This is a genomic window from Pseudonocardia sp. GCM10023141 (assembly GCF_042653605.1).
Window position 1 is genome coordinate 480627 of sequence record NZ_JBHSIR010000055.1, and the last position, 54990, is coordinate 535616.

Here is a 54990-nt window from a genome sequence, read left to right on the forward strand (position 1 = left end):
AGGTCCGCGCACACCCTCGCCCGTCCTCGCACACCCTCGCCCGTCCTCGCACACCGCCGACACTGTGCGAGGACCGGCGACGGTGTGCGAAGTGCGGCGCCGATGCGACCGGCGCCGCGGTGTGGGCGAACTTGACGGGGCCGTCGCCGGACGTGAAGATAGCAAGCGCTTTCTATTCGCGCCTTGGGAGGACGCATGGCGATCAGCACCGCGCGCGACGCCCGCTCCGGGCGGCCGATCTTCAGCGGGGGCTACCGGGCGCTGTGGGGCGTGCTGCTGCTCGGCTGGCTGGTCAGCTACGCCGACCGCACCGTCACCGGCCCCGTGGTGGCCTGGATGATCGAGAACAAGGCCGGCTTCATCGGTGACGCCGCGAACCCCGCCACGCTCGGCGGCCTCATCGGCTCGATGTTCTTCACCGGCTACATGCTCACGCAGTACGCGGGCGGGCGACTGGGCGACCGGTTGGGCCACCGCGAGATGCTGGTGGTCTCGCTGCTGTGGGCCGGCGTACTGACGCTGGTGTCCGGCCTGGTCACCGGGCTGGTCGCGTTCGTGGCGGCGCGGGTGCTCACCGGACTGGGCGAGGGCGTCTTCTACTCCAACGACCGCACGCTGGTCATGGCGCACACTCCCCCGGCGCGGCGCACCATCGGGCTCGGGGTGGTGATCTCCGGGCTCGCGATCGGCCTGACCGTCGGGCTGCTCGCCACCCCGCTGCTGATCAACGCGGGCACGGCGCTGGGCATGGGCGGGCACGCGTGGGCCATGCCGCTGTTCGTCTTCGGAGCCGTGTCCCTGCTGGTCGCGCTCGGCACGCTGGCGTTCTTCCGCGCCCGCGGTGACCGGCCGCTGCGCCTCGGAGCGCCGACGCTGCGCCTGATCGGCTACTCGGCGCCGACGGCCGTCGCGATCATCGCGCTGTTCCTGCTCGCCGAGTCGCTCCACTGGCCCGACTGGGTCACCGCGATCGGCTCCGGGGTGCTCGCGGCGATCGTCATCGCCGTGGTCGTGCGCGACGTCCGGCGCTCCGGCCACGCCACCACCCTGCTGACCCGCGACGTCTGGCTGATCTGCATCGCGTTCATCGCGGTCATGTGGAACCTGTGGTTCTTCAGCTTCTGGTCGGTGCAGATCGTCAAGGAGAGCGCGCAGAGCAGCCTCGTCGCCGCCGGGCTGACCGCGGCGTTCAACGCGGGCGCCGGCATCATCGGGTTCCCGGTGGGCGGCTGGCTCGCCGACCGGCAGATCCGCCGCGGCAAGGGCCGCAAGTCGCTCGCCATCGCCTGCGCGGTGGCCCACACGCTGCTCGCCGTGGCGTTCGGCCTGAGCGTCCTGTCCGGGCGCCCGTCGCTGATCCTGCTCGGGATGATCCTGTTCACCTCCGGCCTGTTCTTCAACGCGCTGCAGCCGGTGGTGCACGGGATCGTCGGCGATCTCGTGCCCGACGCCCAGCGCGGGTCGGCGTTCGGCATCTTCAACCTCGTCGCCGAGATCGGCGCGGTGGCGAGCCCGGTGGTCAGCGGGCTGCTGCGCGACGTCACCGGCAGCTGGGCGCCGGGCGTCTTCACCGCGGCCGCCGTGATGGCGTTGTCGGTGCCCCTCTACGCGATGGTCCGGGAGCGGATCCCGGCCCTCGCCCACTAGGCTAGTAAGCGCTTACCGTCCCGTTGTCGATCAGGAGGTTCCGTGGACCAGGATGTGGTGCTGCGCGTGGCGATGAACGGCGTCACCGGACGGATGGGCTATCGGCAGCATCTGGTCCGGTCGGTGCTGGCCATCCGCGACGAGGGCGGGGTGGTGCTCTCCGACGGTCGCCGGGTCGTGCTCGAGCCGGTGCTGGTGGGACGCAACGAGTCGGCACTGAGCCGGATCGCGCGCACCCACGGCATCGCCGAGTACTCCACCGACCTCGCCGGCGTGCTCGACGACCCGTCCATCGACGTCTACTTCGACGCGCAGCTCACCAGCGTGCGGCACAAGGCGCTGGTGGCGGCCATCGAGGCGGGCAAGCACACCTACGCCGAGAAGCCCGTCGTCGAGACGGTGGACGAGGCACTGGAGATCGCCGCGCTGGCCCGTGCCGCGGGCGTCAAGACCGGGGTGGTGCACGACAAGATCTACCTGCCCGGCCTGCTCAAGCTGCGCCGCCTGATCGAGGGCGGCTTCTTCGGCCGCATCCTGTCGGTGCGCGGCGAGTTCGGCTACTGGGTCTTCGAGGGCGACTGGCAGCAGGCCCAACGCCCGTCGTGGAACTACCGCGTCGAGGACGGCGGCGGCATCGTGGTCGACATGTTCGCGCACTGGAGCTACGTGCTGGAGAGCCTGTTCGGCCAGGTCGAGGCCGTCACCGCCCGCGCCGTCACCCACATCCCGGAGCGCGTCGACGAGCACGGCGCCCCCTACGCCGCCACGGCCGACGACTCCGCGTACGCGATCTTCGAGCTCGCCGGCGGCGTCGTCGCGCAGGTGAACTCGTCGTGGTGCGTGCGCGTCGACCGCAAGGAGCTCGTGGAGTTCCAGGTCGACGGCACCGAGGGCAGCGCCGTCGCGGGCCTGTGGGGCTGCCGCGCGCAGCACCGCTCCGCGACCCCGCGCCCGGTGTGGAACCCGGACCAGCCCACCACCGAGGCGTTCCGCGACCAGTGGACCGAGATCCCCGACAACGGCACGTTCGACAACGGCTTCAAGGTGCAGTGGGAGGAGTTCGTCCGCCACGTCGTCGAGGACGCCCCGCACGCGCACGACGTGCTGTCCGGGGCTCGTGGCATCCAGCTCGCCCAGGCCGGGCTCGCGTCGTCGGAGCAGGGCCGCCGCATCGAGATCGAGCCGCTGGACACCGACCAGTGAGCGTCGTCGTCGGCGGCGCCACGTCGGTCGTGCTCCCCCGTCCCGGCGGCGGCACGGTGCGCCACCGCCCGAACGACCCCGGCCCGTGGACGCGGCCGGCCGGCCCGTTCCGCGAGCGGATCGCCTATGCCGCAGCGCACGTCGCCGCCGACGCCCGCGGCGCCAACGCACCGGGTGCCCCCGCCGCCGTCGACTGGGGCGCGACGATGGCCTTCCGGCGCCACCTGTGGTCCTACGGGTTCGGTGTCGCCGAGGCGATGGACACCGCACAGCGCGGAATGGGCCTGGACTGGTCGGCCACCCGCACCCTGATCACGCGCTCGGCCCGCGAGGCCCGTGCCGTGGGCGGCGCCATCGCCGCGGGCGCGGGCACCGACCACATGCCGGCGGCCCGCACGCTGGAGGAGATCCGCTGCGCCTACGCCGAGCAGGTCGCGTTCGTCCAGGACGCGGGCGCCACGGTGATCCTCATGGCCAGCCGCCAGCTCGCCGCCGTCGCGCGCAGCCCGCTGGAGTACCACGAGGTCTACGCGCCGCTGATCGAGATGGCCGACCGGCCGGTGATCCTGCACTGGCTGGGGCCGATGTTCGACCCCGCGCTCACCGGCTACTGGGGCAGCGGCGACATCGCCGACGCCGCCGACTCGGTGCTCACGCTCATCGCGCAGCACCCGGGCCGCGTCGACGGCATCAAGGTCTCGCTGCTCGACGCCGCGCTGGAGCGCCAGGTCCGCGACCGGCTCCCGGCCGGGGTGCGCCTCTACACCGGCGACGACTACAACTACCCGGAGCTCATCAGGGACGAGGGCGGGCGCCACAGCGACGCGCTGCTGGGCGTCTTCGCCGCCATCGCGCCGGCGGCGTCCACCGCGCTGCAGGCGCTCGACCGTGGCGACCTCGCGGGCTTCGACGCGCTCGGCGCCACCACCGCGCTGGCCCGGCACCTGTTCGCGCCACCCACGCAGTACTACAAGACCGGTATCGCGTTCCTCGCGTGGCTCTCGGGGCACCAGCGGGGTTTCACGATGGTCGGCGGGCTGCAGTCCGGGCGCAGCGTCCTGCACCTCGCGGAGGCCTACCGGCTCGCCGACGAGCTCGGGCTCTTCGCCGAACCCGAGCGCGCCGCCCGCCGGGTCGCGGCGTTCCTGCAGGTGGCGGGGATCGACCAGTGAACCTGGATCGGCTCTCGCTCAACCAGTTCACGATCCGCGACGCGTCGCTCACCGACGCCGTCGACGCCTGCGTGCGCGCCGGGATCCCGGCCATCGGGCTGTGGCGCGAGCACGTCGGGCAGATCGGCGTGGAGGCGGCAGCGCGGTACGTCACCGACGCCGGCCTGCGGGTCTCGTCGCTGTGCCGGGGCGGCTTCCTGACCGCCACCGACCCCCGGGAGCGGGCCGCGGCGATCGCCGACAACCGCGCCGCGATCGAGGAGGCCGCCGCGCTCGGGGCACCCTGTCTGGTGCTCGTGGTCGGCGGCCTGCCGGCCGGCTCCACCGACCTCGCCGGGGCCCGCGCCGCCGTGCTCGACGCCGTCGGCGAGCTGGCACCGTATGCGGGCGAGCTCGGCGTGCGGCTGGCGCTGGAGGCGCTGCACCCCATGTACTGCGCCGACCGGGCCGTGCTGTCCACACTCGGGCAGGCGCTGGACTGGGCGGAGCGGTTCCCGGTGGAGCAGGTCGGGGTCGTCGTCGACACCTTCCACCTGTGGTGGGACCCCGCCGTGCTGGACCAGATCGCCCGCGCAGGCGAGCGGATCGCGTCCTACCAGGTCAGCGACTGGGTCACGCCGCTGCCGGCCGACGTGCTGCTGGGGCGCGGGATGATGGGCGACGGCCACATCGACTTCGCCCCGCTCACCGACGCCGTCGCGGCGGCGGGCTACCGCGGCGACATCGAGGTGGAGATCTTCAACCGGTCGGTCTGGGAGACCCCGCCCGACACGGTGCTGGCCACGATGTGCAAGCGCTACGTCGATCTGATCGCGAAGTAGTCTCCCCGCCATGACGGTCACCCTCGCCGACGTCGCCGATCGCGCCGGGGTGTCGGCGGCCACGGTCTCGCGTGTCCTCAACGGCAACTACCCGGTGGCCACGCGGACCCGGGCCCGGGTGCTGCGCGCGGTTCAGGAGCTCGACTACGTCGTCAACGCCCATGCGCGCTCGCTGGCCGGCAGCACGTCCGACGTCGTGGGCGTGCTGGTCAACGACGTCGCCGACCCGTTCTTCGGGCTGCTGGCCGGCGCCGTGCAGAGCCAGGTCAGCGGGCTCGACCTGCTCACGATCATCGCCAACACCGGCGGTACGCCGGAGGAGGAGCTGCGCTACCTGGAGCTGCTGATGCGCCAGCGGGCCCGCGCCGTGGTGATCACCGGCGGCCAGTCGGGCGGGCCCGAGCACGTCGAGCGGCTCTCGGCGCTGATCCGCCGCGCCCACGGCGCGGGCATGCAGGTGGTCTTCTGCGGGCGACCGCTGCTGCCCGACACCCCGGCCGTCGCGGTGGACGTCGACAACCGGCGCGGCGCCGAGACGCTCACCCGCCACCTCACGGCGTTCGGGCACCGACACATCGCCTACCTCACCGGGCCGCCCGCCAACACCACCACCGACGCGCGCCTCGCCGGTCACCTCGACGCGATGCGCGCGGCCGGGCTGGCACCGGGACCGGTCGTCGCCGGCTCGTTCGGCCGCGACGCGGGGCTGCAGCTGGCGCCCGCGCTCCTGCAGCGGTCCGCGCCGCCGACCGCGATCATCGCCGCCAACGACCAGGCCGCCTCCGGGGTGCTCGCAGCCGCCAGGGAGCTCGGGATCGCGGTGCCCGCGGCGCTGTCGGTGGCCGGGTTCGACGACCTCCCCGTCAGCGGGGACACGGTGCCGGCGCTCACCACCGTGCGGGTGCCGTTCGAGGAGCTCGGACGGCGCGCGGGCCGGATCGCCATGGGCGCCGACGCCGCGCAGCCGGGCAGCACGATCACCGTGCGCACCGAGCTCATCGTCCGCGACTCGGTGCACCATCCCGCCGATACCCGGTAAGGGACCCCGTTGCATCGTTATGCACTGCTGCGCATATAGTTGCACCCGTGTCCAAGGTACTTACCTCCCTGCCTGTCGGTGAACGTGTCGGGATCGCCTTCTCCGGAGGTCTCGACACCTCGGTAGCGGTCGCGTGGATGCGCGAGAAGGGCGCCGTGCCCTGCACCTACACCGCCGACATCGGCCAGTACGACGAGCCCGACATCGCCTCGGTGCCCGGCCGCGCCACCGCCTACGGTGCGGAGGTCGCCCGCCTGGTCGACTGCCGCGAGGCGCTCGTGGAGGAGGGGCTGGCGGCACTCGCGTGCGGCGCGTTCCACATCCGCTCGGGCGGTCGCACCTACTTCAACACCACACCGCTGGGCCGGGCCGTCACCGGCACGCTGCTGGTGCGCGCGATGCAGGACGACGACGTGCAGATCTGGGGCGACGGCTCCACGTTCAAGGGCAACGACATCGAGCGGTTCTACCGCTACGGCCTGCTCGCCAACCCCTCGCTGCGGATCTACAAGCCGTGGCTCGACGCCGACTTCGTGCGCGAGCTCGGTGGTCGCACCGAGATGTCGGAGTGGCTGCTCGCCCGGACGCTGCCCTACCGCGACAGCACCGAGAAGGCCTACTCCACCGACGCCAACATCTGGGGCGCCACGCACGAGGCCAAATCGCTGGAGCGCCTCGACGTGGGCGTCGAGATCGTCGAGCCGATCATGGGTGTGCGGTTCTGGGATCCGGCCGTCGAGATCGCGGCCGAGGACGTCACGATCGGCTTCGCGCAGGGGCGCCCGGTCACCGTCAACGGCAAGGAGTTCGCTTCCGCCGTCGACCTGGTGCTGGAGGTCAACGCCATCGGCGGCCGCCACGGCATGGGCATGTCCGACCAGATCGAGAACCGGATCATCGAGGCCAAGAGCCGCGGCATCTACGAGGCGCCCGGCATGGCGCTGCTGCACGCGGCCTACGAGCGGCTCGTCAACGCGATCCACAACGAGGACACCCTCGCCAGCTACCACGACAGCGGGCGCCGGCTGGGCCGGCTGATGTACGAGGGTCGCTGGCTCGACCCGCAGGCGCTGATGGTGCGCGAGTCGCTGCAGCGCTGGGTGGGCACGGCCATCACCGGCGAGGTGACGCTGCGGCTGCGCCGCGGTGAGGACTACTCCGTGCTCGACACGGCCGGTCCCGCGTTCAGCTACCACCCCGACAAGCTGTCGATGGAGCGCACCGAGGACTCGGCCTTCGGCCCCGTCGACCGCATCGGCCAGCTCACCATGCGCAACCTCGACATCGCCGACTCCCGCGCGAAGCTCGAGCAGTACTCCGGGCTCGGCATGGTCGGTAACACGCACCCGGCGCTGGTCGTCACGCCGCAGCTCACCGGCACCGGCCTCATCGGCGACATGGCCGAGGGCGGCGCCGAGGCGATCGCCAGCCGCGGCGAGATCCCCGCCGACGAGCTGCTCGACAACGCGGCGATGGAGTCCGGCACCGACTGAGTCCCTGGCTGACCCGAACCGTCAGTGCCAGCTCGCCTTGTCCACCACGTTGAGCAAGGGGTCCCCCGCGGCGAAGCGGCGCACGTTCTCCAGCAGGACGGCGAAGCGCCGCTCGTCGGCGGGGGTGCCCGCGCTCGCGACGTGCGGGGTGAGCAGCGCGTCCGGGCGCGCCCACAGCGGGTGCTCCGGCGGCAGCGGTTCGGTCTCGTAGACGTCCAGCGCGACGCCCGCGAGCCGGCCGGCGGCCAGCGCCGCGACCACGGCGTCGAGCACGACCGTCGGTCCGCGGCCGATGTTGACGAAGAACGCCGACGGGCGCAGCAGCGCGAGCCGCGGCGCGTCGAACATCCCCTCGGTGACCGGGGTGTGCGGCACCGTCACGACGACGATGTCGGCGGCGGGCAGCAGCGTGTCCAGCGCGTCGGCCGGGTGCAGCTCGGCGAACCCGGGCGGGGCCTCGGTGCGCCTGCCGTCGACGCCGATCACGCGGGTGCCGAACGCCGTGAGCAGCCTGCCCACCTCGGCGCCGATCGCGCCGACGCCGACGACGAGCGCGGTCGCGCCCGGCAGCGCCAGCACCGCACCGGGCTCCATCCGCGGGTCCCAGCGGGCAGCGGTCTGGTCCCGCCCGTAGCGCGGCAGCCCCCTGGCGAGCGCGAGCACCATCGCGAGGGTGTGGTGGGCGACCTGGTCGGTGTAGGTGTCGCGCATGTTCGTGACGATGACCGGATGCGCGATCAGCTCCGGGGTGTAGAACCCCGGCGGCGGCGCGGCCTGGGGCGCCTGCAGCCAGCGCAGGCGCCGCGCGTGTACCAGCAGCTCCGGTGGCAGGGCCCCGTGCGCGGCGTCCGCGTCCGACAGCGCGGCGGCGGCGGCGGTGGCCGTCTCGGGCACCAGCACCCGGACCCCGGGCACCGCGGCCTCCAGCCGGGCCGGCCAGCCGGCCAGTGCCGCCTGCTGCGGGGGGAGCATGACCAGCGTGAACGTCATGCGGTTCTCGCGAACGCGGGCTCGGTGACCTCGTGCAGCAGCGGCTCGCCCGCGCAGTAGCGGGCCAGCTCCTGCGCCATCATCGCGCCCTGGCGGCGGCACTCCAGGCCGAGGCTGCCCGCGATGTGCGGGGTGACCACGACGTTGGGCAGCGTGAACAGGGGCGAGCCCGACACCGGCGGCTCCGGGTCGGTGACGTCGAGCGCGGCGAACAGGTCCGGACGCTCGATCAGCGTCGCCACCAGCTCGTCCTCCCTGATCAGGCCGCCACGGGCGGTGTTGATCAGCGTGGCGTCCCGGCGCATCGACCGCAGGAGCGCGGCGCCCACCATGCCGCGCGTCTCCACGAGCAGCGGCACGTGCAGGCTCACCACGTCGGAGGTGGCGAACAGCTCCTCGATCCCGACCAGCCGCACGCCGAGCTCGCCTGCTGTCGCGGCGGTGGCGTGGGGGTCGAACGCCTGCACCTCGACATCGTGGCGGGCCAGCAGCGCCGCGGTGGAACGGCCGGTGGCGCCCAGCCCCACCAGCCCGACCACCGCCCCGTTGGCGCCGCGCTCGGCACCGTGTCGCACCGGCGCGGCCGCCGCGCGCGCGGCGAGCAGGTACCGCCAGCCGTGCTTGATCGAGAACAGGATCTGGGCCAGCGCGAACTCGGCGACGGCCACCGCGTTGGCGGCGGCGGCCGAGGTGATCCGCACGCCGCGCTCCCACGCCTGCGGGGTGATGATCGGGCGGATCGAGCCCGCCCCGTAGAGCACCAGCTCGAGCTTCGGCGCGGCGTCGAGGAGCTCGGCGGTGAGCCGCGGGCCGCCCCACGCCGTGACGAGCACGTTCACGTCCGCGAGCAGCGCCGGGTCCAGCTCGGCCGCGCCGAGCGGCGGCGATCCGATGATCAGGTGGGCCTCGATGGCCGTGCGCTCCTGCGGCCCGTAGACATCGTCGAACTTGCGGGGATCCATCACGTAGAGGCCGTTCAACGCGGCATCCCTTTCGATAGAAAGCGCTTTCTTCGCTTCCGGAACAGTAGCGAGGCACTCGCACGCTCACAAGCACGCCACCGACCCGGCCGGCTGGGCCGTTCGGCCGCCCACCACGGCGCAATCATCGCCACGATGCTCCACTGTCGAGGCATTCACTCGAATGGTCTACATCGAAAAGCGGATCGGCACTACACGCTGTGAATTTTGTTTCACACCTTGCTCCAGAGGCTTGACGCGTACCGACCTCCCCTGCTCAACTGCCTCACCACGTCACCGTACGTAGTGTTCAGAGTGACCAGTCGGGTGAATCGGAATGGAACGCATGACGCGGCCAGCAGGTCGCTCGGCCTCGCAGGAGATGGACGCGGCCCGAGACGACGTCAACGAGCTCGCTTCCCGCAACGCGGACGCCGCGGCGCTGTGCGCCTCGGACCGTCACAAGGAGGCGATCCCGCTGTTCGCCCGGACGCTGGCCGACTGCCGCGCCATCCTGGGCACCGAGCACGTCGGGACGCTGACGGTCGGCGGCAACCTGGCCGTCGCCTGCGTCGTGGCAGGCCGCAAGCGCGAGGGCATCACGCTCATGGTCGCCAACCTGGCCGATCGCGCCCGCGTACTGGGCGAGGAGGACCCCCGCACCCTCACCGCCCGCGACGCGCTCGCCGCCGCCTACCGCATGACCGGCAGCGTCGACGACGCCGTCGAGCTGTCACAGGTCGTGACCGTGCAGCGCCGCCGCACGCTCGGCCCCGCACACCCCGACACCCTGACCTCTCGGATGGGACTGGCGCTCGCACAGGCCGCTGCGGGTGCCGTCGAGTCCGCCTACTCCGGGCTGACCTCGGCGATCAACGACGCCGAGCAGTCACTCGGTGCCCGCCACTCGCACACGCTGGCGCTGCTGGACTGCGGCCGCCAGATCGGGCTGATCCGGCGCACCGGATAGGCCCTCCCCGCCCCCACGGCGCGCTCCCCACGCACCGCTCCCCCGAAAGGCCGGCATGCAGGCCAAGAACACCCACGTAGGCACCACGACCAGCAGCGACGAGGCACTCCTGCAGCGCCTCGGTTACGCGCAGGTGCTGTACCGCGAGTTCGGCGGCTTCTCCAACTTCGCGATCTCCTTCACGATCATCTCGGTCCTCGCGGGCTGCCTGACGTCGTACTACCTCGCGTTCAACTACGGCGGCCCGGTCGCCATCACCTGGGGCTGGCTGCTCGTCGGCGGCTTCTGCGTGCTCGTGGCGATGGCGATGGGCGAGATCGCATCGGCCATGCCGACCGCGGGCGCGCTGTACTTCTGGGCGTCCAAGCTCGGCGGCCCGGCATGGGGCTGGTTCACCGGCTGGTTCAACCTCATCGGCCAGATCGCCGTCACCGCGTCCATCGACTACGGCGCCGCCACGTTCACCACGGCGCTGTTCAACCTGTGGTTCCCGGGACTCGTCGGTACCGACACCGGCGCCATCTTCATCACGTTCACCGTGATCATGGCCGCGCACCTCGCCCTGAACCTGCTCAACGTCAACCTGCTCGCCCGGCTCAACACGCTCTCGGCGTGGTGGCACATGGCCGGTGTCCTCATGATCGTGGTGCTGCTGCTGGTGGTGCCGCGCCACCACCAGTCGGTGGCGTTCGTCTTCGGCGAGACGATCAACAACTCCGGTTTCGACGGCATCGGCTTCTGGTTCGTCTTCGGGCTCGGCCTGCTGATGGCCCAGTACACGATCACCGGCTACGACGCCTCGGCCCACATGAGCGAGGAGACCCGCGCGGCGTCGCGGTCCGCGGCGCTGGGCATGGTCATGTCGGTGGTCGTCTCGGTCGCCTTCGGCTTCGTCCTGCTCGTCGCGCTCACCTTCGCGGTCCCCGACGTCCAGGGCACCCTCGACGCCGGCGCGAACGCGGTGATCTACATCTGGACCACGTCCATGGGTGCCGCCTGGGCGGAGTTCCTGCTGCTCATCGCCGTGGTGGCCCAGTTCTTCTGCGGCACGGCCTCGGTGACGTCGGCGTCGCGGATGATGTTCGCGTTCTCCCGCGACAACGCGGTGCCGGGCTCGCGGAGCTGGCGCAAGGTCAACGCCAACCGGGTTCCGGTCAACGCGGTCATCGCCATCTCGGTGGTGGCCTGGGCGCTGATGCTGCCGACGCTGGCCAACGGCGCCATCGGCTACCTCGTGGGCACCTCGATCGCCGTGATCGGCCTCTACATCGCGTTCGCGCTCCCCATCATCCTGCGGATCCGCGCCGGCTCGTCGTTCGAGCCCGGCGCCTGGAGCCTCGGACGGCACTACCGGTGGATCGCCCCGCTCGCCGTCGCGTGGATCACCGTCGTGTGTGTGCTGTTCCTGCTGCCCGTCTCACCCCGCGGCGTGCCGTGGGCGAGCGACTTCGACTGGGACGTCGTGAACTACGCACCGCTGACGGTGGGAGGTGCGCTGCTGCTGTTCGGCGGCTGGTACCTGCTGTCGGCGCGGAAGTGGTTCACCGGACCGGCGCGCGAGGTGTCGGCGCAGCCGGTCATCCCACACCAGCAGTTCGAGCGGGCCACCTTCGGCGGGGCCGGGAACGACAGCCGAACCGCGATCCTGCAGGCCACCCGGCGCTGACGCGATCGGCGGGCGGCACGCCACCCGGTCGGCCCCGCGTGGCCGTCACCGGTGCCGACGCCGCGCTCGAGGAAGTGGCCGCGCACCCCGCGAGCCGCAGCGCGAGCCCGACCGCGCCGGCGGCCTGGGCGGCGAACTGCAGCGCCCGGGCCTGGTCGGCCGCGCTGAGCCCGAACGGGGTGCGGCTTTAGAGGTTCAACGCCCCGACCGCCCGGCCCTGGACCATCAGCGGGACCGACAGCGACGCGGCGGCACCCTCTCGGCGACCCCGCCGCGCGAAGGCGACCCAGCGCCGGTCGGACGCGATGTCCTCGACGAGGACGGGATGGCCCGCGCGCAGGCAGTGCAGGCAGGGCCCATCGTCGACGTCGTACTGCACGGCGTCCATCCGCCGGGCGAACTCGTCGGTGGTGGCTCCGAGCATGCGGGAGGTGGGCGTGGCCTGCACCGTGACCCCGCACGACTGCGCGTGCTCCACCGTGCCCGCGGCCCAGCGGGCCACCTCGGCGAGGAAGACCTCGACGCCGTCGGTGCCCAGCAGCAGGGACTGCAGCTCCACCGTCACGTTGGCGTTCCGATCGGGCGCGCGCTGACCCGATGTGTCCATGCTCGGCCTCCTGCAGGCGTGACGAACCCTGCTCGCGGACGTCGTCCACGAGCCGAGCGCCACGCTGTCGGACGCCGTGGTCGGGCCCGTCGAGGCGACGACGGGCCGGACCGTTGCCGAAGACTATCCGGAGCCGGCGCGGGCCCCGTCCGGATACCCCGAGTTGCCGCCCACCCCGAACCGCCCTAACGTAGAACGCGGTTGGACCCACAGCCGCGCCAGTGAGTTGCCTGGACGTGCTGTCGCGGTTCGGCCGCCCCCCGTCCCGGTGCCAGCCACCGCCATCGGACGGGGATGACCATGCAGCAGGCCGGTACCCGCACCGATCGCGTCGGGTCACGCGGTGCTGTCGACTCACGCCGTGCTCTCGACTCACGCCGTGCTCTCGACTCACGCCGTGCTCTCGACTCACGCGGTGCCGAAGCCACCGAACGGTCCACCAAGCCCTACGAGCACCTCGAACCGCTGCTGGAGGCCTACGCGCACGCCGCGGCCGACGACCCGCGCCGCCGGCACCTGTGCGACGAGCTCGTGCGCGGGTTCCTGCCGGTGGTGCACCACATCGCCCGCCGCTACGGCGGCCGCGGCGAGCCGCTCGCCGACCTGGAGCAGGCGGGCGCCATCGGGCTGCTCAACGCACTGGAACGGTTCGACCCGGCGCGCGGCATCGACTTCCTGGGGTTCGCGATCCCCACGATCACCGGCGAGATGCGCCGTCACTTCCGCGACCGGGCGTGGGCGATGCGGGTGCCGCGCCGCCTCAAGGACCTGCAGGGTCCGATCCGCCATGCCGTCGCAACGCTCTCGACCACGCTCGGCAGGGCGCCGCGGCCCAGCGAGATCGCCGCGCACCTGGAGGAGCCGGTTGCGGAGATCATCGACGCGCTCGGCGCGCAGCACGCCTACGTCCCCGACTCGCTCGACGCCACCACGGTCGGCACCGACCAGCAGCTCGGCGACAGGCTGGGTCGCGTCGACGGCGCGCTCGAGGCCGCCGAGTACCGCGAGAGCCTCCGCCAGGCGCTCGACGAGCTTCCCGACCGCGAACGCACGATCGTCCTGCTGCGGTTCTTCGGTGACCTCACCCAGACCCAGATCGCCGAGCGCGTCGGGGTCTCGCAGATGCACGTGTCCCGCCTGCTCGCGCAGACCCTCGCCGGCCTGCGAGCACGACTCGACGCCGATTGACCATCCGCCACGGGGATGCCGGACGGCTCAAGCGGGTACCGCCAACTGGAGTGCAGTCGGGTGGCGCCCCGCCACCGTGGGCGGCCCGGTCGACCGAGGGCAGGCGACCGGGCGGCTGAAGGAGGTGCTACGAGACGATGCAGGTCTGCCTGAACGGCACCCGGACCCGCGAGGAATGCGCGCACGTTCCCTGGACGGCTACCGAGCTCGCCGCCGCGGCGGTGTCTGCCGTCGCCGCGGGCGCCGACGAGATCCACCTGCACCCGAAGACGCCCGACGGCGCCGACACCCTCGCCGCCGACCACGTGGCCGGGGCGCTCACCGCGGTCCGCAAGGCGGTGCCAGGAATCGCGATCGGGGTCGCCGTCGGAGCCCTACCCGCGTCCGACGCCGCGCAGAGCGCAGCGGCGGTGCGCTCGTGGACCGTGGTTCCCGACAGCGCCACCGTCACGTGGCAGGAGGACGGCGCGGACCTGATCGCCGCCGCGCTGCAGGAGCGTGGGGTCCGGATCGAGGCCGCCGTGCGGTCCGCAGGCGACGCGCGGCGCTACCTGGCCCGGCCCCGCGCGGTCGACGTCGCGCGGCTCGTCGTGGAGATCACCGATGCCGACCCGCGGACCGCACCCGCGGCGGCGGTGGCGCTGCTGACCACACTCGCCGGGCCCGCGAGCCCGGTCCTGATGCACGGCCGCAGCGCCGCGGCCTGGTCGGTGCTGCACATGGCCGCGATCCGGGGGATGGCGACGCGGATCGGCCTGCAGGACGTGCTGGAGCTGCCGGACGGAACTCCCGCCACGAACAACGCCGAGCTGATCACCCACGCCTGCCGGATGATCACGCACGCGTCCGCGGGCGCGCCGGTCCCGCATCGGGGAGCCGGGTCGGCGCACCGCGGGCAGCGCCGGATCCGCAGCAGCGTGCTGCGCGCCGGGTTCGCCCAGTCCAAGCTCACGGTGGAGAGCCTGTGGCTGCGCTACGTCGGAGTGGGCGGGGCGATGCCGTTCGAGCGCCTCCACGCGGCACTGCACGCCCACGACCTGCCCGAACTCGAACACGACCTGATCGCGCAGGCGCTCAACGAGTACTTCCTCGAACGGGGGACGCCGCACCCGGTGGCCTACGCCGACGAGGTCGACGACCACCGCACGTAGCAGCTGGCGCTAAGGTGGTCGAGTCGGTCGGGCCCGTCGCGGCCGGCAGGTGTGTCCAGAAAGTGATGGCGTCCGACAGTGCGGCGCTCGGCCTGCGGGAACCCGCGGGCTGACGTTGGCGAACTCGGGAGCCGGGCACGTGGTGGCATCGCACGATCATGATCTCCGCAATGTCGCGCTCGAGTTGCAGTCGATCCTGCTGGGGGCCGCGGGGGTCGAGGAGTTCCTCGTCGAGGTGGCGCGTCGCGCCGCAGGCCCGGACACGCGGGGCCGCTCCTGCGGTGTCACCGTCCGATCCGGCCCCGAGTCCCCGCTGCAGGGGGCCGCGAGCGACGAGCTGGCTCGCCGCATGGACGACGTGCAGTACGCCGGCGGGGCCGGACCGTCGCTGCAGTGCCTCCGGGACGGCGCCGCGGTGGTCGTACTCGACCTCGCCGTGGCCGAGCGCGGGTGGCCCGCGTTCGTCCGTGCCGGCCGGCAGGAGGGGATCCGGGCGGTGCTGTCGGTGCCACTACGCGTGCCGGACCGCAGTGTCGGGGCACTCACCCTCTACCACCGTCGGGCCGGCGGGCTCAGCGCCGCGGACCAGTCCGAGGCGTCCCGGTTCGGTGACCAGGCCGCGGGGGCCGTCGCGATGGCGCTGTTGCTGGCCGACCGCGAGGCACGCGAACGCCATCTCGAGACCGCGCTGCGGTCACGGTCGACCATCGACCAGGCCATCGGCGTGCTCATGGGCCGCGACGGGACCAGCGCCGCCGAGGCGTTCGGGATGCTGCGGCGCCGCTCGCAGGACACCAGTGTGAAGCTGCGTGACGTCGCCGCGGCACTGATCGCCGACGTCACGCGCAAGGGCTGACGCGATGACACCGACCGCTCTACCCTGTGCCTGTGCAGGAGGCTGATGTGAACGGGTCCATCCCCCAGGATCCCAGCGCCGCCGGTACCGGGACCGGCACCGGCACCGATGCCGGCGTCGTCGATCCCGATGCCGTCGAGTCCGGTGGCGTCACGGTGGAGCTGCAGTCGATCCTGCTCGGTGCCGAAGGGATCGAGGCTTTCCTGACCGAGGTGGCCCGCTGGGCCGCCGGCACCGTCGACCGCGCCCAGGCCTGCGGCGTCACGGTGCAGGCCACCCCGAGCTCACGGATGCTGGGTGCCACCACCGACGAGTTCGCCCAGCGCATGGATGCCGCCCAGTACGCCGTGGACGACGGCCCGTGCCTGCACGCCATGCGGCATGGCGTCACCGTGCTGGTCGACGACATCGCCTCCGACGAGCAGTGGCCCGCGTTCTCCGCGCGGGGACGCAAGGAGGGCGCCGGGGCGTCCCTGTCGGTGCCACTGGTCGTGCTCGGCACGTCCGTCGGTGCGCTCAACCTGTACAGCCGCAAGCCGTTCGGGCTCACCGTCGAGGACCAGGCGCGGGCGGCGCAGTTCGCGCACCAGGCCGCCGGTGCGGTGGCGCTGGGCCTGCAGTTGGCCGAGCGCGAGAACCGCGAGCAGCACCTCGAGGTGGCGCTGCGCTCGCGCACCATCATCGACCAGGCCATCGGGGTACTGATGGGGCAGGCCGGGATCGGGCCGGACGAGGCGTTCGGCATCCTGCGGATCCGCTCCCAGCACACCAACGTCAAGCTGCGCGACGTCGCCGCCGCGGTGCTCGCCGACGTCACCCGGAAGCGCTGACCCGGCGCACGCGCGATGGGCCCCAGTGCTTGCCGGGCCGCCGCGAACTGGCCATACTGCCGTTGCCCGCGCGAGTTGAGCCCACAGCTGCGCAGCTCTGTCGCGGCGCTCCGGGCGCTGCCCGATCCGGAACGGACATCATGGTCCACACCTCCGCGCACGGCACCGCTCCTGCCGCTCGTTCCCGCGACGCACCTCCCCCGGCCGGGCACTCGGGCAGGGCGCTGACCGTCGACGTGTGCCGTGCCGGTCCCGACGTCACGCTGCTGCGCGTCGTCGGCGACCTCGACGTGATCACCGCACCCGACCTGGGTGAGCCCCTGCGCGCGGCGCTCGATCGCAACCGCCACACCGTGCTCGACCTCGCGGCCGTCACGTTCCTGGGCTCGGCGGGCATCCGGGTGCTGGTCGAGGCCGGGGCACTCGCCAGCACGGCCGGGACGTCCCTGCACATCGCCGTCGCGGGCAACCGCGCCGTCGTGCGCCCCCTGGAGATCACCGGGCCGGCGCCTGCCATCGCGCCGCCGGGCACCAGGTGCCCGTCGAGGGGGTCTCCCAGCTGCAGCGGGCACTCGATGTTGACCGCGGTGCCGCCGCGGCCGCACCCCGTTGACGGCGGCCGACCCGCCCCCGCGCAACCGTGCCACGCTCTTGGGCGCGCTGATGCGCAGATCTCCTGGCTCGATGCTCGCGACGGTGCCGAGCTCGCTGATCCGACCGGTGAACATGTGCCTACCCCTGACCACACCGAGATCCCCGTGCGGGTCCGATCGTCGCGGACCGAGGGGCGGGGTCTGACCGCATGGCCCCGGAATCGCACCGGGTCTCCTCCGCCACTGCGGCGGAACCGGCCGGCGGTACGGCCTCACCGTGGAATCGCACCGCTGGGGGCGAGCACAGTCGAGCGGTCAGTCCGGGTTGAAGTCCTCGGGGGTGGCGGTGTCGAGGAAGCGGCGCAGCTCCTCCACGGCCTCGGTCTCGTCGACGGGGCCCGCGCTTGTGGGCTCGTCACCGGCCAACGCCGGGGGCAGGTCGGAATCCGGCCCGTCGAGCCCGCGGACGTCGGACTCCGCCAGCGCCGCCTCGTCGAGCACCGCGTCGGCAGCGTGGATCGGGGCGCCCAGATGCAGCGCAACGGCCACGGCGTCGCTCACCCTTGCCGAGACGTGCAGATCCTCGCTGACGTGCTGATCGTCGCTGACGTGCCGATCATCGCTGACGTGCCGATCATCGCTGATCACGAGTTCGGCGTGGTAGACGCCCTCGCGCAGCATCGTCACGCAGACTCGTTCGAGGCGCCGCCCGCAGGCCGTGATCACCTGGCCGATCAGCTGGTGGGCCAGTGGCCGGGGTGGCACCGCGTGCGCCCGCTCGAGCTCGATGGCGTTGGCCTCGGCCGGCCCGACCCAGATCGGCAGCAGCCGGCCCTGGGAGGCGACCTCCTGGAGCACCAGCACCGGTGTGGATCCGAGCGGGTCGACGCCGATCGCGGCGACACGCATCTCCTGCATCATCAGGCCTCTTCTCCGAGCGGACGGCGTTTCCCGCCACCCTCGGGTACCTCGCCCACCTTCTCCTCACCCGCTCCGGTCGTCAATGGTGGACCGAACAGAGCTAGACAGTCAGTTAGCTATTTTGCATACTGACTTCATGCTGGATGTGGAGATGCTGCGTGCCCTCGGCAACGACCGTCGGCTGCAGGTGCTCGAGTGGCTGCGCGATCCGGTCGCGCACTTCCCGCCGCAGCGCGACGGCGACCTGGTCCGCGACGGTGTCTGCTCCCAGTTCATCGCCGAGAAGCTCGGCGTCAGCGCCCCGACCTGCGGCGAGCACCTCAAGATCCTCAGCAGGGCCGGGCTGATCCGCGGCACGAAGATCAAGCAGTGGGTGTTCTACCAGCGTGACGAGGACGCCATCGCCGCCGCGCAGCACGCGCTCGGCCGGGACTGGTAGCCCCCCACCTGCAGGTTCCGCAACCCGAACGAAGGAGCTCTTCCATGACCACCCCCCTCGATCGACTGGCCCGGCTCGGCCTGACCCTCCCCGCCCCGCCCGCTCCGGTGGCGGCCTTCCAGCCCTGGGTGCGCATCGGCGACACCGTGCACACGTCCGGCCAGATCGCCACCGTCGACGGGCAGCTCGTCGCGAAGGGCACGCTCGGCGCCGAGGTCGACGTCGCCACCGGACAGGAGGCGGCCCGGGCGTGCGCCCTCAACGTGCTCGCCCAGCTCGCCGCGGCGGCCGGTTCGCTCGACGCGATCGAGCGGCTCGTGAAGCTCACGGTGTTCGTGGCGAGCGCACCCGGATTCACCGACCAGCCCCAGGTTGCCGACGGAGCGTCGCAGCTGTTGATCGACGTGCTCGGCGAGGCGGGCGCGCATGCCCGCTCCGCGGTCGGGGTCGCCGCCCTCCCGCTGGGGACACCGGTCGAGATCGAGGCCATCGCGCTGGTGCGGGCCGGCTGACGGTCCGCACGGGCAAAGCTCAGTGCCGGCCCGCCCCGCCGGGATCCCGCTCCCCCGCGCCCGACCGGCGGGCCGGTGCGCACAGCAGGCCGGTGATCCCGCGACGCCCGGCGATCCGCCCCTGCCGGGACGGGAAGCCGGACATCGCGGCGATCATCCGGACGGCGGGCGCCGGGCACGTGCGGCGGATCATCCTGCCCGCCTGCTCGGCGAGCCGACGGGAACGGGTGGCCTGATCAGGTCCGGGCGCCGGACGTGCGTGCTGGAGACAGCTCCGTCGATGCGATGACCACTGCTGGGATGGCGGCTGCTGCGCGGCGAGAGCCCGCGTTCCAGCAGCGCGATCTCCGCACGCGCCACGGCGATCCGGTCCAGCACGACCTCGGCGTGCTCCAGCAACGTCACCCCGGCCCGCGTCAACGGCCGGCCCGGTGTGGCGCGGTCGAACAGCTTCGTGCCCAGCGCCCGCTCGAGGCTCTGCACATGGTGGGTCACGGTCGAGCGGGCGTAACCGAGCTCCTGCGCTGCCGCGCTCATGCTGCCCTCACGCGCGGCGGCGGCGAACGTCTCCAGCCATCTGACTTCCACTGTTCCCCCAAGTGAGCCCTCCCCCAGGAGGGAGGCCGCCTGCAGCGACATCGGGCACGACGGAAAGCTTGCTCGCTGATACTGGTGGCGAGGCACTCGCTGGTTCAATCCGTGAAGCCGGAACTTCACAAGGACTTAGGGTTCGGCCGCGAGCCGGCCGTGAAACGCGCGTGCTCACCGGCCGCGATCAGATCCGCATCCGTGGAGGCAATTTGAGTATCCTCCAGAATCTGCGGATCTGCGGCCATCGCACTTCGACCCGAAGATCTCGCTGACCGCCGCGCTCGACGGCCGTTGCCTGCTGGTGGCGTCCGACGGCACGACGCGCACGCTGCCGGTCACCGCCTTCGTCGTCGGCGCCGGCGCCACGGTGCTGCGGACCGGCGAGCTCCTGCGAGGGTGGACGGTTACGCGGTCTACACCCACACCGTCCCCTCCGGTGCGTTCCGCGGATACGGACTGGGCCTGGTCAGCTTCGCGGTCGAGTCGGCCAGATCCGCATCCTGCGCAGCGTCCACGCCGCCGATGCGGGCCGGGCGATGAACCCGCTGCAGTGCCGCGTGGCAGGCCCTCGACGACCGCGACCGGGGTCAGCTGCTCCCCCCGGCGGCCGCCACCGCCACCGGCTGCCACTCGCGCCAGGTGGCCAGCCGCGACTCGTAGTCGGCGGTGGCGATCCCCAGCGGCCCGGGCCCGAAGAACACGCGCAGCGGCGGCTTCTCGGCATCGACGATCGTGAGCACCGCCCGGCTGCTCGCCTCGGGGTCGCCGGGGGTGCCGACCCGCGCCTTGCGGGCCTCCTGCGCCTTCGCCCGGAACTCGTCGTAGGCCGGAAGCGGTGTGGAGTGTTTGGACGAGGATCCCGCCCAGTCGGTGTCGAACCCGCCGGGCTCGATCAACGTCACGGAGATCCCGAAGTCGGCCACCTCCTGCGCCAGCGTCTGGCTGATGCCCTCCAGTGCCCACTTGGACGCGTGGTACATCCCCACGTTGGGGAACGCGCTGATGCCTCCGATGGACGAGACCTGCAGGATGTGACCGGAGCCCTGCTCCCGCAGGAACGGCAGCGCGGCCTGGGTCACCCAGAGCGCGCCGAACAGGTTGGTCTCGATCTGGGCGCGGGCCTCGGCCTCGCTGATCTCCTCGACCATGCCGAAGTGGCCGTACCCGGCGTTGTTGACGACGACGTCGAGGCGCCCGAACCGCTCGTGCGCCGCGGCGACCGCTGCGAACGCCGCGTCGCGGTCGGTGACGTCGAGCTGCAGTGCCAGCAGGCTCTCACCGAAGCGTTCCTGCAGGTCGGCCAGTGTTGCGGTGTCGCGCGCGGTGGCGGCGACCGTGTCTCCGCGCTCGAGCGCCGCGATCGTCCACTCGCGCCCGAACCCGCGGGACGCACCGGTGATGAACCAGGTCTTCGCCCGGGGAGTTGCTCCAGTCATGATCGGTACAGCGCGCGGAGCGGTCCCGGTGTTCCCGTATCAGCGCAGGGTGAGCAGTTGCTCGTGGAACCCACCGATCCGCCGTTCGCGGTCGACGATGTGGATCTCCAGGATCCAGTGGCACTGCCGCCCGGACGGGCCGCTGCGCCGCATCGGGTGGTCGCTGCCCGGCGCGATGTAGCTCTCGATCCGCTCCCCGTCGATCAACTCGTGCGGGAACTCCCCCACCAGGTGGCCCGAGTGCGGCCCGCCGAACTCCCAGCCCGCGGCTTCGGCCAACCCGACGACGTGCGCGTAGAGCTGGGCGCCCGTGATGTCGGGGTGGTCGGTGAAGTGCCGCTTGCCGGCCAGGAAGATCGGCTCGAGGTCGGCCTGCAGGCGGCGCTTGACCGGATCGTCGCCGAGCACGTAGGTGCGGCCGAAGTCGGCCTCCCACTCGGCGAAGATCGGCCCGAGGTCCAGGAAGACGATGTCGTCCTCGGTGATCACCCGATCCGGCGGGTTCTCGCGGTAGGGCTCCAGCGTGTTGGGCCCGGACCGCACGATCCGCTTGTGCCAGTGGCGCTGCACGCCCAGCAGTTCGCTCGCGAGGTCACGCACCTGCGTACTCACCGCAGACTCGCTCACGCCCGCCGTGACGAGGCCCCGGCGCGTCACCTCGGCGAAGAGCTGCTCGGCCTGCTCCTCGGCCGCGATCAGGCGGCGCTCCCGCTCCTGCTCGTCGATGTCCGAAGCCGTCATGGGCTCCACCCTGCCACGCGATCAGGCCCCGGTCTCGTCGATCCAGATCTCGTCGATCCAGTCGAAGATCGTCTGGTGGACGGCGGCCATCGCGCCCATGTGGCAGTGCTCCCCGCCGCCGTCGGCGGCGCTGAAGGTCACCAACGTGGTGGGCGCGTTGACCAGTGCCTTCTCGACCTGCTGCGGCTGCCCATTGAAGAACTGGTCGTTCTCGGCGTCCAGGATCAGGGTGGGTGCGGTGATCCGGTCGGCGACCCCGTCGAGCGTGTAGGCCGCGGCCTTGCGCACCAGGTCGGCGTAGCCGTCCGCGCCCAGTGCCCACACGCCGTTGTTCAGCGCCCAGCGGACCTGCGTGCTCACGTGCGTCAGCAGCGTGGCCACCGGCACCGCCACGTCGTCGCGGCCCTCCTGGATCCAGTTCCAGAGGAACGGCGGCATGGACGACGCGAAGGCCGCCGAGAAGTCGTGCACGCCGTCGTCGAGGATCACCGCGGCGAGGCGGTGCTCGAAGGCGGCGGCCCTGGCCACGAGGTAGCCGCCGAGGCTGTAGCCGAACAGCGCGATCCGGTCGGCCGCGATCTCCGGGCGGGTCAGCGCGTAGTCGACGACCGGCGTGATCACCGCCTCCCAGTCCGGGCGGAAGACGAGCCCCTGCTCGCGCAGCGCGGCACCCTGGCCGGGGCCGTCGAACGCGAGCACGTTGTAGCCGCGGCGCACCGCGGCGGCGGCGATCGCGAACCAGGCCTCCTCCAGTGTGGAGTCGTAGCCGCTGGTGAAGACGACGGTCGGGCGCGGGGCACCGGAGCCGTCCACGAGGAACAGGTAGCCCGGCAGCGTCGTGCCCTCGTACGGGATCGCCACGGCCTCGACGGGCGTGTCGAACAGCGCCGCTGCCGCGGCGAACGTCGTGCGGGAGCGGGTGGACAGGTCGGTGACCACCGGGTCGTTCGCCGGGTCGACGCGCCGGAAGAACTCGGCGGTCCGATAGTAGTTGGATGCCCGCAGCAACGCCTCCCGGGCGCTGACGCGGTGGCCGGCGGCGAGCGCGGCGTCCCCGATGGCGTGCACGCGCTCGGCGGTCGCGGTCCACGCGCGCAGCCACCCGTCCTCGTCGCCGTCGGTGATCGCGGCAGCCGTGACCAGCACCTCCCCGAGGTCGGCGCCCCCGTAGGCGGCGAACCCGGCGGCCCGCAGCGTCTCGAAGGAGAACGACGCGTCGTCGAACAGGAACTTCATGGCTCCTCCAGCGGATAAAGACGGAACTGGCTCGTCTCGTCTGTAACCGACCGTAGCGCCCCACTTGTCGAGACGCAACCGTTCCGACTAGTGCTAGCCTCCCCGCCATGGACGGACCGCCCACCACCACCCCGCGCCGCACATCCGGTGGCCCGGTGCTGCAGGACGAGGTCACCGAGGCGATCACCGCGGCGTTCTTCGCCGAGCTCGCCGACGTCGGCTATGGCCGCCTCTCCCTCGACGCCGTCGCCCGGCGCGCCGGCGCCGGCAAGGCCGCGATCTACCGGCGCTGGACGGGCAAGCAGCCGATGACCGTCGCGCTGCTGTCCGAGGTGGCGATCGCCGCCATCGACGTCCCCGACACCGGGACGCTGCACGGCGACGTCCGGCAGTACCTCGCCACTGCCCGCGAAGCGCTGGAGCACCCGCTCGTCAGCCGGATCGTGCCCGATCTGCTGGCCGAGGCCACCCGCAACCCCGAGCTCGCCGAAGCGCTGCTCGGCGCCGTGCGGACACCGCGGCGCAACAAGGCCGCCCTGCTGCTGCAGCGGGCGATCGACCGCGGCGAGCTACCGGCCGGCACCGACCTCGAGACCGGCCTCGACCTGATCGGCGGCCCCCTGTACTGGCGGCTCATCGTGATCAGGTCGCCGATCGACGATGCCTACCTCGACCGGCTCGCCGCCCGGATCGTGGGCGGGCTGCTGGTCTGACAGCGATCAGGTGGGCTCGGGCTGCGGGTTCGGGTCGGGGGGCCTCATGGAACCAGGTGGCTGCCCGCGACCTCATGGGCGCGTCTCATGGATCCGCATCACACGAGCTCGCCCGGCGGGCCGGCGCCGTCACCGGCCTCGTCACCACCGGCCTCGTCACCGGGCCCGATGGACAGCTGCGCCCACGCCACGTCGCGCCAGGCGCCGTGCTTCCACCCGATCCGCCGGTAGGTGCCGACGGGTTCGAAGCCCAGCGCCCGGTGCAGCCCGACGCTCGCGTCGTTGGGCAGGGTCATCCCGGCTACGACCGTGCGGAACCCCCGTTCCACCAGCCGGGCGAACAGCGCGGCGTAGAGCGCGCGGCCCGCGCCGGACCGGCGGCGGCCCAGCTCCAGGTAGACGCTCACCTCGCAGGCCCAGCGATACGCGGGACGCGACTTGAAGGGACCGGCGTAGGCGTACCCGGCAACCCGGCCGCCGTCGACGAGCACGACCCAGGCGTGGGTCCGCACCGCCGCGGCCAACCGCTCCCCCATCTCGGCAGCGTCGGGTGGCTCCGTCTCGAACGTGATCGCGGTGTCGAGCACGTACGGCGCGTAGATCGCCGCACACGCCGCTGCGTCCCCCGGCTCGGCGCCGCGGATCTCCGGGGTAACAGGTCGGGGCCGGGACATGGCCCGACCCTAGATCCACCGTTCGGGGCTCCCCGCGGTGGTGGCAGGAACGGGAAGCGCGGCACACTTCGGGCATGACGATGCAGCCGACCGATCTCGACACGAGCCTCGAGCGGTGGGTCGCCCGCGGCCTGATCAGCGGTGAGCAGGCCGATCGGATCCGGGCCGACGAACGGCACCAGGACCCCGACCGCCGGGCCGGCACCGGCAGTGGCGCTACCCCGCTCGTGACCGAGGCACTGGGCTACGTCGGCGGCGTGCTCGTGCTCGTCGCCGCCGTGACGCTGACCGGCCGGTTCTGGACGGATCTGGGTATCGGCGGGCGCGTACTCGTCGCGTTCGTCGCCGCGGGGATCCTGTTCGGGGCGGGCCTCGCGGTGCCGTCGCGGCTGGGTGGCGCGGGCGGGCGGCTGCGCTCGGTCTCGTGGCTGCTGTCGGTGGCGCTGCTCGGCGGCGCGGTCGCACTGGTCGGCAACGACGTGATCGACGTGCCTGGCGACGCGGTCGCGCTGCTCGCATCGGGCGTCGCGGCGGTCTACGCGGGTGTGCTGTGGCGCGCGCACCGCTGGCTGCTGCAGCAGGTGGCACTCGTCGCGACGCTGGCCGTGGCCGCGGGCAGTGCCGCCGCACTGCTGCCCCGCGACGACGAGCAGATCGTCGGCCTCGCCGTCTGGGGCGTCGGGACGGTATGGCTGCTGCTGGGTTGGGGCCGGGTCGTCGCGGCGCGCCACGTGGCCTACGTCTGCGGCGGCATCGTCGTGATCGCCGGCTCGATGCTGACGGTGCAGCACGACTGGGGCTGCGCGCTGGCGATCGTCTCCGCGGTGGCGCTGGTGGCGGCCGGGGTCGCGCTGCGCGACCTCGTGCTGCTCGGGGTCGGGGCCGTCGCCACCCTGATCGCGGTGCCGGTGGTGCTCTACCGGTTCTTCCCCGACACGCTGGTCGCCCCGTTCGCACTGCTCGCGGTAGGAGCGCTGCTGGTGGTGGGCGCGCTCTACACGGCGCGACGCCGCAACCGGTCGCCGTCCGCAGCGGGCCGCGACCGCGCACCGGTGCCCCCGCGGGTCGCGGCGGGCGCCGCCGCAGCGGTCGCGATCGTGACGGCCGTCGTCGTGCTGGCGATGGGAATCTGATCCAGGGCCGGCATCAACCGGGCTGCGCAGGCGCCGCCGATGAGGCAACCTCCAGCAGGTGATCACCCGACCGGCCGCCGCCCTGACCGCCGCGGGCCTGCGCCGCGTGCTGGCCGTCCTGTGCGGCACGGAGATCATCAGCTGGGGTGTCCTCTACTACGCGCTCCCGGTGCTCGCGCCGGGCATCGCGGCCGACACCGGCTGGGCCGTCAGCACCGTCATCGCCGCCTTCTCGACGGGGCTCGTGGTGGCCGCCGTGGCCGGGATCCCGGTCGGGCGGCTCCTCGACCGGTGGGGGCCACGACCGGTGATGACCGCCGGCTCGGTGCTGGCCGGCGTCGGCGTGGTCGGGATCGCGACCGCGCGCTCGCCCATCGCCTTCTTCGCCGCGTGGAGCGTGGCCGGGGTCGCGATGGCGGGGGTGCTCTACCAGCCGGCGTTCGCGGCGCTGACCCGCTGGTGGGGCCCGCGCAGCGTCACGGCGCTGACGGGCGTCACGCTGCTCGCGGGCCTGGCCAGCACGGTGTTCGCGCCGCTGACCGCCACGCTCGCCGAGCACCTGTCGTGGCGCCAGACGTACCTGGTGCTGGCGGTCGTGCTCGTCGTCGGCACGGTTCCCGCGCACGCGTTCGGGCTGCGCGGTGCCTGGCCCGATGCCGGACCGGGCGCCGCCGAGCAGGATCCGGGCGCCGTCAGCCGGAGCCGGGCGTTCGTGCTGCTCGTGGCCGCCGTCGGGCTCGGGTCGTTCGCGGCGTTCGCGGTGCTGGTCAACCAGGTACCGCTGTTCCTGGAGCGCGGGATGTCGACCGGCGCCGCGGCCTGGGCGCTGGGTCTCGGCGGCGTCGGCCAGGTGCTGGGCCGGTTCGGATACCGGTGGCTGTCGGCTGCGACGGGCGCGGGCACCCGCACGGTGCTGGTGCTCGGCGCGGGCGCAGCGTGCACGGGCGCGCTGGCTGCCGTGCCGGGGCCCGTGCCGCTCCTGATCACCATCACGATGCTCACCGGCGCAGCCCGCGGGATCTTCACCCTGCTACAGGCCACCGCGATCAGCGACCGCTGGGGATCGGCCCACTACGGCCGCCTCGGCGGCATCCTCGGGGCGCCCGCGATGCTCGCCACCGCGCTCGCGCCCTGGGCCGGGTCCGCGCTCGCGGACGTGCTGGGCGGCTATCCGCCCGTCTTCGCCCTCCTCGCGGTCGTCGCGGTGGTCGCGGCGGCGCTGGCGGCGGGGAGCGTGCCTCGCACCCCCACCCCGTGACGGTGTGCGACGTCAGGGCTCGCGGCTAGCCGGCGGCCGCCGTCGCCGCCGACTCGGCGGTGATCTCCGCGAACAGCGGGGCCAGGTCGATGTGCACGCGCAGCGAGCTCACGCGCCCGTCGGGTGCCCGGTCCAGCAGCGAGACGCACGGCATGGCGACATGGGTGCCGCCCTTCGTCGTGTAGTGCGTGATCACCTCCAGGACGGCGGTGTTGCCGTCGTCGACGAACCACAGGTTGCGGCGCTCGTGGCGCAGCCCGCCGATCAGGGACCAGAACCCGCCGATGGCCTCACCGATGGCAGCCTTGCCGATCGCGGCCGGGTTGTTGCCGAACACCACCTCGGCGTCCTCGGTGTGCCGGTCCACGTAGGACTGCAGCCGCATCCCGTCGACGTCGGCGTAGTAGGCATCGATCCACTCGGACATCGTCGTCCCCTTCTCAGGTGGTCTCGCCCTGCGCGATCCGGCGCACGGCGTCGAGCGTTGCGGTCACGGCCGCGAGGTAATCGGTGGTCATCCGGTCGGCGGTCTGCGCCTCCGCGTCCGATCCCCCGGGCACACCCCCCACCACCAGCGCGAAGCTGAAGCGCAGGGCCAGGTCGTGGCTCCCCTGCCCTTCGATCTCGTTCGCGATGGTGCCCAGCACCGGTCCGGCGATCCGGGTGAAGACGACGCGGTGGGGCTCCTCGAGGGTGACGCGCTCGGTGAACGCCTCGCCGCGGATCTCGATGTCGCGGTCGAAGCACTGCGCGCTGTGCCGGACGGTCACCTCGCAGCGCGACATGATCGGCACGAACGGCAGCGCGTTGCCCGCCTTGCGCACGAGCCCGTCCCAGACCATCGCGCGGCTGAGGACCGGCCGACCGGCCCCGTTGACCGGCAGGCGGTGCGTCACGAAGATCATTGCGGCCTCCTGCTCACGACTCGTACCCGAGATAGCCGCGCTCGAGGACGTCCGGCGGCCAGTGGTCGCAGACCGCGCCCGCGAGCTGGGTTCGCAGGCACTCGGGCGGGAAGCACGGGCAGGAGCGGATCTCGCCCGGTTCGCCCGCGGCCACCTTGCGGGGCCAGTCCGGGTCGACGAACAGCGGCCGCGCCAGCCCCACCGCCGCGGCATCGCCGCGCTCCAGCACGTCCTCGGCGTCGAACGGGTCGCCGAGCCTGCCGTTGGCCACCACCGGCACGTCCACCGCCTGCGCGACCGCGAGCGTGTCGGCCATCGCGTAGGCGCGCCTGCCGTAGAGCCCCACGTTGGGCGCCACCCGCAGCGACGCGAACGTGGCCGGGATCGCGAAGAGGAAGTCGACACCGCCCGCCACCAGCTGCGGTGCGAGCCCGACGGCGTCGGCGATGGTCCAGCCGCCGGGGGCGAGCTCGTCGCTCATCAGGTGGAAGCCCACGACGAACCCCGGCGAGGTGCGCCGCCGGACCTCCGCGAGCACCGCGAGCGCGAACCGCACCCGGTTGTCGTACGAGCCGCCCCACCGGTCGGTGCGCCGGTTCATCGTCGGGGACAGGAACCCGGAGATGAGGAACCCCTGCGCGCCATGGATGTCGACGCCGTCGAACCCGGCCTCCTCGCACAGCTGCGCCGCCCGGCCGAATGCTGTGATCGTCTCCTCGATCTCGGGCTCGGTCATCTCCGCGGGAACGACGGTCCGGCCCTCGGTCAGCTCGAACGGCACGGCCGAGGGCGCGAGCCGCCGGGCCTGCTCGTAGACGTCCCACGGCCCGGCGTAGCGCCCGGCGTGCACGAGCTGGACCAGCGCGAGCGCGCCGTGGTGCTGGATGTCGGCGGCGAGCTCGCGCAGGCCGGGGACGTGGTCGGCCGAGGACACCACGGTCTGGCGCGGCAGCTGCCGACCCGCCGTGTTCACCGCGAAGTTCTCGGTGATCACGATCCCGGCGCCGCCCTCGGCGCGACGCCCGTAGTGCTCCACCTGCCGGCGCGTCACGAACCCGGCGGCGTCGCCGTAGCAGACCGACATCGGCGCGTGGACGATCCGGTTGCGGGCCGTGCGGGTGCCGACCCGCAGCGGCTCGAACAGCCGGGCGAACGTCGTCGTTCGGGTCATCTCGGCTCCTGGGAAGGGGATCAGGGCGGGAGGGATCTGTGCTGGTGGGATCTGTGCGGGAGGGGATCAGGGAGTGACGGGCACCGGCGAGGCCACCCGCACCGGGTTCTCCAACACACCGAGCGGTCCGATCTCGGCACGCACCACGTCACCGTCGGCGAGCGCCTTGCCCTGCGCGACGCCGACCCCGGCCGGCGTTCCGGTGGCGATCACGTCGCCGGGCTCGAGCGTCATCACCTCGCTGGCCGCGGCGATCAGCCGGGCCACCGAGAAGATCATGTCGGCGGTGCTGCCGTCCTGCTCCAGGTCGGCGCCGCGCCAGAGCCGGATCGGCAGCGCCTGCGGGTCGGGCACGAACCAGGACGGCGTCACGCCCGGCCCGAGCGGGCAGAACGTGTCGCGTCCCTTGGACGCCAGCCAGTCGTAGGTGAACGGCGGGGCCAGCGGCCGGGCCCTGGCGTGGCGCCCGCGTGCCGAGATGTCGTTGACGATCGTGTAGCCGGCGACGTGGCCGAGCGCGTCGCCGATCGCGATGTCACGGCCCGGGCGGCCGATGACGACGGCGAGCTCCACCTCCCAGTCCACCCGAGCGTCCCCGTCACCCGGGATGACCACCGCATCCCCCGGCCCGACGATCGTGGTGGGCGGCAGCAGGAAGAAGTACGGCTCGAGATCGTCGGAGATCTCGGCGATGCCCATCTCGCGCGCGTGGTCGCGGTAGTTGGCCCCGGCGAAGAGCAGCTTGCGGGGCGAGCGCAGCGGCGCGAGCACCCGGGCGGCGCCCAGCGGCACGCCGTCAGCGGGGTCGAAGCGCCGCAGCGCCGGCTCCAGCGCCGCCCAGTCGGCGAGCACGTCACCGAGGTCGGGGAAGCCCCGCAGCGGCGGGACGGTGACCAGCCTGCCGTTCACCGAGGCGGCCGGGCACGGGTCGCGTTCCCCCTCCGGGACGGCGCTCACCAGGCTCCAGATCGGCATCACCATGCTCCCGTCGGTCGAGAGCCGAAGTGTATGCAGTATCGATCGCCCGTCAAGAGCCGAACGCCGCAGAACCTCCCCGTTCCGATCAGCGGAACGACGACGATGACGCGGCACCCGACCAGCGGGAGGATCGGTGGCAGGATCAACCCGCCATCGAGTTGTGCGCCCACGAGTTGTGCGCCCACGAGTTGTGCGCTGGCACCCGACCCGCTCGACCGGCCGACGAACTGGAGTCCCGATGCCCGTGATCGATGCGCCTGCGAAGGCGCGGGCGCTCTACGACGCCCGTCGCACCGGGGTGCCGATCCCGCCGTTCACCGACGCCGACCCGTCGCTGGGGATGGCCGACGGCTACGCGGTGCAGCAGGAGCTCATCGCGCTGCTGCTCGCCGACGGTGACCGGATCATCGGCCACAAGGTGGGGCTGACCAGCAAGCCGATGCAGAAGATGGTGGGCGTCGACTCCCCCGACTACGGCCCGGTGCTCGCCTCCACCGTCTACCGCGACGGCGACACGATCCCGCTGGACCGCTTCATCGCGCCCAAGATCGAGGCGGAGATCGTCTTCGTGCTGGGAGAGCGCCTGCAGGGGCCGGGGGTGACGGTGACGCAGGCCCACGCCGCGATCGCCGGTGCCGTCGCCGGCATGGAGATCGTCGACTCCCGCATCGCCGACTGGCGCATCAAGCTCGCCGACACCGTCGCCGACCTGGCCTCCAACGGCGCGATGGCCACGTCGAGCCGGGTCGTCCCGATCACCGGCATCGACACCCGGCTGATCGGCATGACCCTGACCCGCAACGGCGACCTGATCGACACCGGAGCCGGGGCCGCCGCGCTGGGCGACCCCGTTGCCGTCGTCGCATGGCTGGCCAACGTGCTCGGCGAGAGCGGGGTGGCGCTCGAGCCGGGCCACCTGATCATGACGGGCGCGCTGCACGCAGCGGTCCCGATGCAGGCGGGCGACGTCTTCCGGGCCGAGTTCGACCGGTTGGGTCCCGTCACCGTACGAGTCGCCGGGAGCACGTCATGAGTGTGGACACCTCGCAGCTCGCCGCGCGGCTGGCCAAGGCCGTCGTCGAGCGCACCGCCATCGAGCAGCTCTCCGACGAGGTCCCGGAGCTCGATCTGGCCGCCGGTTACGCCGTGCAGCGGGTGCTGCGCGAGAGCGCCGGAGCACTGGTCGGCTGGAAGCTCGGCGTCACCAGCCGCGCCAAGCAGGCACAGGTCGGGGTCAGCAGTCCGATCTACGGGTTCCTCGCCGGCTCGGGAGCCCTCGACATCGGCGAGCCGCTCGACACCTCGGCGCTCATCCAGCCCCGCTGCGAACCCGAGATCGCCTTCGTGCTCGGCCGTGATCTCGCGGGCCCGCACGTCACGGCCGCCGACGTGCTCGCGGCGTCGTCCGGGGTCGCGGTGGGCATCGAGGTGCTCGACTCGCGCTACCGCGACTACCGCTTCACGATGGCCGATGTCGTCGCCGACAACACCTCCGCGGGCCGGTTCGTCGTCGGCACCCCGGTGCCGCCCGCGGGCATCGACCTGCGGCTGGTCGGCGTGGTGCTGGAGAAGAACGGGGAGCTCGTGGCCACGGCGTCCGGGGCGGCGTCGCTCGGGCACCCCGCCGCCGCGGTGGCCTGGATGGTGCGCACCATGGCCGCCGACGGCGAGGGCCTGCGCGCCGGCGACGTCGTGCTCTCCGGCGGCCTGACCGCTGCGGTGCCCGTGGCGCCGGGCGACGTGGTCGTCGCCTCCATCGACCGCCTCGGCACCCTCGAACTGGCCTGCAAGTAGGCCACCGGCTGCGTCGGGCGCGGGGCTAGGACTGGGCTAGGACGCCTTCTTGCCGTCCGGCGCTACGGCGAACCAGGTACCACCGACGCCCTGCCCGGCGGTATCGCCTGCGGCCTTGTCGCCGGAGAACCGGTAGACCGGCCAGTTGCCGACGGTCAGCTGCTTGCTGCCGTCCGGCCGCGCCACGGTCCCCACGGCGGCGGGGTCGACACCCGCGATCGCGGGCACCGCACCCTGCACGATCACCGGCGGCCAGGTCGTGGCGCACTTGTCGACGCAGGTGGTCTTCGGCGGCTTCGGGGAGTCCTTGTCGAAGCGGTAGAGCGTGAACCCGTCCTGCGTCACCGCCTTGCCGACCTTCGTGGCCGCGACCGCCAGCGCCGGCCCGGCCGAGGCGCCCTCCGCGGAGGACCGCGCCTTCTTCCCGTCCACACCCACGGCGAACCACGTGTTCCCGACGCCCTCACCCTTCGTCTCGCCCGCGGCGGCGTCGCCGGAGAAGCGGTAGACCGGCCAGTTGCCGATGGTCAGCTGGATGCCGCCGTCACCGCGCGCCACGGTGCCCACCGCCGCCGGGTCGACGCCCGTGACGGCGGGCACCGGACCGACCACGAGCACCGGCGGCCACGTCGTGGCACAGGGACCGGCACAGTTCGACGTCGGCGGCTTCGCGCTGTCCTTGTCGAAGCGGTAGAGCGTGAACCCGTCCTGGGCGACGACGGTGCCCAGCGGTGTGACGGCCGCGGCGAGCGCGGGAGCGGCCGCCGTCGCGGCGGGGCCCGCTGCGGCCTCCGTCGACGCCGCCTGGGATCGGTAGAACTGCGCGAGGCCGAAGACACCCGCGCCGAACAGCACGAGCACGACGAGCGCCGTGACGACGAAGCGACTGGACATGGTGATCGTTCCTCGGTGGGGTCGAAGTGCTGGGGCCGGCGGGCGCGATCGAGCGCCTGCCCACACCACGCAACCCGGCGTGGCGAGGTTCATCGACCGGCGGAACACTCCTGCACCGTGACCACCCTCCAGCGCGGCGCCAAGGTGCCCCTCACGGCCGCCACGGCCCGGGTGGACCCAGGGGTCGGCCGCACTGGGTGCGCGAGCGGGTCAGCGACGCCGACCAGAGGGCTGCTCCCGGCCGTCGATGATGTGCCCGAACCACTCCATCAGACCCGCTCCCCCGCTGCCGCCAGCTGCAGCGCAACGTCGATGATCATGTCTTCCTGGCCGCCGACGAGCCCGATCTCGCCGCAGCGCCGCAGGATCGCGTCGGCGGGGACCTTGTAGCGCTCGGCGGCGCGTTCGGCGTGCAGCAGGAACGAGGAGTACACACCTGCCCAGCCCTGGACGATCGCGTTGCGGTCCATCTTCGGCCAGCGGTGCAGGTAGGGCCGCACGACCTCCTCGGCCGCGGCGAGCACCCCGCCCACGTCGACGCCGGTGTCGATGCCGAGCCGGTCGAACGCTGCCACGAGCACCTCGGTGGGCGAGTTGCCGGCGCCGGCACCCAGCGCGCACAGCGAGCCGTCGATGTAGCGGACACCCGACTCCTGCGCGATCACGGAGTTGGCGACGCCGAAGGAGAGGTTCTGGTGGCCGTGGTAGCCGACCCAGGCCTCGTCGCCCACCTCGGCGACGAGCGCCTCGAACCGCGCCCGCGCCTCGTGCATGAGCAGCGCGCCCGCCGAGTCGGTGCAGTAGGGCGCCTGGCACCCGGCGTCGACCATGATCCGCGCCTGCCTCGCCAGGTTCTCCGGTGACGTGCGGTGGGCCATCATGAGGAACCCGGCGGTCTCCATGCCGAGGCCGCGGGCGGCCGCGAAATGCTGCGGGGAGACATCGGCCTCGGTGCAGTGCGTCGCGACGCGCACCATCTCCGCACCGGCGTCGTGGGCACGCTTGAGGTCGTCGACGGTGCCGATGCCGGGCACGAGCAGCACGGCGATCTTCGCCTGCCGCGCCTCCTCGCGGGCCGCGGCGATGAGCGCCATCTCGTCGGTCCGGGAGAAGCCGTAGTTGAACGAGCTGCCGCCCAGCCCGTCCCCGTGGGTCACCTCGATGACCTCGACGCCGGCCGCGTCGAGCGCCCGGACGGTGTCGCGCACCTGCTGCTCGGTGAACTGGTGCGCCATGGCGTGCGAGCCGTCGCGCAGCGTCGTGTCGATGATGCGGACGTCGTGGGCAAGATCCGGGCGGGTCATGCGCGCGCTCCCTGCTTCGCCTGTGCCATCAGCTTCGCCTGTGCCATCAGCTCGCCGACGCGGGCCGCGGCAGCCGTCATGATGTCGAGGTTGCCGGCATACGGCGGCAGGTAGTCGCCGTTGCCCTTGACCTCCAGGAACACCGCTACCCGCGCGTGACCGCCCCAGTCCTCGCGCGGCTCGTCGAACTGCGGTTCGGCACGCAGCGCGTAGCCGGGCACGTACTCCTGCACCTCGGCGACCATCGCGTGGATCGAGGCGACGATCGCCTGCCGGTCGGCGTCGGCGGCGATCATGCAGAACACGGTGTCGCGCATGATCATCGGCGGCTCGACGGGGTTGAGGATGATGATCGCCTTGCCGCGCGCTGCACCCCCGACCTCGGCCACGGCGCCGGAGGTGGTGTGGGTGAACTCGTCGATGTTGGCGCGGGTACCGGCACCCGCACTGCGCGAGGAGATCGACGCGATGATCTCGGCGTAGGGCACCGGGGTGATGCGCGAGACCGCCCGCACCATCGGGATCGTGGCCTGCCCGCCGCAGGTGATCATCGAGACGTTCGGCGCGCCGATGTGCTCGTGGATGTTCACCGGCGGGCACACCATCGGGCCGAGGTGCGCCGGGGTGAGGTCGACGGCCTGGATACCCGCCGCGGCGTAGCGCGGCGCGTTGGCGATGTGCGCGGCGGCGGACGTCGCCTCGAACACGATCTCGGGGAGCGGGTACTGGCGCATCAGCCAGTCGACACCCTCGGCCGAGGCCGTGACGCCCTGCTCGCGGGCTCGGGCGAGCCCGTCGGACTCGACGACCCCGACCACGTAGCGCACGTCGATGGTGGTGCTGCGCTGCAGCTTGGCCAGCAGATCGGTACCGATGTTGCCCGGCCCCACGATCGCGGCGATGACTTTCCCTGGGCTCATGGGAACCGATGCTGGCGGCGGGGAGCCCGGCAGGGAACCAGATCGTCTCGCTCAGCGGAACGACCACTGCCAGGACCTGCAAGGATGTCATCATGCAGCCCGGTCCCGGCCCCTCCCCGAGCAAAGCACCGCCGAACTCCGTCCTCGGCCGCACGATGGCGCTGCTCACGGCGTTCCGGCCCGGTGACACGGAGCTCTCGCTCGCCGAGCTGACCCGGCGCACCGGCATCCCCAAGCCCACTGCGCACCGCCTCATCGCCGAGCTCACGACGTGGAACGTGGTGGAGCGCACGCCGAAGGGCATCCGCCTCGGGATGGCCCTGTTCGAGCTCGGCCAGCTCGCCCCGCTGCAGCGCGGGCTGCGGGAGGCGGCGGCCCCGTTCCTCGCCGACCTGTTCCAGGCCACCCACGAGACCGTGCACCTGGCCGTCCCGGACGGCGTCGACGTCGTCTACGTGCAGAAGCTGCCCGGACGCAACGGGCCCAGCGTCGCATCGCGGATCGGCGGCCGGATGCCGGCGTACTGCACCGGGGTCGGGAAGGCGCTGCTGGCCTTCGCCCCGCCCGGGCGGCTCGGCGAGGTGGTGGCCGCGGGGCTGGTCCGCCGCACGCCACGCACCGTCGTCGCACCGGGACTGCTGGAGAAGGACCTCGCCCGGATCCGCGAGAGCGGTGTGGCCGTCGAGCACGAGGAGTCCACGGTCGGGATCGCCTGCGTCGCGGCGCCCGTCCTCGATGGTTCCGGCCATGCGGTGGCAGCGATCTCGATCACCGGGTGGGCGAACCGGGTGGACACGAACCGGCTGGCCCCCGCGGTGCGCACCGCGGCACTGGGGCTGTCCCGGGTCCTGCGCGCGGGCACCGCCTGAGCCTGCTGGACGGGGCTGCTGGACGGGCTGCTGGACGGGCTGCTGGATGGCTGCCGACCCTCTCCCATCGGACAGGTGGCCCTGCCGCCGCCCGGGGACCCTCGTACCGTGCAGCAGCAGGCACCCCACGCACGTCAAGGAGGACGGCCACCATGTCGGGTCTCGAGAAGTTCCGGATGCTGATCGGCGGCAAGGCCGTCGACGCGCTGTCGGGACGGACGTTCGAGTCGCAGAACCCGTTCACCGGCGCATCCTGGGCGGAGGTGCCCGACGGGGGTCCCGAGGACGTCGACGCCGCCGTCGCCGCTGCCCGCGCCGCGCTCGACGGCGAGTGGGGGTCGCTGACCGGGTTCGCCCGCGCGGCCATGATGCGCAGGCTCGGCGATCTGATCGGGGAGAACGCGGAGCGATTGGCGAGGCTGGAGGTCAACGACTCCGGCAAGCTCTACCGGGAGATGATCGGGCAGCTCACCGGGCTCGGCGGCTGGTACCAGTACTACGCGGGGCTCGCCGACAAGCTCGAGGGCCGCCAGATCCCGGCACCCAACCCGAACTACCTCGTCTACACCCGCCGCGAACCCGTCGGCGTCGTCGCCGCCATCACACCGTGGAACTCCCCGCTGCTGCTCATGACGTGGAAGCTGGCCCCGGCGCTCGCCGCGGGCTGCACGATCGTGATCAAGCCCTCGGAGCACTCCCCCGCGTCCACACTCGGTTTCGCCGAGCTGATCGAGCAGGCCGGCTTCCCGCCGGGTGTGGTCAACGTCGTCACCGGGCTCTCCCGTGAGACCGGTGCCGCGCTCGCCGGGCACCCGGGTGTCAACAAGGTGGCGTTCACCGGATCCACCGCCACCGGCCGCGCCGTCGCGCACGCCGCCGCGGACAACCTCAACAAGGTCACGCTCGAACTCGGCGGGAAGTCACCCCAGATCGTCTTCGCCGATGCCGACCTGCAGGCCGCCGCCAACGGCCTGATCGCGGGCGTGTTCGCCGCCACCGGCCAGACCTGCATGGCCGGGTCCCGGCTGATCGTGCACGAGTCGGTGCACGACGAGCTGGTCCGGCTCGTCGCCGAGCGCGCCGCGCAGATCAAGCTCGGCGATCCCAACGACCCCGCTACCGAGATGGGGCCCGTTGCGAACGGCCCGCAGTACGAGAAGGTGCTCGGCTTGCTGGAGACCGCGCGCGCAGAGGGGGCCACCGTCGCCTACGGCGGTGCTGCCGACACCGGTCTGGGCGGCTACTTCATCAAGCCCACGGTGCTCACCGGCGTCGGCCCGGAGTCGACGATCGTGCGCGAGGAGGTCTTCGGGCCCGTCCTGTCGGCCTACACCTTCACCGATGAGGACGAGGCATTGAAGCTGGCCAACGACACGCCCTACGGGCTGGCGGGCGCGGTCTGGACGAAGGACGTGCACCGCGCCCACCGCGTCGCCGCGAAGCTGCGTGCCGGCACGGTGTGGATCAACGCCTACCGCGTGGTCAGCCCCAGCGTCCCGTTCGGTGGGTACGGCGCGAGTGGACTGGGCCGGGAGAACGGCATGGACGCCGTCAACGAGTACACCGAGAACAAGTCGGTGTGGGTGGAGCTGACCGGGGGCACCCGCGACCCTTTCACGCTGGGCTGACGAGCACCGCCGGTCCGCTTCCGGGAGTCTCAGCTACCGGAGCCCCGGGTCTGGGGGAACTGGTCGGCGAGGCCCTGCAGCTCCTTCGCGACGCCGTCGAGCCCCTCGATGCCCTTGAGCCCCTCGAGGCCCTTCGCGACGCCGTCGAGTCCCTGCATGTTCTTCAGCCCGTCGAGTCCCTCGATCCCGGTGAGGGAGGTGAGGTCGCCGAGGCAGTGGGTGGCCCAGTACTGCCCGACGCGGTCAGAAGCCGCGGACAGGGCGCTGGTCGAGCTCGCGCCCGACAGCCCGGCGTCCAGCAGTGCCGCGACGTCGTTCTTGATGTCGGCGGGCGCCGCGGCGACGACGGCCGCGAAGCCCTCGCGCAGCTTCGCCTCGTACTTCGAGGCGTCGAGCGACGGCGTGGCGCCGGAGAGCAGGTCGCCCAGGCCGTCCACGCTGGTACCCAGCACGCCCGCGAAGGAGGTGCAGAACGCGTCGGTGCCACCGGTGCTGCTCGTGCTGCCGGTACTGCCGGTGCTGCCGCTGGTGCTCGACGACGAGCTGGTGCCGTCCTTGCCGGGGGTCCCGGCGGTCTGCCCGGCGGGCTCCGACTGCGCGGCGGCGCGTGGCGAGCCGCTGACCACGGTCTGGCCCGGCGCGTCGCACCCGGTCAGCAGGGTGAGCCCCGCCAGCACCGCGAGGCCGGCAACGCTGCGACCGATGGTGGTGATCTTCATCTTCGTCTCCTCGCTGGGAGGCGGAGAGGTGATCGACCCGATGTCGACCGCGGCGCTCCGTCCTGTGCTGCACAGCGTGGCGGGAACGGGCCGAACCGGACATCGGCGTCGCGACAGGTTCGCGTGCCGTGGGGACAGGTCTTTGTCACCTTTCCGTCAGGGTGCTCCGACGATCGCTCCGCAGCGCCGCGAGGTCGGCGTGGTGGCGCGCTGCCACCTCAGGATGAGAGCGGAACCAGCCCTTCAACGCGTTGTCGCCGAAGCGGGGCAGCAGCGGGTTGTGCTCGGCCGCGGTGACGCCGGGCGCGGCGGCAGCGAGCTCGGGGGTCAGCGGTACGGGATGCAGAGTCGCCTCGAGGCGCGGCGACCAGAAGAACCCGATCGACTGCCGGGTGGCGCCGGGGGCGCAGGGCAGCACCCGGTGCACGGTGGAGACCAGGTAGCCGTGGGTGGCCACCTCCAGCATCTCCCCCACGTTGACGACGAGCGCGCTGTCGAGCGGTGCGACGTCGATCCACTCCGGCGCGCGCGGCGGCCGCGCCTGCAGCCCACCCGTGCCGTCCTGGAGGAGGAGCGTCAGGAAGCCCCAGTCGGCGTGTGGTCCGACACCCTGGGCCTGCGCGCCGTCGTGCTCGCTGCCGACGTAGCGGATGAGCTTGCCGAACCAGTGCGGCGCATCGGCGAACGCGTCGTCGAAGTGGTGCTCGGAGAGCCCGAGTGACGCCGCGATCGCCGCGGTGAGCTCCGTGGCCACCCCCGACAGCAGCGCAGCCCAGCCCAGCACGATGCCGCGCAGCTCGGGCAGCGCCGCGTCGGGCCACTGGTTGGGTCCCTCGAGCAACCGGTAGGGGGCGTCCCACGCGGACCGCGGCACGGGTGGCTGCTCGGGCGCGAAGTCGAGCTGCTCGCGGGCGTCCGGCCGGCCCGCGGTGATCTCGTGCCCGAGGCGGGTGTAGCCGCGGAAGTGCGGGGAGAGCCGGTTGTCCAGCGCGAGCCGCTGCTCCAACGGCAGCGCGAAGAACCGCTCCGTGGCGGCGGTGAGCTCGGCGATCTGCCCCGGCGCGGCCCCGAAGTCGGTGAGCTGCAGGAACCCCACCTCGTGCAGCGCGACGCGCAGGCGATCCAGGAAGCCGGCGTCGAACCGACCATCCGCGCCGCGCGCCTCGTCGAACCGCAGGACTGGGATGCCGACCATGCCGCCAGCCTAGGTTCTCACCGGGGCCCGGCGGCAGGGTGTCGCGGCAGGGCGGCGATGCCGTCCAGGACGCAGCCCAGCCCGAACTCGAACCGGGTGGCGAGGTCGGGCTCCGTCAGCTCGGCGGCCAGCGACCTGGTGTGGGGGAACACCTCGACGGGCAACCCGGCCAGGTCGGCCCGCAGGTCGTCGAGGTACATCCGCGGTGACCGCCGGGCGAGTACCGACGCCGAGAGCGGCGCCTGCTCACCACTGACGGAGCCGAGCACGAACGTCGAGAGCAGGAACAGCGCGTACGCGGCGTCCCGGTCGGCCAGACCGCCCGAGCGCAGCGCCGCCAGTACCACCTCGATGTTGAGCAGCTGGCCGGTGCGGGTGGAGAACCGACCGACCAGCAACCGAGCGGAGTCCCGGTACCCCAGCAGGTGCCCCCGCAGGGCGTGCATCATCGCCGCGACGCTGCCGCGCCAGTCGTCGGGGTCCAGCAACCCGGTGAGGTCCTGGCGGCCCATCACGGCCTCGGCAAGCTGGTCGATCAGCTCCTCCTTGTTGCGGACGTGCCAGTACAGCGATGCCGGCTGCACGCCGATGCGCGCGGCCACCCGACTCATCGTGAGCCGATCGAGCCCCTCCTCCTGCAGCGTCTCCAACGCGGCGTCCACGATCGTCCACCCGTCCAGCTTGGGCTCGGCGGCGGGCGGACGCCCTCGACGCGGTGGCATGTGACCTCCGGAACAGCCTCTATCCGACATCCCACGATTAATCTACGGAGCATAGATTAATCGAGGGGGGTAGCGATGACGGCCTGGGACGTCACGAGTGCGATGGAGCGGCCGGCCGCGTTCGGCGACCGCCCGGCAGTGCTCACTCCGAGGCGCGAGCCCGCCGCCTGCGAAACGTCCAGGTCAGATCCACCACCGCGAACACGGCGGCCACCGCCAGCACGACGCTGAACCAGCCCAGGCCGGCGATCCAGGTGATCACCCCACCGGCGAGGCAGACGACCAGCGCCACGACCGCCACGACGATGCGGGAGTTGCGGGTGCGGACGATCGGGGCGGCGGCGAGGGGGCCCGTGGCGAGCGGTGGGGTGCCGTCCCCGGGTGGGAGCTGGTCTTCGGGGTCATCGGGCACAAGTCAGGCATACCCGATGGCGGGGCCGGGAAACAGCCCCGACCCCGTCAACCGAGCCGGTCAACCGGACGGCCGGCTCGCCAGCTGGGTCAGGTACCTGCGCAGCAGCCACAGCGCGGCGACGAGGATCACCAGTGCTGCGCCGATCGACATGAGCAGCTGGTAGGTGTGGAAGTCGAATGCGGCGCCCGTGGGCAGGATCAGCAGGGCGATCACGGCCGTGCCGCCCAGCATCCCCGTCCGGTAGCGGGGCATCGCGGTGGTCGCGGCGAGCGGCACCACGGCCCAGAGCAGGTACCAGGGCTGCACGCTCGGGCCGAACAGCACCACCACACCCATCGCCGCCGCCATGGCGGTGACGGCGTCGAAGCGCCCGCGCAGCGTGGCGAGCAGCAGCCACACGCAGCCCAGCGCCGCAGCCGTGAGCCCCGCCCCGCGCGTCAGGTTGAGGATCTCGTCGGTGTGATCGCCCAGGCCGACGAGCAGTCCGAGCTGACCGGAGGCGAGTCCCAGATCGGTGGTGAGCGACATCCACTCGATCGACAGCGACGGCACCGACACCGTGTGCAGCCACCCCCAGCCGTCGGTGGTGAGCGGTCCCAGTGCTACGTAGACGGCGGGTGCGACGACCCCGAGCACGGCGGCCACGACCGTGACGTCACGCACCCGCCCGCCGCGACGGCGCGCCTGTTCCATGCCGAGGAACCCCAGCACCAGCAGCGCCGGCAGCTTGACGGCCGACGCAGCGACGATCAGCACCGCGCCGCCGAGGAACCGTGGATCCAGCAGTCGAGCGCTGCCGCGCAGCCCGACCTCGAGCCCGGCCAGGAACAGCCCGATCATGAGCCCGTCGTTGTGAACGCCGCTGACCAGGTGAAACAGCACCATCGGGTGGGCAGCGCCGAGCCACAGTGCGCGATTGCCGTCGGCTCCGCAGCGGGCCGCCAGCCGGGGCAGTGCCCAGACCATGGCGGCGATCCCGACCAGCGCGAGCAGGCGGTGGGCCATGATCCCGAGCACGGCGTCGTCGCCGGCGAAGTCGGCGACGCCACGGCCGAGCACGAGCGACAGCGGGCCGTAGGGCGCCGGGGTGCCGCGCCACATGGCCGGCACGTTGCGCACCAGCGGGTCGTCCACGCCCAGCGCCGCCGCTGGTCCCGTCAGGTACGGGTCGAGCCCGCGCAGCAGCACCTCGCCCTGGGCCAGGTAGCTGTAGACGTCACGGGAGAACAGCGGGGGCGCGACGGCCAGTGGGGCCGCCCACAGCAGCGCGGTGCGTGCGAGCAGTCCGCGCCCGGGTGCCGGCACGAACGGATCGGTGCCGAACCGGCCCGCCTCCGAGCGCAGCGCCCGGGCCACCCACACCCAGGCGACGATCAGCAGGCCCATCCCGACGTAGGTCAGCGCGATCGCCAGCGTCGTGTTGCGGGCCGGCAGGCCCAGCAGGCGGATGCCCGACAGCGGGTTGGGCACCGGCAGCGCACCCGAACCCAGCGCGGAACCGGCCATCAGCAGCGAACCGGTCAGGCCGACGCGCCGCGCGAGGCGGATGCCGTCGACCGGGCCCGGTGCCGAGACGCCGGGCCGGTGCAGCCGGCGCGCTGCCGTGTCGGTCATGACGCTGCCGTGTCGGTCATGACGCTGCCGTGTCGGTCATGTCGCGGGCGTATCCGGAACCGGTCGACCACCGCAGGTCCGTGCGCGCATGTCACCCTCCGGGACGTCGGCTGCCGACACGCGGTCCGAACATCGCCGGAGTGCCCTGCAGACTCCACTGCCGACCCATGGCGATCATGTACCCGGCGGGGAGCGGAGAAAACCGGGTGCACGGCCCAATCCCGCGTACCTGCCCGTCGACGGTACTGGGCGGGTGCTGCGACCGGTCCGTCAGGTGGGGTCCCGGTCCGCGACGTGGGCCCGCACGATCGCCTCGAAGTCGGTGTCACCCACCAGCCCCAGCGCCGTGGCCCGGCTGGTGTCCCACGCCGCGGGCCAGCCGGCCGCGATCCGCTGGATCTCCGCATCGGGCTCCCAGCTGATCAGCGCCGCCACCGCGGGCCCGGCGACGCGTTCGAGCGCCGCCGCCATCTCCCCGGCCGACACCGAGACGCCCGGCAGGTTGATGCTGCGCCCGCCGATCGCGGCGGCGTCGAGGTCGTGGCCCGCCACCAGGCAGTCGATCGCGCGGTCCGGGGAGAGCAGCCACACCCGCGTGTCCGGGGAGACGGGGCACACCGATCCGACGCCGCGCAGCGGCTCCCGGATGATGCCGCTGGCGAACGACGACGCCGCCCGGTTGGGGGCACCGGGGCGCACCGACACCGTCGGCAGGCGCAGCACCCGACCGTCGACGAAGCCCTTGCGGGTGTAGTCGTGCAGCAACAGTTCGGCACACGCCTTCTGGATCCCGTAGGACGTCTGGGGCGTCAGCGCCGTGTCGTCGCGCACCACGGGCGGCAGCGAACCCCCGCCGGGAGCGCCGTACACCGCCACCGAGCTCGTGAACACCACGCGCGGGCGCGTCCCGATGGCGCGGCAGGCCTCCAGCAGCACCCGCGAGGCGTCGAGGTTGACCCGCATGCCGGTATCGAAGTCGGCCTCCGCGTGCCCGCTGACGACGGCGGCGAGGTGGAACACCGCGGTGGTGCCGGCGTCGATCGCCTGACCGATCACGGCGGGGTCGGCGATGTCCCCGACCACCGTGCGGACGCGCGGATCGGGCAGCGGCGGACCGGCGACGACGTCGAGGACCGTCAGCGCCTCGACACGCTCCTCGCGCAGCAACCGCTGCGCGAGGCGATGCCCCAGGAACCCGGCACCCCCGGTGATCACGACCCGCATCGCCGCCGTCCCCCGTCCTGGACCGCCACCCGGCCCGCCCGCGATCGTCCCCCGTCGGGACGGGAACGCGAAACCGCCCCCCACCTCCAGGCACGGAGGTGGGGGGCGGTCTCGCCGGGAGGGGATTTCGACAGATCAGTGGTAGAAGTACGGGTCGAGCACCCGCACCTCGGTGATCTTGTCGACCGGCAGCCCGTTGGTCTCGGCGGCCATCCGGATCGACTCCGGGTCGGGTCCGTCGTAGACGCAGTACGTGGAGGTGCGGTCGGGGCTGACGTAGGAGTGCACCCAGGTCACTCCGTGCCCGGCGTTGCCGTCCACGACGTTGAGCAGCGCCTTGGCGCCACCCTCGTCGGTCGGGATGGCGAGGCCGTCGGGGAAGGTGCGCTCGACGAGGTAGCGGGTCATGGGATGTTCCTTCCGAAGGTGCGAGCACGGCGCGCGCCGGCCATGGGAGAACCTTCGTCGCCCGGCGCGATCCGAGGATCGGGAGGAGATCCCTATCTTTCGGGAGCGGGCTCCCCATCTTCGCCCTGCCGCGACCGTTCCCACTGCGCGAGGCTGCGTGCCGCCTCCTGACGCGTCCCCACCCCGAGCTTCGCCAGCACCGCAGAGACGTGGTGGTCCACGGTCTTCGCGGAGATGTGCAGCTCGGTGGCGATGTCGGCGTTGCGCAGGCCACCGGCCAGCAGCATGAGGACGTCGAGCTGGCGGTCGGTGAGCTGCGCCGGGTTGGCCCGGGTGGCGCGGCGCGGCCGCCGCGGCAGGCTGAGCACCCCGTCGCCGCGCAACCGGCGGGCGAGCTGGTCGGCAGCGGGCCACGCACCCATGTCCCGCAGGCTGCTCAGCGCGGCCAGCCGGTCGTCGGGCTCGCTGCTCTCCGACAGCGCGATCGCGGCCTCGTAGGGGCACCCGAGCTCCTGCCACAGCTGCGCGGCGGCCGCTCCCGCTCCCGCGATCTGAAGCGCGAACGGGCGAGCCGCCCCCGCGTCCGGATCGGGTGCGACCCCCCCGAGCGACCGCCAGTAGCCCAGCTCCCCGATGGCCCAGTCGTGCTGGCGCGACACCGCGAGCCGGTAGGTGGGCGCCACGAGCTCCTCGATCCGTTCGGGCGCACCGGCGAGCCACGCCGCCTCCGCACGGGCGGCCGCCACCGGCCAGAGCCGCTGCAGGTCACCGGTCTGCTCGGCCAGCGCCTGCGCCTGCTCCAGCGGCTGGACCGCATCCGGGTCGCCGCGGCGTACGCGGAGCCTGCCCAGCACGGTGAGCGCGACGATCCGGGACGGCACGTGTTGCACGTGGACCCGGACGACCTCGGTGGCCGCGAGGGTCGCCTCCGCCCACCGACCCTGCTCGAACATCGATCGCGCGTGCCACGCCGTGGCGTAGCCCAGCGACGGGTCCAGGTCCCGGTCCGTGCAGAACCGGATCGTCTCGGCGATCCACTCATCGGCGAGCGCGTAGCGGCGGACCTCACCCGCTCCGGACCCGATGTTGTTCATCGCCTGACCGATGCTCGAGTCGTCGTGGGTGTGCCGCGCGGCCTCCAGGCTGTCGGTGAGCAGCTCCAGAGCACGATCGGGATCGGTGAACCAGTGGGCGCTGCCCACCGTGTTGAGCGCCCGCCCGAGCGTGCTGATGTCCCCGTAGCGGGCGGCGTACTCGATCGCGGTGGTGCCCAGCGTGATGGCCTCCGGGAAGTCGCGGGCCAGCATCCGCAACCGGGCCGGAGCCGCATACCCGGCAGCGAGGCCCGGACCGCTGGGCATCGACGTCAGCATCGCCACGGCGGCAGCGGCCGCCTCGTTCGCCTCGGCGTTGCGGCCCGCCATCCACAGCACGTGCGACCTGCTCGCGCGCACGGCCGCGGCCTTGCCCGGAGCACCGGCAGCCAACCACTCGGTGATCGCGCGGCCCGACGCGTCGAGGGCGCCGGCGAGATCGCCGCAGCGCTCGCACGCCATGCTGCGCCGCTGCCACAGGTCCGCCCGCAGCGCCGCGGGCGAGCCCGCGGCATGGCGCAGCGCACGCGCGAAGTGCTCCGCCGCCTCCCGGTGCGCACCCACGCCGGTGGCGAGGTCACCGGCGAGCGGGGCGTGGTGCAGCACCGCCATCGGATCGCCCGCCGCGTCGGCGTGGAAGGCCAGCCGGGCCGGGTCCGCCGACCGCGTGCCGACGAGGAAGGCCAGTACGCGGGCGTGCAGCACGGCCGCCCGGGCCGCCGGCACCTCCACCTCGACCGCGCGCCTGGCCAGCTCGTGGCGGAACCGCACCGTGCGCTGCTCGAGCACCAGCATCCCGGCCGCCACGGCGTCGTCGATGGCCACCGCCACGGCCGGGGGCTCCATCGACTCGCGCAGCCCAGGATCCTGCAGCACGTACTCCAGGAGAGCGGTCTCGGCACGGCCGGTCACCAGCGACACCGCGTCGAGGACGGTCCGTGCCTCGGGTCCCAGCCGGGACGTGCGGGCGAGCACGGCGTCGCGCACCGTGGTGGGGACGTGCTGCACCTGCGCCCCGAGCACCTCGGTGACGAAGAACGGGTTCCCGCCGCTCGCGCCGTGCAGCGCCACCCCGTCCTGGCCCGTGGGAGCGGCCAGCGCGACCACCGCGGCTACCGTCAGCGGCGGCACGGTCAGCCGCCTCACCGACGGCACCGTCGCGAGGTCCCCGAGCACGCGGCGCAGCGGATGGTCACGCCCCACGTCGTCGGCGCGATAGGTGACCACCACGACGGCCGGCAGGTCGGCGACCCGGCGCCCGACGAACAGCAGCAGGTCCAATGTGGCCGCGTCCGCCCAGTGCACGTCCTCGATCACCGTGACCGACGGCCCGGCACCGATCACGTCGAGGAACGCCGTGAAAGCGGCATGCCGCTCCGCGCCCGCGCTCAACAGCGGCGCGAGCCGGTCGGGCGCCGACCGCGCGATGTCGTGCAGTGGCCCCAGCGCGCGGGGCGTGCCCAACGCGTCGCAGAACCCCTGGTACACGGCGGTTCCGGCCGGGAGGGCAGCCAGGAACCCGCGTGTCAGCGCCGTCTTGCCGATCCCCGCCTCGCCCTCGACGAAGACCAGGGTGCCGCCGGCACCGGAGCCCGCACGGGTTCGGTACTCCCCCAGCGCCGCGAGCAGCGGCTCGCGTTCGAGAAGCTCCACGCGCGGAGCCTACGGCTCGGTCATCCGGTCCCTACTCCACGTTGCGCGCCAGAATGCCCAGCGTCGCGCGTAGTGCCGCCTCCGGGATGATAGGGAAGATCGCGGCGTCGCGGTACCGCTGCTCGATGTCGCTCCAGTCGTAGTAGGACGTCACCAGGGTGCCGTCGGCGCTGGGCTCGAGCCGGTAGCCGTAGCGGTGCCTGATCGGGGGCTGGATCTTGCCGGAGATCGTCCATTCGATCGCGGCGTCCTGCTCGAAAGCGGTGATGATCACCGTGACGTCGTAGCGGCCCATCGGGAGGTCGTTGAGGGCCTCGCGGTCCATGTGCACCACGAACTCGTCACCCACCTGGCGCACCGGTTCGCCCTCGGCCGACTGCAACATCCCGGAACTGTCGATCAGCACGTGCCCCTGCGGGTCGCTCAGCAGGGCGAACACCGTGGCCGGTGAGGCCGCGACCTGGCGCTGCACCTCGAAGCGCTCCGTGTCCGTCCCGGCCTTCTGCTCGCTCGTCATGGGCACCACCTTCGCAGGCCCACCGGGTTCGCGCTCGCCGTCGGGCAGCGCCCTCGCTCCTAGGCGGCCAGGCTCGCGTACCGGCCGTGGCTCGCGACCAGGCTGGCGTGCGTGCCCTCCTCGATGACCCGGCCGTGGTCGATCACCACGATCTGGTCGGCGTCGCGCACCGTGGAGAGCCGGTGGGCGATGGTGATGGTGGTGCGACCCTGGGCGAGGTGGTCGAAGGCGGACTGCACGGCCCGCTCCGTCTCGGTGTCCAGGGCGCTCGTGGCCTCGTCGAGCACCAGCACGCGCGGGTTGCGCAGCAGGGTGCGGGCGATGGCGATGCGCTGCTTCTCCCCACCGGAGAAGCGGTGCCCGCGCGAGCCGACCACGGTGTCGTAGCCGTCGGGCAGGCTCGCGATGAGCTCGTGCACCTGCGCGGCACGGGCCGCGTCCTCGATCTCGGCGTCGGTGGCATCGGGCTTGGCGTAGCGCAGGTTCTCCCGGACGGTGGTGTGCAGCAGGTAGGTCTCCTGGCTGACCACACCCACGATCGCCGCCAGGTCGGCCAGGCGCATGTCGCGCAGGTCGACACCGTCGATCGTGACGCGTCCGGCGGTCGGGTCGTAGAGCCGCGCGACGAGCGAGGCGAGCGTGCTCTTGCCGGAGCCGGTCTCGCCGACCAGCGCGAGCGTGGTGCCGGCCGGGACGTCGATGCCGACACCGGCCACCGCGGCAGCATCGCTGCCCGGGTAGGCGAACGTGACGTCCTCGAAGCGCACGTGCCCGGCGACGGCGGCCGCGTCGATCGTGACCGGCTCGGCGGGGTCGTCGACCTCGACCGGCAGGTCCAGGTACTCGAAGATGCGTGCGAACAGCGCGAGCGAGCTGACCAGTGATACGCCCACGTTGAGCAGGCCCATGAGCGGCCGGAACAGCCCGGCCTGCAGGGTGGTGAAGGCGATCAGGGTGCCGATCGTCATGGTGCCCGCCGTGATCGGCAGCCCGGCGCTGAGGTAGATGATGGCGGGGATCGCGGCGAAGATGACGCTCATCGAGGCCATCCGCCAGCGACCCGCCAGCTGGGAGCGCAGCTCCAGGTCGATCAGCCGGGTGGACGAGCCGGTGAAGCGCTCGATCACGGCCGGGCCGGCGCCCATCGTCTTGGACAGCTGGATGCCGCTGATCGACAGCCCCTCCTCGACGGTGACGTTGAGGTCGGCCAGCTCGCGCTGCTGCGCGGTGGTGATGGCGCGGCGCATGCGAGCGACGCGGCGGGTCAGGTAGATCGCGGGCGGCATGACCACCAGCGAGATGAGCGAGAGCTGCCAGGACAGCGCGGCCATGGCGACCGCGGTGGCCACGGCGGTGGTCAGGTTGGAGGCGATCGACGTGGCCGTTGACGTGACCACGGACTGCATGCCGCCGATGTCGTTGGTGATACGCGACTGCACCTCACCGGTGCGGGTGCGCGTGAAGAAGGCGATCGACTGCCGCTGCAGGTGGGCGAAGACGTCGGTGCGCAGCCGGTGCATGACCTGCTGGCCGACCTTCGTGCTGATCCAGGTCTGGACCACGCCGAGCGCCGAGGTGATCGCCGCGACGGCGACCATCCCGATCACCAGCAGCACGAGCAGTGCAACGTTGCGGTCCGGCAGCGCGGTGTCGATCACCGAGCGCAGCAGGAACGGGGAGGCCATCGAGACGATCGACGAGGCCACGATGATGGCGGTGACGATCGCGACGGGCCAGCGGTAGGGCGTGAACAGCCGGCCGATGCGGCGCAGCGAGACCTCTTTGGCCTGCTTCTTCTCTGCCGCCGTGGCCGCGCGTCGGCCACCCGGTCGGCCTGGACGGGTCTGGGTATCGGGTTCCAAGGTGATGCTCCTTCGGTTCGTTTTGCTGAGGTTACCTCAACATGAGGGAACAACACCACCCGTTGGTAGGGTATTCCCGTGAACCCGCCCGACGACCAGGACGAGACCCTCCCCGAGGCCTTCTGGGCGGTCGCCCGCCAACTGCGGGGGCGCAACCGCGAGACGCTGGCGCCGCTGGACATCACCCCGTCGCAGTCGCGCGCCGTCGTCGTGCTCATGCGCCACGGCACCATGCGCCTGAGCGAGCTCGCCGAGCACCTGCGGATCGTCGCGCGCTCGGCCACCGAGGTGGTGGACGGGCTGCAGGCCCGCGGGCTCGTCGAACGGCTCCCCGACCCCGGAGACCGGCGCGCCACCCTCGTCGCGCTCACCGACAAGGGCACGCAGACCGGCACCGCCATCCGCGCCGCCCGCTTCGCGGAGGCCGACTCGTTCTTCAGCAGCCTTGGCGAGCAGGACCGCGCCGACCTGGCCCGCATCCTGCGCACGCTGCGGGGTCGCTGAGCCACCGGAGGGCTGGGCACCGGAACGGCTGGACAGAGGAACGACGAAGCCCCACCCCGCAGCGCGGAATGGGGCTTCGTCGAGAAGGAAGTGCGGGGATCAGCCGCCGAGCAGGCCCCCGACGACCTTCACGAGTCCGCCGACGAGGCCGCCGCCGCTGCCCGTGCCCGCGTCGGGTCCCTGGGAGCCCTGGTCCTGCGAGCCGCCCTGATCGCCGGAGTTCTGGTCGCGAGCAACCTGGTCGCCGCCGGCCTGGTTGCTGCCGCCCTGGTTGCTGTCGCGCGCGTACCGGCTGTCGGCGTTGCCGGCGCCGCCCTGCTGATCGCGGCCACCGTCGCTCGCCTGGTCGGTGGGCGGAGCCGGGATCTGCGCGTCCGCGGCGGGGGTGTTGGGCGCCGCCGGCGCGGCCGGGGTGGCGGCCCTGGACGCGCCGCCCGCGGCGTTCGGGAAGGCAACCGGCGTCCACGACTTCGGCGGCGCGATGCCGGCGTCGAGCGGGCCCGGAGTCGCCTGGTCGACCACCGGCGCCTGCGGGGCCGCGACGGCCGCAGCGGGTGCGTCGAGGCGGCCTGCGCCGGGGTAGCTGCCCGGCTGCGTGCCGTTGGCTGCTGCGTCGTTGGTGCTGTGCGCGGTGTCGGTGACGACGGCGGTGCCGAACACCGAGCCGGCCGCCAGCAGCGTGCCCACCGCGACGGCGCTGGCGCGCACGACATGGCGGCCACCGGCTTCGACGACCGATCCCCGCGCCCGCGGCGACTTCTCCTTCACCGGCCCGCTCTCCTTCGCCCGCGAGCGAGCGGGCGGTGCGGCGGCGGGCACCGGCTGGGTGTCCAGGCCCTCGCGGCGCAGCAGGCTGTCGACGGACACGGCCGAGTTGCGCGGCGGGGCCGGCGGGTTGCGCGGGGGCGCCGGTGGACGCGGCCGCGCCGGGGCCGGCGCGTTGCGGTTCAGCAGGTCGGCGACGGTGACCACACCGGCCGGAACCGAACGTGGACGACCATTGGACACCATCTGAGCCACGCGAAAGTCCCCCCTTGGGATGAACGGAGTAGCGACTGTCTACCGGATGCCGACCATCTCCACCAAGAGTGACGGGCGTGCCACTTCTGATTCACCCAGATGGCCTATTTCCGTTCGCCGATGGTGGCCGACCGCTCATCCAATGGCCCTGCCGGGAACCGCTGGTCAGACAGCCGGCAGGCATCAGGGTGCGGCTGCTCCCCCGTGCGGCAGCTCCGACCATGCGCGAACGGCCGTCACCAGCTCGGCCACGTCGGCCGGATGGGCCAGCGTCCGGCCGGTGGCGTCCTCGATGCGGCGCAGCCGGTAGCGGACGGTGTTCGGGTGGCAGAACAGCACCGCGGCCGTCCCGGCAGCGGAGCCACCGGCATCGAGCCATGCGGTGAACGTGGTGAGCAGCAGGTCGCGGTCGTCGTCCGGCAGCGCCAGCACGGTGCCGAGCACCGTGTGGGCGGCCTCGAGCGCGGCAGCGGGGGCGGACGCGACGAGCAGCGTGAGCGGGCTGTCGCGGAACTGCTCGACGCCCGGCCCGGCCGGCTGGTGCGCGACGGCCAGGCGGGCCAGCCGCAACGCCCGCGAGGCTCGTGCCAGCTCCTCGAAGACCGGGCTCACCCCGACCCGGCCGGTCGCCTGGCGGCCCAGCACGCCGAGCGCGTCGCCGGCCCGGGACCGCTTGCGCAGCGAGAGCACCCCGACCGCGAGATCGGGCTGCAGGCGCCACACCGAGCGGACGTCGAGCGGGGACAGCGCCGACTCGATGCGGGGCAGCGGGTCGTGCCCCACCTCGATCGTCTCCGCCGCGACGACGACGAACGCACCTTCCAGCGGCAGCCGCAGCGCCTGCGCGACCTCCCACAGCGGTCCCTGCGCCGCTGTGCCCGCGAGGACGGCTTCCACCAGCGCGCTGCGTTCCCGCTCCGTGGCGCGCACGATCTGCTGGTGCTCGTCGCGGTACCCGGTGACCGACGCGTCGGAGTACTCGTTCTGCAGCGCGAACATCGCGCCGGCCAGGTCGACGAGCACGGCGTCGGGGATGCCGCGCACCGAACGGGCCGCCGCCACCAGCTCCGTCCACACCTGGGCGAACCCCAGCCGGTAGGCGGCCAGCATCTCCACCAGCGGGGCACCCTTCGCCGCCCGGGCGCGGCCGGTGACCTCCGGTGCGCGCAGGTCCGCGGCGCCCGTGCCCGCGAGCCCGTCGAGGATGTAGTCGACGTTGGCCTGCAGCGAGTCGCGCAGCTCCCCCGCCGCCACCACGTCCTCCGCGGCGTAGAACGGGATCTCCGCGCGGATGCGCTTCTGCATCTCCTCCAGGATCTGCGGCATCCGCTCCCGCGTCACGCGGACGATCTCCACGACCGCCTGCGAGGGCGCCACCCGGGCCATCCCCGCAGCGTAGGCACATTGTTCCCGGGGACAAAGGACACCGCCGCGGCGTTGTTCCCGGCTCCGTGTCCGCCACGCCCGCGCCGCAACAGACTTCCTGCTACACCCCCCCAGAACCGCCAGGAGTCGACGATGACCACCCTCGCACTGCTGCTCACGGAGTCCGCGGCCCAGCATCCCGACCGCCCGGCACTGCGCCACGACGACCGCGTGCTGACCTACGCCGAGCTCGACACCGCCTCCGCGCGCGCCGCCGCGCTGCTCACCGACCGCGGCGTCGAGCCCGGCGACACGGTCGGGCTGATGCTGCCCAACGTCATCGAGTTCGCCGTCCTCTACTACGGCATCGTGCGCGCCGGCGCGGTCGTCGTGCCGATGAACCCGCTGCTCAAGTCGCGCGAGGTGCGGTACTACCTCGACGACGCCGGGGCCCGGCTGCTGTTCGCCGCACCGATGTCCGACCCGCACGCCGCCGACGGTGCCGCCGCGGCCGGCGCCGCGCTGATCACCGTCGACGCCGGGTTCGACGCCCTGCTCGCCGCGCACGCCCCCGCCCCTGCCGTCGTCTCGCGCGCCGAGGACGACCTGGCCGTGCTGCTCTACACCTCGGGCACCACCGGCAGGCCCAAGGGCGCGGAGCTGACGCACGCCAACCTCCGCCACAACGCCACCGTCACCGCGACCACGCTGTTCGAGCTCACGCCCGAGGACGTGGTGATGGGCTGCCTGCCGCTGTTCCACGCGTTCGGCCAGTCCTGCGGGCTCAACGCGGCGCTGTGCAGCGGCGCCTGCCTCACGCTCGTCCCGCGCTTCGACCCGGCCACCGCGCTCACGGTCATGGCCCGCGACGGCGTCACGGTCTTCGAGGGGGTGCCGACCATGTTCTCCGGGCTGGTCTCCGGCCTGCGGCAGCACCCCGACCACGCGGGCGACACCTCGGCGCTGCGCGTCGCGGTCTCCGGCGGGGCGGCCCTGCCCGTCGAGGTGCTGCGCGGCTTCGAGGCGGCGTTCGACGTCGCGATCCTCGAGGGCTACGGGCTCTCGGAGACCTCGCCCGTCGCCGCGTTCAACCACCCGCACAGCCCGCGCAAGGCCGGCTCGATCGGCACCGCGATCAGCGGCGTCGAGCTGCGGCTGGTCGACAACACCGGCGCCGACGTCGCACCCGGCGAGGTCGGCGAGATCGCGATCCGCGGCCACAACGTGATGCGCGGCTACCGCAACCGACCCGAGGCCACGGCCGAGGCGATCCCCGACGGCTGGTTCCGCTCCGGCGACCTCGCCCGCCGCGACGAGGACGGCTGCTACTTCATCGTCGACCGCAAGAAGGACCTGATCATCCGCGGCGGGTTCAACGTCTACCCACGCGAGATCGAGGAGGTGCTCTACGAGCACCCCGCCGTCGCCGAGGCCGCCGTCGTCGGCATCCCGCACGCCGAGCTGGGTGAGGAGATCGGCGCGGCCGTCGCACTGCGCGCGGATGCGGACGTCGCCGAGATCCGCGAGTTCGTCCGGGCCCGGGTCGCCGCCTACAAGTACCCGCGCCGCATCTGGGTGCTCGACACGCTGCCCAAGGGCCCGACCGGCAAGATCCTGCGCCGCGAGATCACCGTGCCTGCGGCGGTGACGTCATGATGCTCTCCGCCGAACAGGCCGACGGCTCCTCCGGGGCGCTCGACATGCTCCTCACCGACGGCGCGCTGGGCCCGATGCGCCGCCTGCTCCCCGGCACCGCGGGCGTCCGGCTGGTCGCCGACCTGGCCGGACGACCCCGGACGGTGGGCCGCCGCGGCCGCGAGCTGGCCGCCGAGCTGGGCCGGGTGCTCCTCGGGCAGTCGCTGCTCGCGCCCGCCACGCGCGACCGGAGGTTCACCGACCCGGCGTGGACGTCCAACCCCGGGCTGCGCCGGATCGTGCAGGCCTACCTGGCAGGCGTCGGCACCGCAGAGGCGCTGCTGGCCGACGCGGAGCTGGGCTGGCGCGACCGCGAGCGCCTCACGTTCACCGCCGACAACGCGATCGCGGCGCTGTCGCCGAGCAACAACCCGCTGCTGAGCCCGGAGGCCTGGAAGGCGCTGCTGGACACCGGTGGCGGCAACGTCGTCGCGGGCGTGCGCAACCTCCTCACCGACCTCGCCGCCGCACCACGGGTGCCGACCATGGTCAAGCCCGACGCGTTCGAGGTCGGCGTCGACCTGGCCGTCACACCGGGCGCCGTGGTGGCGCGCACCGAGGTGCTCGAGCTGATCCGGTACACCCCGCAGACCCCGACGGTGCGGGCGCGGCCGCTGCTGATCGTCCCGCCGGTGATCAACAAGTTCTACGTGGCGGACCTCGCGCCGGGCCGCAGCCTCGTCGAGTACCTCGTGCAGGGCGGCCAGCAGGTCTTCATGATCTCCTGGCGCAACCCGGACGCGCGCCACCGCGACTGGGACATCGACACCTACGGCCGCGAGATCCTCGACGCGCTGGACGCCGCGCGGCGCCTCACCGGCGCCGACGCCGCCGTCGCGCTCGGGTTCTGCTCGGGCGGCACCCTGCTGTCGATGGCGCTGGCCGCACTCGCCGAGCGCGGCGAGCTCGACGAGCGTGTCGCCGGGTTCGGGCTGTCGGTCTGCGTGCTCGACCAGGAACGCGCCGGCACCGCCGGTGCCCTGCTCGACGAGAAGTCCGCGGCGGCCGCCACCGCGGTGTCCAAGGCGCGCGGGTACCTCGACGGCCGGGCTCTCGCCGAGGTCTTCGCCTGGCTGCGACCCGGCGACCTGATCTGGAACTACTGGGTCAACAACTACCTGCAGGGCCGCGACCCGGCGCCGTTCGACATCCTGTTCTGGAACGCCGACACGACCCGCATGACGGCCGGGCTGCACCGCGACCTCGTCGAGCTCGGTCTGCGCAACTCGCTCGTGCGCCCCGGTGCCGCGACCATGCTCGGCAGCCCCGTCGACCTCTCGGCGATCACGACGGACGGCTACGTCGTCGCCGGCGTCGCCGACCACATCTCGCCGTGGCAGAACTGCTACCGCAGCGCGCGGCTGTTCGGCGGCACCACCCGCTTCGTGCTCTCCACCAGCGGCCACATCGCGTCCATCGTGAACCCGCCGACCAGCAGGAAGGCGAGCCACCAGGTCGGCGATCAGCTGCCCGGCTCGGCGTCGGGCTGGCACCGCGACACCCCCGCCACGCCCGGCTCCTGGTGGCCGGACTACCTGGGCTGGCTCGCCGCGCGCAGCGGCCCGGAGGTGCCGGCCCCCGCCGACGATCCGGCCCCGCTCGCCGCCGCGCCCGGCACGTACGTCATGGACCACTGACCGTGCGCACCATCGACGTCGGTGGCCAGCAGCTGCGGGTGGAG

At 72.8% G+C, this 54990-nt stretch carries 54 protein-coding genes and 1 pseudogene (1 of these 55 cut by a window edge); 26 read left to right on the forward strand and 29 right to left on the reverse strand.

Features of this window, described 5'->3' with window-relative positions; translation table 11 throughout:
- Positions 1 to 195 precede the first annotated feature (195 nt).
- The 6 genes from ACFPFQ_RS31305 (at position 196) to argG (ending at position 7375) form a co-directional block, all read left to right on the forward strand.
- Positions 196 to 1647: an MFS transporter gene (locus ACFPFQ_RS31305; protein ID WP_379625273.1), complete on the forward strand. Its 1452-nt coding sequence runs from the start codon at positions 196 to 198 to the stop codon at positions 1645 to 1647.
- A 72-nt stretch (positions 1648 to 1719) separates the two neighbouring features.
- A complete protein-coding gene (locus tag ACFPFQ_RS31310; RefSeq protein ID WP_379625506.1) occupies positions 1720 to 2850 on the forward strand; it encodes a Gfo/Idh/MocA family protein in 1131 nt (376 codons plus the stop codon).
- Complete coding sequence (locus tag ACFPFQ_RS31315; protein WP_379625275.1) at positions 2847 to 4022, forward strand: DUF993 family protein; 1176 nt, start codon at positions 2847 to 2849, stop codon at positions 4020 to 4022. Before ACFPFQ_RS31310 ends, ACFPFQ_RS31315 begins: the two co-directional genes overlap by 4 nt.
- Before the next feature lie 2 nt (positions 4023 to 4024).
- Entirely contained in the window at positions 4025 to 4843 is an 819-nt protein-coding gene (locus ACFPFQ_RS31320; RefSeq protein WP_379625508.1) for a sugar phosphate isomerase/epimerase family protein, read from the forward strand.
- Between the two features lie 10 nt (positions 4844 to 4853).
- Positions 4854 to 5882 (forward strand): LacI family DNA-binding transcriptional regulator, encoded by a 1029-nt coding sequence (locus ACFPFQ_RS31325; protein WP_379625277.1) that lies wholly within the window; start codon positions 4854 to 4856, stop codon positions 5880 to 5882.
- Positions 5883 to 5929: 47 nt separating this feature from the next.
- A complete protein-coding gene (gene argG, locus ACFPFQ_RS31330; RefSeq protein WP_379625279.1) occupies positions 5930 to 7375 on the forward strand; it encodes an argininosuccinate synthase in 1446 nt (481 codons plus the stop codon).
- A 21-nt stretch (positions 7376 to 7396) separates the two neighbouring features.
- On the opposite strand, the gene ACFPFQ_RS31335 is transcribed toward argG, so the two are convergent.
- Together ACFPFQ_RS31335 and ACFPFQ_RS31340 are read right to left on the reverse strand one after the other, a co-directional pair.
- Positions 7397 to 8365 carry an NAD(P)-dependent oxidoreductase gene (locus tag ACFPFQ_RS31335; RefSeq protein ID WP_379625280.1) on the reverse strand — a complete coding sequence of 323 codons (969 nt, stop codon included), beginning with the start codon at positions 8363 to 8365 and terminating at the stop codon, positions 7397 to 7399.
- Entirely contained in the window at positions 8362 to 9345 is a 984-nt protein-coding gene (locus ACFPFQ_RS31340; protein ID WP_379625282.1) for a hydroxyacid dehydrogenase, read from the reverse strand. Before ACFPFQ_RS31340 ends, ACFPFQ_RS31335 begins: the two co-directional genes overlap by 4 nt.
- A 325-nt stretch (positions 9346 to 9670) precedes the next feature.
- Here ACFPFQ_RS31340 and ACFPFQ_RS31345 point away from each other — a divergent pair, with 325 nt between their 5' ends.
- Entirely contained in the window at positions 9671 to 10294 is a 624-nt protein-coding gene (locus ACFPFQ_RS31345) for a tetratricopeptide repeat protein (RefSeq protein ID WP_379625283.1), read from the forward strand.
- 55 nt (positions 10295 to 10349) lie between these two features.
- Positions 10350 to 11960: an amino acid permease gene (locus ACFPFQ_RS31350; RefSeq protein ID WP_379625285.1), complete on the forward strand. Its 1611-nt coding sequence runs from the start codon at positions 10350 to 10352 to the stop codon at positions 11958 to 11960.
- 187 nt (positions 11961 to 12147) lie between these two features.
- Here ACFPFQ_RS31350 and ACFPFQ_RS31355 read toward each other — a convergent pair whose 3' ends face one another.
- Complete coding sequence (locus ACFPFQ_RS31355; protein ID WP_379625287.1) at positions 12148 to 12567, reverse strand: GAF domain-containing protein; 420 nt, start codon at positions 12565 to 12567, stop codon at positions 12148 to 12150.
- Between the two features lie 294 nt (positions 12568 to 12861).
- Between ACFPFQ_RS31355 and ACFPFQ_RS31360 the strand changes: the two genes are divergently transcribed.
- The 5 genes and pseudogenes from ACFPFQ_RS31360 to ACFPFQ_RS31380 form a co-directional block, all read left to right on the forward strand.
- Positions 12862 to 13755 carry a SigB/SigF/SigG family RNA polymerase sigma factor gene (locus ACFPFQ_RS31360; protein WP_379625289.1) on the forward strand — a complete coding sequence of 298 codons (894 nt, stop codon included), beginning with the start codon at positions 12862 to 12864 and terminating at the stop codon, positions 13753 to 13755.
- Between the two features lie 137 nt (positions 13756 to 13892).
- The gene (locus tag ACFPFQ_RS31365) at positions 13893 to 14906 is read left to right on the forward strand and encodes a 3-keto-5-aminohexanoate cleavage protein (RefSeq protein WP_379625291.1); all 1014 of its coding nucleotides are present in this window, start codon (positions 13893 to 13895) and stop codon (positions 14904 to 14906) included.
- Between the two features lie 139 nt (positions 14907 to 15045).
- A complete protein-coding gene (locus ACFPFQ_RS31370; protein ID WP_379625293.1) occupies positions 15046 to 15762 on the forward strand; it encodes an ANTAR domain-containing protein in 717 nt (238 codons plus the stop codon).
- 32 nt (positions 15763 to 15794) lie between these two features.
- Entirely contained in the window at positions 15795 to 16592 is a 798-nt protein-coding gene (locus tag ACFPFQ_RS31375) for a GAF and ANTAR domain-containing protein (protein ID WP_379625295.1), read from the forward strand.
- A 140-nt stretch (positions 16593 to 16732) separates the two neighbouring features.
- Positions 16733 to 17083: pseudogene (locus tag ACFPFQ_RS31380) on the forward strand (STAS domain-containing protein); the annotation flags it as partial.
- Positions 17084 to 17500: 417 nt separating this feature from the next.
- Here the strand turns inward: ACFPFQ_RS31380 and ACFPFQ_RS31385 are convergent.
- A complete protein-coding gene (locus tag ACFPFQ_RS31385) occupies positions 17501 to 18106 on the reverse strand; it encodes a bifunctional nuclease family protein (protein WP_379625297.1) in 606 nt (201 codons plus the stop codon).
- A gap of 136 nt (positions 18107 to 18242) precedes the next feature.
- Between ACFPFQ_RS31385 and ACFPFQ_RS31390 the strand changes: the two genes are divergently transcribed.
- Entirely contained in the window at positions 18243 to 18545 is a 303-nt protein-coding gene (locus ACFPFQ_RS31390; protein WP_379625298.1) for an ArsR/SmtB family transcription factor, read from the forward strand.
- 44 nt (positions 18546 to 18589) lie between these two features.
- Positions 18590 to 19057, forward strand: coding sequence for a RidA family protein (locus tag ACFPFQ_RS31395; RefSeq protein WP_379625300.1), 468 nt, complete (start codon positions 18590 to 18592; stop codon positions 19055 to 19057).
- Positions 19058 to 19076: 19 nt separating this feature from the next.
- On the opposite strand, the gene ACFPFQ_RS31400 is transcribed toward ACFPFQ_RS31395, so the two are convergent.
- The 5 genes from ACFPFQ_RS31400 to ACFPFQ_RS31420 all read right to left on the reverse strand — a co-directional run bounded on the left by ACFPFQ_RS31400 (position 19077) and on the right by ACFPFQ_RS31420 (position 23061).
- The gene (locus ACFPFQ_RS31400; protein WP_379625302.1) at positions 19077 to 19250 is read right to left on the reverse strand and encodes a hypothetical protein; all 174 of its coding nucleotides are present in this window, start codon (positions 19248 to 19250) and stop codon (positions 19077 to 19079) included.
- Positions 19247 to 19645: a LysR family transcriptional regulator gene (locus ACFPFQ_RS31405; protein WP_379625304.1), complete on the reverse strand. Its 399-nt coding sequence runs from the start codon at positions 19643 to 19645 to the stop codon at positions 19247 to 19249. Before ACFPFQ_RS31405 ends, ACFPFQ_RS31400 begins: the two co-directional genes overlap by 4 nt.
- Positions 19646 to 20235: 590 nt before the next feature.
- The gene (locus ACFPFQ_RS31410) at positions 20236 to 21084 is read right to left on the reverse strand and encodes an SDR family oxidoreductase (protein ID WP_379625306.1); all 849 of its coding nucleotides are present in this window, start codon (positions 21082 to 21084) and stop codon (positions 20236 to 20238) included.
- A 39-nt stretch (positions 21085 to 21123) separates the two neighbouring features.
- Positions 21124 to 21825 (reverse strand): M24 family metallopeptidase, encoded by a 702-nt coding sequence (locus tag ACFPFQ_RS31415; RefSeq protein ID WP_379625308.1) that lies wholly within the window; start codon positions 21823 to 21825, stop codon positions 21124 to 21126.
- Positions 21826 to 21846: 21 nt separating this feature from the next.
- On the reverse strand, positions 21847 to 23061 hold the full coding sequence (locus ACFPFQ_RS31420; protein ID WP_379625310.1) for an alpha/beta hydrolase family protein: 1215 nt from the start codon (positions 23059 to 23061) through the stop codon (positions 21847 to 21849).
- Positions 23062 to 23168: 107 nt separating this feature from the next.
- Here ACFPFQ_RS31420 and ACFPFQ_RS31425 point away from each other — a divergent pair, with 107 nt between their 5' ends.
- Positions 23169 to 23774: a TetR-like C-terminal domain-containing protein gene (locus tag ACFPFQ_RS31425; protein ID WP_379625312.1), complete on the forward strand. Its 606-nt coding sequence runs from the start codon at positions 23169 to 23171 to the stop codon at positions 23772 to 23774.
- A gap of 98 nt (positions 23775 to 23872) precedes the next feature.
- Here the strand turns inward: ACFPFQ_RS31425 and ACFPFQ_RS31430 are convergent, their stop codons facing one another.
- On the reverse strand, positions 23873 to 24448 hold the full coding sequence (locus ACFPFQ_RS31430) for a GNAT family N-acetyltransferase (protein ID WP_379625314.1): 576 nt from the start codon (positions 24446 to 24448) through the stop codon (positions 23873 to 23875).
- 74 nt (positions 24449 to 24522) lie between these two features.
- On the opposite strand from ACFPFQ_RS31430, the gene ACFPFQ_RS31435 reads away from it, so the two are divergent.
- Both ACFPFQ_RS31435 and ACFPFQ_RS31440 read left to right on the forward strand, forming a co-directional pair.
- Positions 24523 to 25581 (forward strand): DUF2157 domain-containing protein, encoded by a 1059-nt coding sequence (locus tag ACFPFQ_RS31435; protein WP_379625316.1) that lies wholly within the window; start codon positions 24523 to 24525, stop codon positions 25579 to 25581.
- 58 nt (positions 25582 to 25639) lie between these two features.
- On the forward strand, positions 25640 to 26839 hold the full coding sequence (locus tag ACFPFQ_RS31440; protein ID WP_379625318.1) for an MFS transporter: 1200 nt from the start codon (positions 25640 to 25642) through the stop codon (positions 26837 to 26839).
- Positions 26840 to 26864: 25 nt separating this feature from the next.
- Here the strand turns inward: ACFPFQ_RS31440 and ACFPFQ_RS31445 are convergent, their stop codons facing one another.
- The 4 genes from ACFPFQ_RS31445 to ACFPFQ_RS31460 all read right to left on the reverse strand — a co-directional run bounded on the left by ACFPFQ_RS31445 (position 26865) and on the right by ACFPFQ_RS31460 (position 29890).
- Positions 26865 to 27266, reverse strand: a complete 402-nt coding sequence (locus tag ACFPFQ_RS31445) for a nuclear transport factor 2 family protein (protein ID WP_379625320.1) — start codon at positions 27264 to 27266, stop codon at positions 26865 to 26867.
- 13 nt (positions 27267 to 27279) lie between these two features.
- Positions 27280 to 27744: an SRPBCC family protein gene (locus ACFPFQ_RS31450; RefSeq protein WP_379625322.1), complete on the reverse strand. Its 465-nt coding sequence runs from the start codon at positions 27742 to 27744 to the stop codon at positions 27280 to 27282.
- 13 nt (positions 27745 to 27757) lie between these two features.
- Positions 27758 to 28915 carry a hypothetical protein gene (locus ACFPFQ_RS31455; protein WP_379625324.1) on the reverse strand — a complete coding sequence of 386 codons (1158 nt, stop codon included), beginning with the start codon at positions 28913 to 28915 and terminating at the stop codon, positions 27758 to 27760.
- A 66-nt stretch (positions 28916 to 28981) separates the two neighbouring features.
- Positions 28982 to 29890 carry a fumarylacetoacetate hydrolase family protein gene (locus ACFPFQ_RS31460; protein ID WP_379625326.1) on the reverse strand — a complete coding sequence of 303 codons (909 nt, stop codon included), beginning with the start codon at positions 29888 to 29890 and terminating at the stop codon, positions 28982 to 28984.
- A gap of 241 nt (positions 29891 to 30131) precedes the next feature.
- On the opposite strand from ACFPFQ_RS31460, the gene ACFPFQ_RS31465 reads away from it, so the two are divergent.
- Both ACFPFQ_RS31465 and ACFPFQ_RS31470 read left to right on the forward strand, forming a co-directional pair.
- Positions 30132 to 30926 (forward strand): 2-keto-4-pentenoate hydratase, encoded by a 795-nt coding sequence (locus ACFPFQ_RS31465; RefSeq protein WP_379625328.1) that lies wholly within the window; start codon positions 30132 to 30134, stop codon positions 30924 to 30926.
- Positions 30923 to 31687 (forward strand): 2-keto-4-pentenoate hydratase, encoded by a 765-nt coding sequence (locus ACFPFQ_RS31470; RefSeq protein WP_379625329.1) that lies wholly within the window; start codon positions 30923 to 30925, stop codon positions 31685 to 31687. Before ACFPFQ_RS31465 ends, ACFPFQ_RS31470 begins: the two co-directional genes overlap by 4 nt.
- A 36-nt stretch (positions 31688 to 31723) precedes the next feature.
- On the opposite strand, the gene ACFPFQ_RS31475 is transcribed toward ACFPFQ_RS31470, so the two are convergent.
- The 3 genes from ACFPFQ_RS31475 to ACFPFQ_RS31485 all read right to left on the reverse strand — a co-directional run bounded on the left by ACFPFQ_RS31475 (position 31724) and on the right by ACFPFQ_RS31485 (position 34805).
- Positions 31724 to 32581, reverse strand: coding sequence for a hypothetical protein (locus tag ACFPFQ_RS31475; RefSeq protein ID WP_379625331.1), 858 nt, complete (start codon positions 32579 to 32581; stop codon positions 31724 to 31726).
- A 269-nt stretch (positions 32582 to 32850) separates the two neighbouring features.
- Complete coding sequence (dmpG, locus tag ACFPFQ_RS31480; RefSeq protein WP_379625332.1) at positions 32851 to 33885, reverse strand: 4-hydroxy-2-oxovalerate aldolase; 1035 nt, start codon at positions 33883 to 33885, stop codon at positions 32851 to 32853.
- The gene (locus ACFPFQ_RS31485) at positions 33882 to 34805 is read right to left on the reverse strand and encodes an acetaldehyde dehydrogenase (acetylating) (protein WP_379625333.1); all 924 of its coding nucleotides are present in this window, start codon (positions 34803 to 34805) and stop codon (positions 33882 to 33884) included. Before ACFPFQ_RS31485 ends, dmpG begins: the two co-directional genes overlap by 4 nt.
- A gap of 92 nt (positions 34806 to 34897) precedes the next feature.
- Between ACFPFQ_RS31485 and ACFPFQ_RS31490 the strand changes: the two genes are divergently transcribed.
- Both ACFPFQ_RS31490 and ACFPFQ_RS31495 read left to right on the forward strand, forming a co-directional pair.
- Positions 34898 to 35674, forward strand: a complete 777-nt coding sequence (locus ACFPFQ_RS31490) for an IclR family transcriptional regulator (RefSeq protein ID WP_379625335.1) — start codon at positions 34898 to 34900, stop codon at positions 35672 to 35674.
- Between the two features lie 152 nt (positions 35675 to 35826).
- Positions 35827 to 37302 (forward strand): aldehyde dehydrogenase, encoded by a 1476-nt coding sequence (locus ACFPFQ_RS31495; protein ID WP_379625337.1) that lies wholly within the window; start codon positions 35827 to 35829, stop codon positions 37300 to 37302.
- 29 nt (positions 37303 to 37331) lie between these two features.
- Here the strand turns inward: ACFPFQ_RS31495 and ACFPFQ_RS31500 are convergent, their stop codons facing one another.
- The 10 genes from ACFPFQ_RS31500 to ACFPFQ_RS31545 form a co-directional block, all read right to left on the reverse strand.
- A complete protein-coding gene (locus tag ACFPFQ_RS31500; RefSeq protein WP_379625339.1) occupies positions 37332 to 38021 on the reverse strand; it encodes a hypothetical protein in 690 nt (229 codons plus the stop codon).
- Between the two features lie 145 nt (positions 38022 to 38166).
- Complete coding sequence (locus tag ACFPFQ_RS31505; protein ID WP_379625341.1) at positions 38167 to 39216, reverse strand: isopenicillin N synthase family dioxygenase; 1050 nt, start codon at positions 39214 to 39216, stop codon at positions 38167 to 38169.
- Positions 39217 to 39233: 17 nt separating this feature from the next.
- Entirely contained in the window at positions 39234 to 39938 is a 705-nt protein-coding gene (locus tag ACFPFQ_RS31510; protein WP_379625343.1) for a TetR/AcrR family transcriptional regulator C-terminal domain-containing protein, read from the reverse strand.
- A 142-nt stretch (positions 39939 to 40080) separates the two neighbouring features.
- The gene (locus ACFPFQ_RS31515) at positions 40081 to 40350 is read right to left on the reverse strand and encodes a hypothetical protein (protein ID WP_379625345.1); all 270 of its coding nucleotides are present in this window, start codon (positions 40348 to 40350) and stop codon (positions 40081 to 40083) included.
- Positions 40351 to 40410: 60 nt separating this feature from the next.
- A complete protein-coding gene (gene mptB / locus ACFPFQ_RS31520) occupies positions 40411 to 41967 on the reverse strand; it encodes a polyprenol phosphomannose-dependent alpha 1,6 mannosyltransferase MptB (protein WP_379625347.1) in 1557 nt (518 codons plus the stop codon).
- Between the two features lie 270 nt (positions 41968 to 42237).
- Positions 42238 to 43191 carry a D-erythronate dehydrogenase gene (gene denD / locus ACFPFQ_RS31525; RefSeq protein WP_379625349.1) on the reverse strand — a complete coding sequence of 318 codons (954 nt, stop codon included), beginning with the start codon at positions 43189 to 43191 and terminating at the stop codon, positions 42238 to 42240.
- Positions 43192 to 43326: 135 nt separating this feature from the next.
- Positions 43327 to 43599 carry a DUF4242 domain-containing protein gene (locus tag ACFPFQ_RS31530; RefSeq protein ID WP_379625351.1) on the reverse strand — a complete coding sequence of 91 codons (273 nt, stop codon included), beginning with the start codon at positions 43597 to 43599 and terminating at the stop codon, positions 43327 to 43329.
- A gap of 92 nt (positions 43600 to 43691) precedes the next feature.
- Complete coding sequence (locus ACFPFQ_RS31535; RefSeq protein WP_379625353.1) at positions 43692 to 46346, reverse strand: ATP-binding protein; 2655 nt, start codon at positions 46344 to 46346, stop codon at positions 43692 to 43694.
- Between the two features lie 31 nt (positions 46347 to 46377).
- Complete coding sequence (locus ACFPFQ_RS31540; protein WP_379625355.1) at positions 46378 to 46863, reverse strand: SRPBCC family protein; 486 nt, start codon at positions 46861 to 46863, stop codon at positions 46378 to 46380.
- A gap of 59 nt (positions 46864 to 46922) precedes the next feature.
- Positions 46923 to 48725, reverse strand: coding sequence for an ABC transporter ATP-binding protein (locus tag ACFPFQ_RS31545; RefSeq protein WP_379625357.1), 1803 nt, complete (start codon positions 48723 to 48725; stop codon positions 46923 to 46925).
- Between the two features lie 78 nt (positions 48726 to 48803).
- Between ACFPFQ_RS31545 and ACFPFQ_RS31550 the strand changes: the two genes are divergently transcribed.
- Complete coding sequence (locus ACFPFQ_RS31550) at positions 48804 to 49229, forward strand: MarR family winged helix-turn-helix transcriptional regulator (RefSeq protein WP_379625359.1); 426 nt, start codon at positions 48804 to 48806, stop codon at positions 49227 to 49229.
- A gap of 99 nt (positions 49230 to 49328) precedes the next feature.
- Here the strand turns inward: ACFPFQ_RS31550 and ACFPFQ_RS31555 are convergent, their stop codons facing one another.
- Together ACFPFQ_RS31555 and ACFPFQ_RS31560 are read right to left on the reverse strand one after the other, a co-directional pair.
- A complete protein-coding gene (locus tag ACFPFQ_RS31555) occupies positions 49329 to 50249 on the reverse strand; it encodes a hypothetical protein (RefSeq protein ID WP_379625361.1) in 921 nt (306 codons plus the stop codon).
- A gap of 183 nt (positions 50250 to 50432) precedes the next feature.
- Positions 50433 to 51635, reverse strand: a complete 1203-nt coding sequence (locus ACFPFQ_RS31560; protein WP_379625362.1) for a PucR family transcriptional regulator — start codon at positions 51633 to 51635, stop codon at positions 50433 to 50435.
- Between the two features lie 132 nt (positions 51636 to 51767).
- Between ACFPFQ_RS31560 and ACFPFQ_RS31565 the strand changes: the two genes are divergently transcribed.
- The 3 genes in view from ACFPFQ_RS31565 to phaZ are tightly spaced (at most 2 nt apart) and all read left to right on the forward strand, a layout consistent with a single transcriptional unit that may run on beyond the window.
- Entirely contained in the window at positions 51768 to 53270 is a 1503-nt protein-coding gene (locus ACFPFQ_RS31565; protein ID WP_379625364.1) for a long-chain-fatty-acid--CoA ligase, read from the forward strand.
- Positions 53267 to 54946, forward strand: a complete 1680-nt coding sequence (locus tag ACFPFQ_RS31570; RefSeq protein ID WP_379625366.1) for a PHA/PHB synthase family protein — start codon at positions 53267 to 53269, stop codon at positions 54944 to 54946. The genes ACFPFQ_RS31565 and ACFPFQ_RS31570 overlap by 4 nt, the downstream gene beginning before the upstream one ends.
- A 2-nt stretch (positions 54947 to 54948) precedes the next feature.
- Positions 54949 to 54990, forward strand: partial view of a poly(3-hydroxyalkanoate) depolymerase gene (gene phaZ / locus ACFPFQ_RS31575; protein ID WP_379625368.1) — the 5' end (the start) only. It continues 762 nt past the right edge of the window; 42 of the gene's 804 nt are visible here — the first part of the coding sequence; the start codon lies at positions 54949 to 54951; its stop codon lies off the right edge, out of view.

What these genes read in the sequence shown, in the direction of transcription:
- ACFPFQ_RS31305 (WP_379625273.1), top strand. Translation starts at nt 196, where the DNA reads ATGGCGATCAGCACCGCGCGCGACGCCCGCTCCGGGCGGCCGATCTTC.
- ACFPFQ_RS31310 (WP_379625506.1), top strand. Translation starts at nt 1,720, where the DNA reads ATGAACGGCGTCACCGGACGGATGGGCTATCGGCAGCATCTGGTCCGG.
- ACFPFQ_RS31325 (WP_379625277.1), top strand. Translation starts at nt 4,854, where the DNA reads ATGACGGTCACCCTCGCCGACGTCGCCGATCGCGCCGGGGTGTCGGCG.
- ACFPFQ_RS31335 (WP_379625280.1), bottom strand. Translation starts at nt 8,365, where the DNA reads ATGACGTTCACGCTGGTCATGCTCCCCCCGCAGCAGGCGGCACTGGCC.
- ACFPFQ_RS31345 (WP_379625283.1), top strand. Translation starts at nt 9,671, where the DNA reads ATGACGCGGCCAGCAGGTCGCTCGGCCTCGCAGGAGATGGACGCGGCC.
- ACFPFQ_RS31350 (WP_379625285.1), top strand. Translation starts at nt 10,350, where the DNA reads ATGCAGGCCAAGAACACCCACGTAGGCACCACGACCAGCAGCGACGAG.
- ACFPFQ_RS31355 (WP_379625287.1), bottom strand. Translation starts at nt 12,567, where the DNA reads ATGGACACATCGGGTCAGCGCGCGCCCGATCGGAACGCCAACGTGACG.
- ACFPFQ_RS31360 (WP_379625289.1), top strand. Translation starts at nt 12,862, where the DNA reads ATGACCATGCAGCAGGCCGGTACCCGCACCGATCGCGTCGGGTCACGC.
- ACFPFQ_RS31365 (WP_379625291.1), top strand. Translation starts at nt 13,893, where the DNA reads ATGCAGGTCTGCCTGAACGGCACCCGGACCCGCGAGGAATGCGCGCAC.
- ACFPFQ_RS31385 (WP_379625297.1), bottom strand. Translation starts at nt 18,106, where the DNA reads ATGATGCAGGAGATGCGTGTCGCCGCGATCGGCGTCGACCCGCTCGGA.
- ACFPFQ_RS31390 (WP_379625298.1), top strand. Translation starts at nt 18,243, where the DNA reads ATGCTGGATGTGGAGATGCTGCGTGCCCTCGGCAACGACCGTCGGCTG.
- ACFPFQ_RS31395 (WP_379625300.1), top strand. Translation starts at nt 18,590, where the DNA reads ATGACCACCCCCCTCGATCGACTGGCCCGGCTCGGCCTGACCCTCCCC.
- ACFPFQ_RS31400 (WP_379625302.1), bottom strand. Translation starts at nt 19,250, where the DNA reads ATGATCCGCCGCACGTGCCCGGCGCCCGCCGTCCGGATGATCGCCGCG.
- ACFPFQ_RS31410 (WP_379625306.1), bottom strand. Translation starts at nt 21,084, where the DNA reads ATGACTGGAGCAACTCCCCGGGCGAAGACCTGGTTCATCACCGGTGCG.
- ACFPFQ_RS31415 (WP_379625308.1), bottom strand. Translation starts at nt 21,825, where the DNA reads ATGACGGCTTCGGACATCGACGAGCAGGAGCGGGAGCGCCGCCTGATC.
- ACFPFQ_RS31420 (WP_379625310.1), bottom strand. Translation starts at nt 23,061, where the DNA reads ATGAAGTTCCTGTTCGACGACGCGTCGTTCTCCTTCGAGACGCTGCGG.
- ACFPFQ_RS31425 (WP_379625312.1), top strand. Translation starts at nt 23,169, where the DNA reads ATGGACGGACCGCCCACCACCACCCCGCGCCGCACATCCGGTGGCCCG.
- ACFPFQ_RS31430 (WP_379625314.1), bottom strand. Translation starts at nt 24,448, where the DNA reads ATGTCCCGGCCCCGACCTGTTACCCCGGAGATCCGCGGCGCCGAGCCG.
- ACFPFQ_RS31435 (WP_379625316.1), top strand. Translation starts at nt 24,523, where the DNA reads ATGACGATGCAGCCGACCGATCTCGACACGAGCCTCGAGCGGTGGGTC.
- ACFPFQ_RS31445 (WP_379625320.1), bottom strand. Translation starts at nt 27,266, where the DNA reads ATGTCCGAGTGGATCGATGCCTACTACGCCGACGTCGACGGGATGCGG.
- ACFPFQ_RS31450 (WP_379625322.1), bottom strand. Translation starts at nt 27,744, where the DNA reads ATGATCTTCGTGACGCACCGCCTGCCGGTCAACGGGGCCGGTCGGCCG.
- ACFPFQ_RS31455 (WP_379625324.1), bottom strand. Translation starts at nt 28,915, where the DNA reads ATGACCCGAACGACGACGTTCGCCCGGCTGTTCGAGCCGCTGCGGGTC.
- ACFPFQ_RS31460 (WP_379625326.1), bottom strand. Translation starts at nt 29,890, where the DNA reads ATGCCGATCTGGAGCCTGGTGAGCGCCGTCCCGGAGGGGGAACGCGAC.
- ACFPFQ_RS31465 (WP_379625328.1), top strand. Translation starts at nt 30,132, where the DNA reads ATGCCCGTGATCGATGCGCCTGCGAAGGCGCGGGCGCTCTACGACGCC.
- ACFPFQ_RS31470 (WP_379625329.1), top strand. Translation starts at nt 30,923, where the DNA reads ATGAGTGTGGACACCTCGCAGCTCGCCGCGCGGCTGGCCAAGGCCGTC.
- ACFPFQ_RS31475 (WP_379625331.1), bottom strand. Translation starts at nt 32,581, where the DNA reads ATGTCCAGTCGCTTCGTCGTCACGGCGCTCGTCGTGCTCGTGCTGTTC.
- dmpG (WP_379625332.1), bottom strand. Translation starts at nt 33,885, where the DNA reads ATGACCCGCCCGGATCTTGCCCACGACGTCCGCATCATCGACACGACG.
- ACFPFQ_RS31485 (WP_379625333.1), bottom strand. Translation starts at nt 34,805, where the DNA reads ATGAGCCCAGGGAAAGTCATCGCCGCGATCGTGGGGCCGGGCAACATC.
- ACFPFQ_RS31490 (WP_379625335.1), top strand. Translation starts at nt 34,898, where the DNA reads ATGCAGCCCGGTCCCGGCCCCTCCCCGAGCAAAGCACCGCCGAACTCC.
- ACFPFQ_RS31495 (WP_379625337.1), top strand. Translation starts at nt 35,827, where the DNA reads ATGTCGGGTCTCGAGAAGTTCCGGATGCTGATCGGCGGCAAGGCCGTC.
- ACFPFQ_RS31500 (WP_379625339.1), bottom strand. Translation starts at nt 38,021, where the DNA reads ATGAAGATCACCACCATCGGTCGCAGCGTTGCCGGCCTCGCGGTGCTG.
- ACFPFQ_RS31505 (WP_379625341.1), bottom strand. Translation starts at nt 39,216, where the DNA reads ATGGTCGGCATCCCAGTCCTGCGGTTCGACGAGGCGCGCGGCGCGGAT.
- ACFPFQ_RS31510 (WP_379625343.1), bottom strand. Translation starts at nt 39,938, where the DNA reads ATGCCACCGCGTCGAGGGCGTCCGCCCGCCGCCGAGCCCAAGCTGGAC.
- mptB (WP_379625347.1), bottom strand. Translation starts at nt 41,967, where the DNA reads ATGACCGACACGGCAGCGCGCCGGCTGCACCGGCCCGGCGTCTCGGCA.
- denD (WP_379625349.1), bottom strand. Translation starts at nt 43,191, where the DNA reads ATGCGGGTCGTGATCACCGGGGGTGCCGGGTTCCTGGGGCATCGCCTC.
- ACFPFQ_RS31530 (WP_379625351.1), bottom strand. Translation starts at nt 43,599, where the DNA reads ATGACCCGCTACCTCGTCGAGCGCACCTTCCCCGACGGCCTCGCCATC.
- ACFPFQ_RS31540 (WP_379625355.1), bottom strand. Translation starts at nt 46,863, where the DNA reads ATGACGAGCGAGCAGAAGGCCGGGACGGACACGGAGCGCTTCGAGGTG.
- ACFPFQ_RS31560 (WP_379625362.1), bottom strand. Translation starts at nt 51,635, where the DNA reads ATGGCCCGGGTGGCGCCCTCGCAGGCGGTCGTGGAGATCGTCCGCGTG.
- ACFPFQ_RS31565 (WP_379625364.1), top strand. Translation starts at nt 51,768, where the DNA reads ATGACCACCCTCGCACTGCTGCTCACGGAGTCCGCGGCCCAGCATCCC.
- ACFPFQ_RS31570 (WP_379625366.1), top strand. Translation starts at nt 53,267, where the DNA reads ATGATGCTCTCCGCCGAACAGGCCGACGGCTCCTCCGGGGCGCTCGAC.